The sequence below is a fragment of the Phyllobacterium sp. 628 genome, from assembly GCF_014189505.1.
Lineage (GTDB): Bacteria > Pseudomonadota > Alphaproteobacteria > Rhizobiales > Rhizobiaceae > Phyllobacterium.
In genome coordinates, this window is the sequence record NZ_CP050302.1 from 1 (window position 1) to 57671 (window position 57671).

Annotated in this window: 52 protein-coding genes (1 of these 52 running past the window's edge); 26 read left to right on the top strand and 26 right to left on the bottom strand. The window is 55.2% G+C overall.

The genetic code is table 11. From position 1 onward, the window contains the following. Nucleotides 1–300 precede the first annotated feature (300 nt). From mmsB to chvE, 3 genes are all read right to left on the bottom strand, one after another. A complete protein-coding gene (gene mmsB, locus HB779_RS20605; protein WP_188346211.1) occupies nucleotides 301–1488 on the bottom strand; it encodes a multiple monosaccharide ABC transporter permease in 1188 nt (395 codons plus the stop codon). Beyond that, nucleotides 1485–3017: a multiple monosaccharide ABC transporter ATP-binding protein gene (mmsA, locus tag HB779_RS20610; protein WP_188346212.1), complete on the bottom strand. Its 1533-nt coding sequence runs from the start codon at nucleotides 3015–3017 to the stop codon at nucleotides 1485–1487. Before mmsA ends, mmsB begins: the two co-directional genes overlap by 4 nt. 168 nt (nucleotides 3018–3185) lie before the next feature. After that, nucleotides 3186–4241 carry a multiple monosaccharide ABC transporter substrate-binding protein gene (chvE, locus tag HB779_RS20615; protein ID WP_188346213.1) on the bottom strand — a complete coding sequence of 352 codons (1056 nt, stop codon included), beginning with the start codon at nucleotides 4239–4241 and terminating at the stop codon, nucleotides 3186–3188. Nucleotides 4242–4568: 327 nt separating this feature from the next. Between chvE and araD1 the strand changes: the two genes are divergently transcribed. Both araD1 and HB779_RS20625 read left to right on the top strand, forming a co-directional pair. After that, nucleotides 4569–5561 carry an AraD1 family protein gene (gene araD1 / locus HB779_RS20620; protein ID WP_188346214.1) on the top strand — a complete coding sequence of 331 codons (993 nt, stop codon included), beginning with the start codon at nucleotides 4569–4571 and terminating at the stop codon, nucleotides 5559–5561. Between the two features lie 42 nt (nucleotides 5562–5603). Continuing rightward, a complete protein-coding gene (locus tag HB779_RS20625; RefSeq protein ID WP_188346215.1) occupies nucleotides 5604–6380 on the top strand; it encodes an SDR family NAD(P)-dependent oxidoreductase in 777 nt (258 codons plus the stop codon). A gap of 5 nt (nucleotides 6381–6385) precedes the next feature. Here the strand turns inward: HB779_RS20625 and HB779_RS20630 are convergent, their stop codons facing one another. Together HB779_RS20630 and HB779_RS20635 are read right to left on the bottom strand one after the other, a co-directional pair. Continuing rightward, entirely contained in the window at nucleotides 6386–7132 is a 747-nt protein-coding gene (locus tag HB779_RS20630; protein WP_371823950.1) for a FadR/GntR family transcriptional regulator, read from the bottom strand. 166 nt (nucleotides 7133–7298) lie between these two features. Next, nucleotides 7299–8216: a helix-turn-helix domain-containing protein gene (locus tag HB779_RS20635; RefSeq protein WP_188346217.1), complete on the bottom strand. Its 918-nt coding sequence runs from the start codon at nucleotides 8214–8216 to the stop codon at nucleotides 7299–7301. An 86-nt stretch (nucleotides 8217–8302) separates the two neighbouring features. On the opposite strand from HB779_RS20635, the gene HB779_RS20640 reads away from it, so the two are divergent. From HB779_RS20640 to HB779_RS20665, 6 genes are all read left to right on the top strand, one after another. Next, nucleotides 8303–9583, top strand: a complete 1281-nt coding sequence (locus tag HB779_RS20640) for an extracellular solute-binding protein (RefSeq protein ID WP_188346218.1) — start codon at nucleotides 8303–8305, stop codon at nucleotides 9581–9583. An 85-nt stretch (nucleotides 9584–9668) separates the two neighbouring features. Beyond that, nucleotides 9669–10529, top strand: a complete 861-nt coding sequence (locus HB779_RS20645) for a carbohydrate ABC transporter permease (protein ID WP_188346219.1) — start codon at nucleotides 9669–9671, stop codon at nucleotides 10527–10529. Beyond that, a complete protein-coding gene (locus tag HB779_RS20650) occupies nucleotides 10526–11362 on the top strand; it encodes a carbohydrate ABC transporter permease (protein WP_188346220.1) in 837 nt (278 codons plus the stop codon). Before HB779_RS20645 ends, HB779_RS20650 begins: the two co-directional genes overlap by 4 nt. Before the next feature lie 11 nt (nucleotides 11363–11373). Next, entirely contained in the window at nucleotides 11374–12462 is a 1089-nt protein-coding gene (locus HB779_RS20655; protein ID WP_188346221.1) for an ABC transporter ATP-binding protein, read from the top strand. A 60-nt stretch (nucleotides 12463–12522) separates the two neighbouring features. Beyond that, entirely contained in the window at nucleotides 12523–14529 is a 2007-nt protein-coding gene (locus tag HB779_RS20660; RefSeq protein WP_188346222.1) for an aldo/keto reductase, read from the top strand. Nucleotides 14530–14575: 46 nt separating this feature from the next. Continuing rightward, the gene (locus HB779_RS20665; protein WP_188346223.1) at nucleotides 14576–15346 is read left to right on the top strand and encodes a TIM barrel protein; all 771 of its coding nucleotides are present in this window, start codon (nucleotides 14576–14578) and stop codon (nucleotides 15344–15346) included. Nucleotides 15347–15355: 9 nt separating this feature from the next. Here the strand turns inward: HB779_RS20665 and HB779_RS20670 are convergent, their stop codons facing one another. Further along, the gene (locus HB779_RS20670) at nucleotides 15356–16219 is read right to left on the bottom strand and encodes an AraC family transcriptional regulator (protein WP_188346394.1); all 864 of its coding nucleotides are present in this window, start codon (nucleotides 16217–16219) and stop codon (nucleotides 15356–15358) included. A 238-nt stretch (nucleotides 16220–16457) separates the two neighbouring features. Between HB779_RS20670 and HB779_RS20675 the strand changes: the two genes are divergently transcribed. The 7 genes from HB779_RS20675 (at nucleotide 16458) to HB779_RS20705 (ending at nucleotide 26567) form a co-directional block, all read left to right on the top strand. Continuing rightward, entirely contained in the window at nucleotides 16458–17930 is a 1473-nt protein-coding gene (locus HB779_RS20675) for an alpha-glucosidase/alpha-galactosidase (protein ID WP_244642790.1), read from the top strand. Nucleotides 17931–18002: 72 nt separating this feature from the next. Continuing rightward, complete coding sequence (locus HB779_RS20680; RefSeq protein ID WP_188346225.1) at nucleotides 18003–20078, top strand: ABC transporter substrate-binding protein; 2076 nt, start codon at nucleotides 18003–18005, stop codon at nucleotides 20076–20078. A 128-nt stretch (nucleotides 20079–20206) separates the two neighbouring features. Then, on the top strand, nucleotides 20207–21217 hold the full coding sequence (locus tag HB779_RS20685; protein ID WP_188346226.1) for an ABC transporter permease: 1011 nt from the start codon (nucleotides 20207–20209) through the stop codon (nucleotides 21215–21217). Continuing rightward, entirely contained in the window at nucleotides 21217–22344 is a 1128-nt protein-coding gene (locus tag HB779_RS20690; protein WP_188346227.1) for an ABC transporter permease, read from the top strand. The genes HB779_RS20685 and HB779_RS20690 overlap by 1 nt, the downstream gene beginning before the upstream one ends. A gap of 11 nt (nucleotides 22345–22355) precedes the next feature. Then, nucleotides 22356–24026, top strand: coding sequence for an ABC transporter ATP-binding protein (locus HB779_RS20695; protein WP_188346228.1), 1671 nt, complete (start codon nucleotides 22356–22358; stop codon nucleotides 24024–24026). 17 nt (nucleotides 24027–24043) lie between these two features. After that, the gene (locus tag HB779_RS20700; protein WP_188346229.1) at nucleotides 24044–25417 is read left to right on the top strand and encodes an alpha-glucosidase/alpha-galactosidase; all 1374 of its coding nucleotides are present in this window, start codon (nucleotides 24044–24046) and stop codon (nucleotides 25415–25417) included. Between the two features lie 151 nt (nucleotides 25418–25568). Further along, nucleotides 25569–26567, top strand: coding sequence for a LacI family DNA-binding transcriptional regulator (locus HB779_RS20705; protein ID WP_188346230.1), 999 nt, complete (start codon nucleotides 25569–25571; stop codon nucleotides 26565–26567). Nucleotides 26568–26613: 46 nt separating this feature from the next. On the opposite strand, the gene HB779_RS20710 is transcribed toward HB779_RS20705, so the two are convergent. From HB779_RS20710 to HB779_RS20760, 11 genes are all read right to left on the bottom strand, one after another. Beyond that, nucleotides 26614–27411, bottom strand: a complete 798-nt coding sequence (locus tag HB779_RS20710) for a transporter substrate-binding domain-containing protein (RefSeq protein ID WP_188346231.1) — start codon at nucleotides 27409–27411, stop codon at nucleotides 26614–26616. A 16-nt stretch (nucleotides 27412–27427) separates the two neighbouring features. After that, a complete protein-coding gene (locus tag HB779_RS20715) occupies nucleotides 27428–28357 on the bottom strand; it encodes an isoaspartyl peptidase/L-asparaginase (protein ID WP_188346232.1) in 930 nt (309 codons plus the stop codon). A 1-nt stretch (nucleotide 28358) separates the two neighbouring features. Next, nucleotides 28359–29093 carry an amino acid ABC transporter ATP-binding protein gene (locus tag HB779_RS20720; protein ID WP_188346233.1) on the bottom strand — a complete coding sequence of 245 codons (735 nt, stop codon included), beginning with the start codon at nucleotides 29091–29093 and terminating at the stop codon, nucleotides 28359–28361. Nucleotide 29094: 1 nt separating this feature from the next. Next, entirely contained in the window at nucleotides 29095–29766 is a 672-nt protein-coding gene (locus tag HB779_RS20725; RefSeq protein ID WP_188346234.1) for an amino acid ABC transporter permease, read from the bottom strand. Further along, nucleotides 29766–30440 (bottom strand): amino acid ABC transporter permease, encoded by a 675-nt coding sequence (locus HB779_RS20730; protein WP_188346235.1) that lies wholly within the window; start codon nucleotides 30438–30440, stop codon nucleotides 29766–29768. Before HB779_RS20730 ends, HB779_RS20725 begins: the two co-directional genes overlap by 1 nt. A gap of 94 nt (nucleotides 30441–30534) precedes the next feature. Next, the gene (locus HB779_RS20735) at nucleotides 30535–30873 is read right to left on the bottom strand and encodes a cupin domain-containing protein (RefSeq protein WP_188346236.1); all 339 of its coding nucleotides are present in this window, start codon (nucleotides 30871–30873) and stop codon (nucleotides 30535–30537) included. Between the two features lie 101 nt (nucleotides 30874–30974). Beyond that, nucleotides 30975–31895 (bottom strand): sugar phosphate isomerase/epimerase, encoded by a 921-nt coding sequence (locus HB779_RS20740; RefSeq protein WP_188346237.1) that lies wholly within the window; start codon nucleotides 31893–31895, stop codon nucleotides 30975–30977. Nucleotides 31896–31916: 21 nt separating this feature from the next. Further along, entirely contained in the window at nucleotides 31917–33038 is a 1122-nt protein-coding gene (locus HB779_RS20745; protein WP_188346238.1) for a sn-glycerol-3-phosphate import ATP-binding protein UgpC, read from the bottom strand. An 11-nt stretch (nucleotides 33039–33049) separates the two neighbouring features. Further along, entirely contained in the window at nucleotides 33050–33937 is an 888-nt protein-coding gene (locus HB779_RS20750; protein ID WP_188346239.1) for an ABC transporter permease subunit, read from the bottom strand. A gap of 10 nt (nucleotides 33938–33947) precedes the next feature. Continuing rightward, a complete protein-coding gene (locus tag HB779_RS20755; protein WP_188346240.1) occupies nucleotides 33948–34844 on the bottom strand; it encodes a carbohydrate ABC transporter permease in 897 nt (298 codons plus the stop codon). An 82-nt stretch (nucleotides 34845–34926) separates the two neighbouring features. Further along, nucleotides 34927–36270, bottom strand: a complete 1344-nt coding sequence (locus tag HB779_RS20760) for an extracellular solute-binding protein (protein ID WP_188346241.1) — start codon at nucleotides 36268–36270, stop codon at nucleotides 34927–34929. Between the two features lie 324 nt (nucleotides 36271–36594). Between HB779_RS20760 and HB779_RS20765 the strand changes: the two genes are divergently transcribed. Together HB779_RS20765 and HB779_RS20770 are read left to right on the top strand one after the other, a co-directional pair. Next, complete coding sequence (locus HB779_RS20765; protein WP_188346242.1) at nucleotides 36595–37497, top strand: LysR family transcriptional regulator; 903 nt, start codon at nucleotides 36595–36597, stop codon at nucleotides 37495–37497. A 149-nt stretch (nucleotides 37498–37646) separates the two neighbouring features. Next, entirely contained in the window at nucleotides 37647–38660 is a 1014-nt protein-coding gene (locus HB779_RS20770; RefSeq protein WP_188346243.1) for an MBL fold metallo-hydrolase, read from the top strand. Between the two features lie 76 nt (nucleotides 38661–38736). On the opposite strand, the gene HB779_RS20775 is transcribed toward HB779_RS20770, so the two are convergent. From HB779_RS20775 to HB779_RS20810, 8 genes are all read right to left on the bottom strand, one after another. Next, nucleotides 38737–39894: a fumarylacetoacetate hydrolase family protein gene (locus tag HB779_RS20775; protein WP_188346244.1), complete on the bottom strand. Its 1158-nt coding sequence runs from the start codon at nucleotides 39892–39894 to the stop codon at nucleotides 38737–38739. Between the two features lie 38 nt (nucleotides 39895–39932). Continuing rightward, nucleotides 39933–41009: an ABC transporter ATP-binding protein gene (locus HB779_RS20780; protein WP_188346245.1), complete on the bottom strand. Its 1077-nt coding sequence runs from the start codon at nucleotides 41007–41009 to the stop codon at nucleotides 39933–39935. A gap of 30 nt (nucleotides 41010–41039) precedes the next feature. Beyond that, a complete protein-coding gene (locus tag HB779_RS20785; protein WP_188346246.1) occupies nucleotides 41040–41864 on the bottom strand; it encodes a carbohydrate ABC transporter permease in 825 nt (274 codons plus the stop codon). Nucleotides 41865–41874: 10 nt separating this feature from the next. Continuing rightward, nucleotides 41875–42780, bottom strand: coding sequence for a carbohydrate ABC transporter permease (locus tag HB779_RS20790; RefSeq protein ID WP_244642830.1), 906 nt, complete (start codon nucleotides 42778–42780; stop codon nucleotides 41875–41877). Nucleotides 42781–42797: 17 nt separating this feature from the next. Then, complete coding sequence (locus HB779_RS20795; RefSeq protein ID WP_188346248.1) at nucleotides 42798–44123, bottom strand: ABC transporter substrate-binding protein; 1326 nt, start codon at nucleotides 44121–44123, stop codon at nucleotides 42798–42800. A gap of 61 nt (nucleotides 44124–44184) precedes the next feature. Continuing rightward, on the bottom strand, nucleotides 44185–44844 hold the full coding sequence (locus HB779_RS20800) for a GntR family transcriptional regulator (protein WP_188346249.1): 660 nt from the start codon (nucleotides 44842–44844) through the stop codon (nucleotides 44185–44187). Between the two features lie 36 nt (nucleotides 44845–44880). Beyond that, the gene (locus tag HB779_RS20805) at nucleotides 44881–45771 is read right to left on the bottom strand and encodes a dihydrodipicolinate synthase family protein (protein WP_188346250.1); all 891 of its coding nucleotides are present in this window, start codon (nucleotides 45769–45771) and stop codon (nucleotides 44881–44883) included. A 103-nt stretch (nucleotides 45772–45874) separates the two neighbouring features. Next, nucleotides 45875–46789 carry a sugar kinase gene (locus HB779_RS20810; protein ID WP_188346251.1) on the bottom strand — a complete coding sequence of 305 codons (915 nt, stop codon included), beginning with the start codon at nucleotides 46787–46789 and terminating at the stop codon, nucleotides 45875–45877. Nucleotides 46790–46979: 190 nt separating this feature from the next. On the opposite strand from HB779_RS20810, the gene HB779_RS20815 reads away from it, so the two are divergent. Beyond that, on the top strand, nucleotides 46980–49280 hold the full coding sequence (locus HB779_RS20815) for a Tex family protein (RefSeq protein ID WP_188346252.1): 2301 nt from the start codon (nucleotides 46980–46982) through the stop codon (nucleotides 49278–49280). A gap of 5 nt (nucleotides 49281–49285) precedes the next feature. Here HB779_RS20815 and HB779_RS20820 read toward each other — a convergent pair whose 3' ends face one another. Continuing rightward, nucleotides 49286–50914 carry an MFS transporter gene (locus HB779_RS20820; RefSeq protein ID WP_188346253.1) on the bottom strand — a complete coding sequence of 543 codons (1629 nt, stop codon included), beginning with the start codon at nucleotides 50912–50914 and terminating at the stop codon, nucleotides 49286–49288. Nucleotides 50915–51301: 387 nt separating this feature from the next. Between HB779_RS20820 and HB779_RS20825 the strand changes: the two genes are divergently transcribed. The 8 genes from HB779_RS20825 to HB779_RS20860 form a co-directional block, all read left to right on the top strand. Next, the gene (locus tag HB779_RS20825) at nucleotides 51302–52024 is read left to right on the top strand and encodes a virB8 family protein (RefSeq protein ID WP_188346254.1); all 723 of its coding nucleotides are present in this window, start codon (nucleotides 51302–51304) and stop codon (nucleotides 52022–52024) included. Continuing rightward, the gene (gene virB9, locus HB779_RS20830; protein WP_188346255.1) at nucleotides 52021–52854 is read left to right on the top strand and encodes a P-type conjugative transfer protein VirB9; all 834 of its coding nucleotides are present in this window, start codon (nucleotides 52021–52023) and stop codon (nucleotides 52852–52854) included. Before HB779_RS20825 ends, virB9 begins: the two co-directional genes overlap by 4 nt. A gap of 2 nt (nucleotides 52855–52856) precedes the next feature. Then, the gene (gene virB10, locus HB779_RS20835) at nucleotides 52857–54161 is read left to right on the top strand and encodes a type IV secretion system protein VirB10 (RefSeq protein WP_188346256.1); all 1305 of its coding nucleotides are present in this window, start codon (nucleotides 52857–52859) and stop codon (nucleotides 54159–54161) included. A gap of 63 nt (nucleotides 54162–54224) precedes the next feature. Next, nucleotides 54225–55328, top strand: coding sequence for a P-type DNA transfer ATPase VirB11 (gene virB11, locus HB779_RS20840; protein WP_188346257.1), 1104 nt, complete (start codon nucleotides 54225–54227; stop codon nucleotides 55326–55328). Next, nucleotides 55325–56065 (top strand): lytic transglycosylase domain-containing protein, encoded by a 741-nt coding sequence (locus HB779_RS20845; protein ID WP_244642792.1) that lies wholly within the window; start codon nucleotides 55325–55327, stop codon nucleotides 56063–56065. Before virB11 ends, HB779_RS20845 begins: the two co-directional genes overlap by 4 nt. A gap of 4 nt (nucleotides 56066–56069) precedes the next feature. Next, nucleotides 56070–56414: a TrbC/VirB2 family protein gene (locus HB779_RS20850; RefSeq protein WP_188346258.1), complete on the top strand. Its 345-nt coding sequence runs from the start codon at nucleotides 56070–56072 to the stop codon at nucleotides 56412–56414. Nucleotide 56415: 1 nt separating this feature from the next. Continuing rightward, nucleotides 56416–56718 (top strand): type IV secretion system protein VirB3, encoded by a 303-nt coding sequence (locus tag HB779_RS20855; protein WP_188346259.1) that lies wholly within the window; start codon nucleotides 56416–56418, stop codon nucleotides 56716–56718. Beyond that, nucleotides 56715–57671: the start of a VirB4 family type IV secretion system protein gene (locus tag HB779_RS20860; protein ID WP_188346260.1), read on the top strand. 1464 nt of this gene lie beyond the right edge of the window; 957 of the gene's 2421 nt are visible here — the first part of the coding sequence; its start codon is at nucleotides 56715–56717; the stop codon falls past the right edge of the window. Before HB779_RS20855 ends, HB779_RS20860 begins: the two co-directional genes overlap by 4 nt.

Consider the following 57671-nt stretch of genomic DNA (forward strand, 5'->3'; position numbering starts at 1 on the left):
CCCAATCCCAAAAAATCCAACAAATCGAAACTTTCTCAACCAACCAAGCCCAACCCCTGGGGATAACTCATCAACAATACAACCAAACCCCAGCAAAGACGGGCTCCCGCCCAGGGAGAACCCCCTTTGTGTCAGATATAAAGCATTAACCATAGCTGCGCTTCAGATCGCAGATGGCAGTGGTATGAAGGTTTTGCGATGATTGTGCGACACGATCGGCCGTGATCAAGCCGACTCACAAAACAAAACAGCCCGGACGTGAGCCGTCCGGGCTGTTTGATTCCAAAATCAGGGAGAGCGTCAGCCCTTGTTCTTGTTGTAAACGTCGAACACCACCGCTGCCAGCAATACCAATCCCTTGATCACCTGCTGCCAATCAATATTGACGCCCATGATCGACATGCCATTGTTCATGACGCCCATGATGAAGGCACCAATCACGGCACCCATCACCTGCCCCACGCCGCCCATGGCCGAGGCACCGCCAATGAATACGGCGGCAATGACATCGAGTTCGAAACCAAGACCCGCCTTTGGCGTTGCCGTGTTCAAACGTGCAGCAAAGATCAGGCCGGCAAGTGCGGCCAGAACACCCATGTTTACGAAGGTCAGGAATGTCAGCCGTTCGGTCTTGATGCCGGAAAGCTTGGCCGCTTTCTCATTGCCGCCCATAGCATAGATACGGCGCCCAATGGTCATGCGCTTGGTCACGAAAACGAAAAGCGCGATCAGCAGTGACATGACAACCAGAACATTCGGCAGTCCCTTATAGGAAGACAGGAGATAGACGAGGTAAAGGATGATACCGCCGATGATCAGGTTCTTGGCGAGAAAGAGCGTGAACGGCTCACCGTGATAGCCATGCTTTTCGCGTTTGGCGCGGCCGCGCACGCTCGACAGAACCATCAGCGCAACAAGAACCACACCGATCAGCATGGAGGTGATGTTGAACCCCTCACCCCCGAAAAAATCAGGAATGAAGCCGGAGCTCAGCAACTGGAATTGCGGCGGGAACGGTCCAACAGACTGGCCGCCCAACAGCCAAAGGGCCAATCCCTTGAAAACAAGCATGCCTGCCAGCGTCACGATGAAAGACGGTATTTTGTGATAGGCTACCCAATAGCCTTGCGCCGCGCCAATAATGCCGCCCATGGCCAGGCACAGGATTGTTGCCGGGACATAGTGGATTTGCCACTTCACCATCATGACGGCGGCCAGCCCACCGATAAAACCTGACACCGAGCCTACCGAAAGGTCGATATGCCCGGCGACAATAACCAGCAGCATGCCAAGCGCCATGATGATGATATAGCTGTTCTGCAGGACGAGGTTGGTGAGATTGACCGGACGGAACAGCGTACCACTCGTGGTATACTGGAAGAAAAGCATGATCACGATCAGGGCCAGTACCAGTCCATATTCGCGCAGATTGCCTTTTGTGGCAGAACCATCCGTCTGGATCTTTGCCGGAGCAGTTTCAGTACTCATGATGCTTTCCCTTCAGCGCGAATGATGGCGCGCATGATCTTTTCCTGGCTGGCCTCGCTGGCAGGCATTTCGCCGACGAGCTTGCCCTGGTTCATCACGTAGATCCGGTCGCATATGCCAAGCAGTTCCGGCATTTCCGACGAGATAACCAGCACGCTTTTGCCCATGGCCACCAGTTGGTTGATGATTGAATAGATTTCATATTTGGCGCCGACATCGATGCCGCGCGTGGGCTCGTCAAGAATCAGCAGGTCCGGATTGGCAAAAAGCCATTTCGACAGCACAACCTTCTGCTGGTTGCCGCCGGAAAGATTGCCGGTCTTCTGATAAATGCTCGACGAGCGGATGTTGGTCTTGCGGCGGTATTCGTTTGCCACTTTCAGCTCGGCCATGTCATCCAATATGCCGTTCTGGGATACACCTTCCAGATTGACAATCGTGGTGTTGTGCTTGATGTGGTCGATGAGGTTGAGACCATAGGTCTTGCGGTCTTCCGTGACATAGGCAATGCCGTTGTCAATGGCTTTGCCAATGGTAGAGACATCAACCTTCTTGCCCTTGATGAAGACATCGCCGCTGATTCTGCGGCCATAGGCCTTGCCGAAAACACTCATGGCAAATTCGGTCCGCCCTGCCCCCATCAGACCGGCAATACCGACAACCTCACCCTTGCGGACATTGAGATTGATACCATTGACGACGGTGCGGTCGGGGTGAATGTGGTGATGGACCATCCAGTCCTTCACTTCGAAGACGACCTCGCCAATATTCGGTTCGCGCGTTGGAAAGCGGTCCGCCAACTGGCGTCCGACCATCAACGTGACAATCCGGTCTTCGGAAATAGCTTCCTTGTCGAGTGTCTCGATCGTCGCGCCATCGCGCAATACGGTGATGCGGTCTGCAACCTTGCCGACTTCATTCAGCTTATGGGAAATCAGGATCGAGGAAATACCCTGAGCCTTGAATTCCAGCAACAAAGACAGCAAAGCGTCACTGTCCTTTTCATTGAGACTGGCCGTGGGCTCATCAAGGATCAGCAATTCGACCTCTTTCGACAGGGCCTTTGCAATTTCCACCAATTGCTGTTTGCCGACACCCAGATTGGTGATCAACGTTTGCGGATCTTCCTTCAAGCCTACTTTGGCGAGGAGTTGGCGCGTGCGGGTTTCCGCGACATGCCAATCAATGACGCCGAATTTGGCCGGCTCATTGCCCAGGAAAATGTTTTCGGCAATCGACAGGAGCGGAACGAGCGCCAATTCCTGATGAATGATGATAATGCCCTTGTGCTCGCTGTCGCTGATATCGCGAAAACGCTGCTCTTCACCCTTATAACGGATTTCGCCCTCGTAAGTACCATAGGGATAGACACCGCTCAGCACTTTCATCAGGGTGGATTTACCGGCGCCATTCTCGCCAACGAGGGCGAGAATCTCACCTTTGCGCACATCGAGATTGACATTGTTCAGCGCTTTCACCCCAGGAAAAGTCTTGGTGATACCGCGCATTTCGAGGATGGTTTCCATCAAGACCCTCACCGACGCCTGCAAGCCTATCGCTGGCTCTGTTGGCGTTTCTCTTTGCAGTTTATAGTAGGCTTCAATTCCTGCACCACAGGAATCATACTACGCGAAAGCCTTATTGACACGAAAACAAACCCTGCACAGTGAAGTGCAGGGTTTGCAGGTATTTACGGTTTATTTGATCTGGTCTTCGGTATAGTAGCCGCCGCCAATCAGGATTTCTTTCCAGTTGGTCTTGTCCACTTCAACCGGCTTCAGAAGATAGGCCGGAACAATCTTGACGCCATTATTATAGGTCTTGGTGTCGTTGAGCTCAGGCTGTTCACCCTTGAGAACCTTGTCGATCAAGTTGGATGTAACCTTCGCCAGTTCACGGGTGTCCTTATAGATGGTCGAATACTGCTCGCCGGCAATGATCGACTTGACGGAAGGCACTTCCGCATCCTGTCCGGAAACGAACGGGAATGGCTGATCTTTCGTGCCATAACCGACGCCGCGTAGCGACGACAGAATGCCGATCGACAGACCATCATACGGCGACAGGACGGCATTGACCTTCTTGTCGGTGTAATAGGCTGAAAGAAGATTATCCATGCGAGCCTGAGCCACCGCACCATCCCAACGCAAGGTGCCGACCTTGTCCATGCCAGTCTGACCGGACTGGACAACCAGCTTGCCGCTGTCGATCAGCGGCTGCAGAACCGACATGGCGCCATTATAGAAGAAGAACGCATTGTTATCGTCAGGCGAGCCGCCGAACAATTCGATGTTGAATGGACCCTTTGCATCGGGAAGGCCAAGCGCCTTGACGAGAGAGCTGGCCTGCAAAACGCCAACCTGGAAGTTGTCGAATGTCGTGTAGTAATCGACATTGCCCGAATCGCGAATGAGACGGTCATAGGCGATGACCTTGATGCCTGCATCATGCGCCTGCTGCAGAACATTGGACAATGTTGTGCCATCGATAGCACCAATCACCAGAACCTTGACGCCCTTGGTGACCATGTTTTCGATCTGTGCGAGCTGGTTTGGAATATCATCTTCGGCATATTGCAGATCAGTGGTGTAGCCACGCTCTTTCAGAGCCTTGACCATGTTGTCGCCATCGGCGATCCAACGCGCGGACGCTTTCGTTGGCATCGAAATACCAACCGAGCCCTTATCCTGGGCAAAACCTTGCGTACCCATCGCACAAAGTGCGATCAAGCCTGCAGCAACAACTTTAAGCATTTTCACAGTTCTCCTCCCAATTTCCTTACTGGACACTCTCTTTGTTCGAACATGTTTTCCGGTCGGAACGTTTATTTAACACGTTGTCACTCCTCCCAAAGCACGATCTTTATCACACTTATCTGAAAAGTATGACTTTTGGAATAGCGCTTTAGGTCAAGATGGAAAGCTTTTTTTCGAAACCCGACGGCAGCGCTCGGGTGATATGGTGGATCGGCGTTTACTTCAATATAATATTATTATAGTATTTTTAGAAATGGCTTATCGACAGTCAGCGCAAGCCGAGGCACATTGTGCCTCACAAGAAAATTTCTCGGGAGGTTTAACGTGAATTTGGTTCAATTGGTCAATGCCAATGGAAAGCGGCAGGTTGCAGCACGTATCGACGACACATTTCGCCACGTAAAACGTACGCGTTCAATTCTTGAATTGGCCCACGCGGCCATTGAGGCAAAGCTCCCACTTGCCGAGATTATTGAACAGCGCGGCCTCGGCAAGGTGCTGGACATTGCAACTGCCTATGCGGAAGGACGCCTGCTTTCGCCCATCGACACGCATGATCCCGCACACATTCATCTGACAGGCACAGGTCTCACCCATCTGGGTTCCGCCTCGACGCGCGATGCGATGCACCGCAAGATTGATGATGCCAAGGAAGAGACCCTGACCGATCCGATGAAGATGTTCCGCATGGGTCTGGAAGGTGGCAAGCCGAAGAAGGGCCAGACCGGCGTGCAGCCGGAGTGGTTCTATAAAGGCAATGGCACAATGCTGACCGGCCCCGGACAGCCTCTGCTGTCCCCAGCCTTTGCCGAAGATGCCGGCGAAGAACCGGAAATTGCCGGCGTTTATCTGATCGGCCCGGACGGCTCGCCTTTCCGAATCGGCTTTGCTCTCGCCAACGAGTTTTCGGACCATGTTACCGAGCGGGTCAATTACCTGTTCCTCGCCCATTCCAAGCTGCGGCCATGTTCGCTCGGCCCGGAACTGATTGTTGGCGATTTGCCTGCGGATATCCGTGGCAGTTCGCGCATCCAGCGCAAGGGCAAGACCATTTGGGAAAAGCCGTTTCTGTCAGGCGAAGACAACATGTCCCACACGGTCGCCAATCTCGAACACCACCATTTTAAATATGCGGTTTTCCGCCAGCCGGGCGACGTTCATGTCCACATGTTCGGTACCGCTACACTGTCCTTTGCCGACGGCGTCAAGGCAGAGAATGGCGATGTGTTTGAAATCGAAGCGCCGGCATTTGGCCTGCCGCTGCGCAATCCGCTGAAAGTGGAGAAGCCGGTCAAGGTGAAAGTGACGGCTCTTTAAACTGCCGCCGGTCACTTACCCCGACAATCATTGGTATCAGACATGACACATCCATCCCCTGTTTTTGCCCGCTATCCCGGGTTGAATGACAAATCCGTGTTTATTTCCGGCGGTGCAACCGGCATTGGCGAGGCAATCGTCCGCGCCTTTGCTGCTGAAGGTGCGCGCGTAGGCTTTGTCGATCTCGCCGAGGCTGAAGGCAATGCACTTGCCGAAGAGCTGAACAGCGCGGGTGCCAAAGTTACCTTCCGCCGGTCTGATATCACCGATATTGCCGCCTATCAGGGGATTATTCGGGAAATCGAAAGCATCCAGGGCCCGGCAACGGCTCTTCTCAACAATGCCGCCAACGATACACGCCATGATTGGCGTGAAGTAACACTCGAATATTTTGACGCGCGCATTGCGGTCAATTTGCGCCACATGTTTTTTGCCATTCAGGCTGTTGCGCCGGCGATGATCACCGGCGGCGGCGGTTCCATCATCAATTTCGGTTCGGTCGGCTGGATGATGGCATCGGGTGGCTATCCCGGCTATGCCGCAGCGAAATCGGCCGTTCACGGCCTCACCCGTTCCTTTGCCCGCGATCTAGGCAAACACGGCATTCGCGTCAATACGCTCGTGCCCGGATGGGTGATGACAAAACGTCAGCTTGATCTGTGGGTGGATGACGCTGCCAACGAACTGATTGACCGCAGCCAATGTCTATCCGGCCGGGTCCTTCCCGAAGATATCGCACGCATGGCGCTTTTCCTTGCCTCGGACGATTCCAAAATGTGCTCGGCACAGAATTTTATCGTCGACGGCGGGTGGGTTTAACCGCCCTAACCGGGTTTGGTCGCAGAGAGCACCCGCTCGGCCCCATCCTCGATAACACCGCGCATTGCTATTTTGGCAGCCTCAACATTGCGGTCGCGGATGGCATCGGCAATCGCCGTGTGCCGCGCCACCGAATGCAAATGGCGTTCGGTATTGGGTATGGGCGAGCTGATCGTGAATGTGGTCACCAGCGCCACTTCGATCAAAGCGCTGATCGAACGCATGAAGGGATTACCGGAAGCTTCGGCGATACCAATATGAAATTGCAAATCGCTGTGCACGAAATGTGCCGGCGATTCCCGGGTGCTGCCCATCTCGCCAACCCATTTATACAGCGTTTCCAGTTGTTCACTGGTGCGGCGCAGGGCAGCAAGTCCTGCCGCCTCCGGCTCCAGCGCCAGCCGCATTTCGACGATGCTCGATAGAAAATGCGCGCTGGCTCCGGCTTCAAAATGCCAGACAAGAATATCAGGATCGAAAAGATTCCAGTTTGAGCGCTCGAGAACCCGGGTCCCTATCTTGGCCTTGGGCTGGATCAGCCCTTTCGCCGCCAAAGTTTTCAGCGCTTCGCGCAGGACAGTTCTCGACACTCCAAACCGCTCAAGCAATTCGGCGTCGCCCGGCAGGATGCTATTCTCGGGATAGGCACCGCTGACGATGCGCTGTCCCAGATCACGCATGACGTGGCCATGGTGCGTGCGTAAATGCGCAGCTGTCCGAAAATCATAATTAGTGAGCACATTTTCTGCCAAGTGTTTTCCCATTACTGGCACCGGTGTCTTTGATCAAAAGCACACCTGTTCGCGCATTCAATATGCAGCCGAACATTTCCCCGCCAGTTCCTCTCCCTAATGTTATTTATAATATCATATGATCAATAACAATTCGCAATTCGTCTTTAGTGCATATGCCTTACCGCTAAGCCCCGATTATCCCGCTCGTCAGCTGGCCTCCACTTCGCATATCACGCCGAAAATCCGAAGGCGACATGCCTGCAATATTACGGAACGATTTGTTAAAGGCGCTGAGTGAACCAAAACCGCTGTCCATCGCAACCTGCAGGACATTGGCTTCCTCACGCAACAACATCGCCTGAGCATAGGAAAGCCGGAGCAGGCTGACATAATTGTTAAGCGTCATTCCTGTCGATTTTTTAAAGACGTTCATTGCATATTTGGGATGTACGCCTGCTGACGCCGCAATATCGATCGAACCGATATCGTGCAGAAAGTTACCGGCTATGAAATCGCAGATGCGGGCAACAAGACGCGACGATTGTTGGTTCGATACCTCTGCAGATGCCGCATTCCTGCCATGAGCCACCATCTGATAGGGGTCAAACCCCACCCGTTCGATCCGCAAAAGCAACTCATTGACCGCATGTTCTGCCTTGGCTGGGTCACCAGAGCGGGCATACCGATACCAGCGGGCAAAGTTTTCATTGTCGGCGCCATCTGTTGCCGAAGTTACGAGAATCGCTCCCTGCATCAGTTGGCTTGGAACATTTTCGGGCAGCCGCATACGAAAGAAGTGAACCAGCGGCAGGTGAGCACCCGCATAGATTGCGTCGTCAGACGATTCGGTCATCTGATGCGGCTGGCCACCCCAGAACAGGCACATATCTCCGGCATTCAAACGGATATCGTGCTCGTTCATGCGGTAATGGACCGAGCCACGCATGATATAATTGACCTCGACCTGCGCGTGCCAATGTGGCATGGCCATTATAGGCGGATGATTGTGAAACATCTGCAAGGCCGTTGGCAGACCTTCGACGCTGCTTGCACCCGGCTGATAGATTGCCCGTTCCCCCATCTTACTTTCCGCCCGGTTCATATTCCCTTTTTCGGAGACAGCCACTCCCTTGTCGCTAGTGTAGCCATGTTCGCAAAGAACGGGCAATTGAAAAGGGAGGATTTTCAATGCGCTTACCATCACTTGGCGCGACGGCTTTGGCCGCAATATTAGGCATGAGTTCTGCACCAGCATTCGCACAACCCACAGAAATTACGCTCTGGAGCTGGAATGTGGCGGCTTCATCGCTGAAGTCGACACTAGAGGGCTTCAACAAGCAGTTTCCCGACATCAAGGTTAACGTCGTGGATCTCGGCAACCAGCAGGTTTTCGACAAGACACTTGCCGCCTGTGCCGCTGGCGGTGATGGCCTGCCCGATATCGTGCAATTCGAAAATTTCGAGGCCGAGATTTTTTGGAGCCGGTTTCCCGATTGTTTCACCAACCTGAAAGACCTCGGCTACACCAGTGAGATTCAGGCCAAGTTTCCGGATTTCAAGCGTACCGAACTGGAAGTCGGCGATGTCGCCTATGCCATGCCATGGGATTCCGGTCCGGTTGCCGTTTTTTACCGGCGTGATTTTTATGAAAAAGCAGGCGTTCATCCCGCATCGGTCAAGACATGGGACGACTTTATCGCTGCTGGCAAGAAAATTGCTGCCGCCAATCCGGGTGTGGTCATGGCGCAGGCCGACTTTAACGGTGACAGCGAATGGTTCCGCATGCTTTCCAATGAACAGGGATGCGGGTTCTTCTCGACGGACGCCCAGTCGATCACCATCAATCAGCCCGCCTGTGTGGCAACCCTGGACAAGATCAAACAGATGAAGGATGCGGGCATCCTGACGGCCGCCATCTGGGATGAGAAAGTCCAATCGAATACGGCTGGAACCGTTGCCAGTCAGCTTTATGGCGGCTGGTATGAAGGAACCATTCGCACCAACTCGCCCAAGCTCGCGGGCAAATGGGGTGTCTATCTCATGCCAAGCATGACGCCTGATGGACCGCATGCGGCCAATCTTGGCGGGTCGGCCCTTGCCATCAGCAGCGGCTCGCAACACAAGGAAGCAGCCTGGACCTACATCAATTATGCCCTTGGTACCGATGAAGGGCAGATTGCCATGCTGAAAAGCTATGGCCTCGTTCCTTCATTGCTCAGTGCCGAGAAACAGCCTTTCGTTTCCGAGCCGCAACCCTATTGGGGTGGACAGGCTGTCTGGACAGACATTCTCGGAACCTTGCCGAAGATCGTGGCAAGCCGTGGAACAGCTTTCCAGACCGATGCGGACGGGATCTACAAAGCCACACAGACAAAATATTTCGCCGGTGGCTATCCCGATGCAAAGGCGGCTCTGGATGATGCCGCCAACCAGATCGCGGCAGCGACCGGGCTACCGATTGCGCAATAAGTCAAATCGCCGGACATGGGTGGGAGCGCAGGTCCGGCGATCCATTGGAAAGCCTGACTGACCGTTTTGCCGGGGAGGACCATCAATGCAATTGCGCAACCGCGCCGCCTACGGGTTCCTTGCACCCTACCTGCTCATCTTTGCCGCTTTCTGGATTTGGCCCATCATCAGCTCATTTATGATGTCATTCCAGAACACGCGGATCAATCCGTGGGTGTTCAGCCCCGGTGCCAATTGGGGGCGGTTATTTACAGACCCGGCATTTTACAACGCACTGAAGAACACCATGATCATTCTGGTCATTCAGGTGCCGGTAATGATCACGCTGGCAACAGTTATGGCGGTGCTGCTCAACTCTCCGCTTCTGAAAGCGCGGGGCCTGTTCCGCTTTGCTTTCTTTGCGCCGGTGGTTGTCGGCGAAGTTGCCTATGCCGCAGTCTTTCGGCTGATGTTCAATCTCGACTTTGGCATTATCAACAAGCTGCTCAACAGCGTCGGCATCGCTTCGATTTCATGGTTTTCCGATGCGTCGGCGGCCATGGCCCTCCTCATCATTGCTGTTACATGGCGCTGGGCCGGGTACAACACCATCATCATTCTGGCCGGACTCCAATCCATTCCCGGCGATGTCTACGAAGCCGCAACGCTCGACCGTGTCAGCAAGCTCCGGCAATTCATCTACATCACCCTGCCGCTGCTTAAACCGATCATCCTGTTCTGTGTGGTTCTGTCGATCATCGGCTCGATGCAATTGTTCACAGAACCTATGCTGATCACCAATCGTGGTGGCCCCGGCGGCGGCACGGAAACGCTTGGCCTGTTCCTTTACAGGCAGGGGTTCACCTCGCTCAACTTCGGTTATGCCTCCGCCATTGCCTATACGATGGCAGCGCTGGCGATCCTGATTTCACTTCTTAATCTCTGGGTGGGGCGCGACGCGAAATGAAATCACAATCCAGATCAACCCTGATCCGTTCACTATCGCTGCATGCGGTTCTCATTCCGCTCGCACTCGTCTGGCTGTTCCCGCTGTGGATGATGTTCGTCTTCGCCACCATGCCGGATTACGGCATTTTCAGCCCACAGATCGAGCTCCTTCCGTCCACACATTTCATCGAGAATGTGAGTAATCTTCAGGCGGATACGGATTTCATCCGGGCTTTGATAATATCTATCGGCGTCGCGATAACCTATACGGTCCTGTCCGTGCTGCTGACGTCGATGGCGGGCTGGGCGCTTGCCCGCTACAGCTTCGTCGGCAAGTCGCTGGTGATCGCCATTATTCTCGGCACGATCACCCTGCCCTACTTTGTCGTGGTGATTCCGCAATTCATCATGGTGGCGCGCGAGTTCAAAATGGCGAATACGTGGATCGCACTTATTGTGCCGCCATTGTTCAATTCGCTTGGCGTGCTGTTCATGCGGCAAGCCTTTTCAATGATGCCTGTGGAACTGTTCGATGCGGCACGCGTCGAGGGCGTCAAGGAATGGCAGATATTCCTGCGCATTGCCTTGCCGCTGGCGCGGCCGACCATGGCAGCATTGGCGATCATTCTCTTTCTTGCTTCGTGGAACAATTATCTCTGGCCACTGCTGATCAACTCGCGGCCGGGGATGATGACCGCTCCCGTAGCACTCGGCACATTGATCGGCCTCACCAAGGTATCGTGGGGCGGCATCATGGCTGGCGCCGTTCTGCTGACCGCTCCAATCCTCGTCATTTTCATTCTTCTGCAGCGCCACTTCATCGCCGGCATTGCCGCTGGCGCAGTCAAATAAGGAAACGCCGCATGGCTGAACTTTCACTCAAAAATGTCGGCAAGCGTTTTGGTTCCTACGAGATCATTCGCAATGCCAGCCTTGAAGTCGCCGATGGCGAGTTCGTGGTTTTCGTAGGCCCTTCCGGCTGTGGCAAGTCCACCCTCTTACGTATGATTGCAGGTCTCGAACCTATCACCGATGGCGAAATCTCCATTGGTGACACGGTGGTCAATAATGTGGAACCGGCTGATCGCGGCATCGCGATGGTATTTCAGTCCTATGCGCTTTATCCGCACATGACAGTGGAAGAAAATCTGGCATTTGGCCTGCGCATGACCGGAAATCCCAAAGCGGATACTGAACGCCGGGTTCAGCGTGTTGCCGATATCCTGCAGATCAAGGAATTGATGAAGCGGCGCCCCAAGCAGCTTTCCGGCGGACAGCGTCAGCGTGTTGCCATTGGCCGCGCCATTGTACGCGAACCGCGTGTCTTCCTGTTCGATGAGCCCCTGTCCAATCTTGATGCGGAACTGCGGGTACAGATGCGGGTCGAGATATCCAGGCTGCACAAGGAGCTTGGTACCACCATGATCTATGTCACGCATGATCAGACCGAAGCCATGACTCTCGCCAACAAAATCGTTGTGCTGCGCAGCGGAAACATCGAGCAGATCGGCGCGCCGCTCGATCTCTACGACAATCCGGCTAACCAGTTTGTTGCCGGGTTCGTGGGCTCACCGAAGATGAATTTCATGAGCGCCGAAATTGTTGCTGCTGACGGCGAAAACGTCACGCTGACACTCGTCAATCAGGGCAATGTCCAGCTCACTTTGCCGCTGAAGAACCCGCCACCTTCTATCGGCGACAAGGTCACGCTCGGCGTAAGGCCCGAACACTTTGCCAAAGCGGGCGAAGGCATTGCTGACCTCACCATCAAGGTGGATGTCGCCGAACATCTGGGCAACACCAGCTATATCTACGCCAATGTTGCAGGCGGCGAGCAGCTCATCATCGAGCGCGAAGAATCCCGCAACGAGAATATACGCGACACCCTCACCATCGCGATCAAATCGAGTCACGCGCTGCTGTTCGACAGCGATGGCAACAGGCTCCGATAACAAACTTCCAACTTCCGGCCGCACTCCCGGCGGCCGCGATCCATCCAAAGAGGACATATCATGACTGAAGCGACATTGATTCGTTGGGGGATCATCGGCCCCGGCACTATTGCCCGCAGCTTCGCCGGCGGTGTTGCCCATTCGACCACGGGCAAACTTGTTGCCATTGCCTCGCGCAATCCGGACAAGCCGGAACTGGCCGAACACTTTCCCGGTATTCGGGTTGTCAAGGGATACGACGCGCTGCTGACCGACCCAGAGGTTGACGCAATCTATATTGCAACACCGCATACGGGCCACGCGGAATGGGCAATCAAAGCCATTCGCGCCGGCAAACATGTTTTGGTGGAAAAGCCGATTGCGCTCAGTGCTTATGATGCCGACGCCATCTTCCACGAAGCAAAGAAAGCGGGCGTGTTTGCGGGCGAAGCGTTCATGTACCGCCTGCATCCTCAAACAATCAAACTGGTCGAGTTGATCCGCAGCCGTGTCGTCGGTGACCTCCGGATCATCCGGTCAAGTTTCGGGTTCAATATGGGTAGCGTCAAACCCGAACATCGCCTGTTTGCCAACGAGACCGCAGGCGGCGGCATTCTCGATGTCGGCGGCTATCCGGTCTCAATGTCACGGCTGATTGCAGGCAGTGCCGAGGGCAAACCTTTCCTTGAACCGGAGTCTGTGACAGGTGCGGGCTATCTCGGCCAGACTGGCGTGGATGAATGGGCATCGGCCACACTGAAATTCGCAAATGGCGTTGTTGCCGAAGTCTCCTGCTCGATCATGGCCGATCAGGATAACACGTTGCGCGTCATCGGCTCGAAAGGCCGCATCGAAGTAAAAGATTTCTGGTATGCATCAGGCCAGCAGGGCGGTACCGGCACGATCGAGATATTCAAATCCGGCGGGGTGCACGAAACTATCGAAGTGCAGGAAGACCGCTGGCTCTATTCATTCGAAGTCGACGCAGCAGGCAATGCGATCCGGGAAAAGCGCCAGGAATTTGCAGCTCCCGGCATGAGCTGGGCGGATTCAATCGGTAACCTGCGCGTGCTCGATCAATGGCGCGCTGCTATCGGTCTGGAGTACAGCGTTGAGAAAGCCGCCAAGCGCTCAAAGACCATTTCCGGCAGCACTGCCAAACCGGGAAACAGCGTGCCGAAACGGGCAATTCCCGGACTAACAAAACCGGCATCTTCGGTTGCACTGGGGTTTGAGTTTTTTCCGAATTTTGCCGCTGGTTCCCTGACACTGGACGCCTACTACGAAGCGGGCGGCAACCTGTTCGATACGGCCTACATTTATTCGGGTGGCAAGACCGAAGAGATCTTCGGCGATTGGCACACCAGCCGGAATGTACCGCGTGAGGATATCGTGCTGATCGGCAAGGGAGCGCATTCGCCGCTTTGCTATCCCGATGTGATCGGCCGGCAATTATCGCGCTCGCTGGACCGGTTGAAGACAGATTATGTCGATGTCTATTTCATGCACCGCGATAATACAGATATTCCCGTGGGTGAATTCGTTGACGCCATGGATGCGGAATTCAAGGCTGGTCGTATCCGCGGGCCGTTTGGCGGCTCCAACTGGACCCGCGAACGTATGGACGAGGCAATCGCCTATGCACAGAAGAACGGGAAGGCTGCGCCGGGTGCCTTATCAAACAACTTCTCGCTGGCGGAAATGCTGGATCCGATCTGGGCAGGATGTGTTGCGGCCTCGGATGATCAATGGAAAGCATGGCTCAATCAAAAACAGATGCCAAACTTTGCCTGGTCAAGCCAGGGCCGCGGCTTCTTCACCGACCGCGCCGGACGGGACAAGCGGGACGATGAGGAACTGGTCCGCGTCTGGTATTCCGACAGGAACTTTGTGCGGCGTGACCGGGCCATCGAACTTGCCGAAAAACTCGGCCGCAATCCTATTCATATTGCATTGGCCTATGTGCTCGCCCAGCCGTTTCCGGTCATTCCCCTGATCGGTCCGCGCACCCTTGGTGAACTCGAAGACAGTCTTTCGGCTCTCGATATAAAACTCACTCCGGAACAGGTGAAATGGCTGGAAGGCTAAGCAGCGATGTGACAAACAGGGTCAGTGGTTTGGCAAGGAAGAAACGATGAAATATTCGGCTTGTATTGAATGGTTGTTCGCTGCAGAAGCGCCCGATTTTGCCGATCGTATCCGCCTTGCCAGCGATGCAGGGCTCGACGCCGTCGAGTTCTGGAAATGGAACGAGAAAGATATAGCGGCCATCGAGAAAGCCCTCGCCGAAACGAAACTGCCACTCGCGAGTTTCGTCGCTGAACCGATGATCCCGCTGACAGACCCGGCCTGCCATGATGCATTTCTGGCAGGCCTGAAACAAAGCGCTGAGATGGCCAACAGGCTGGGCGCCAAAGTCCTGATTGCACAGGCCGGGGATGATCTTCCCGGCCGCACGCGGGATGAACAGCATCAAGCGCTGGTGGACTGCCTGAAACGGGCGGCCGACGTGCTGGCCGGGACCGGCGTGGTGCTGGGGCTCGAGCCGCTCAACACACTGATTGATCACAAAGGTTATTTCCTGCATTCGACGCAGGAGGGCCTCGATATTATCGATGAAGTCGGCAGGCCTGAAATCCGCATCGTTTACGATATTTATCACTCCCTCGTCATGGATGAGGAAACGCATATTGTGCTCGATGGACGTGTTGATCGCGTCGCCCACGTCCATGTGGCCGATCATCCCGGCCGCAATCAGCCCGGTACCGGCAAACTGCAGCTGGCAAAGTCCCTGAATTGGTTATTCGACAATGGCTATGAGGGCTATGTCGGGCTGGAATACCGGCCGACGGCGGATACCGCATCCAGCCTCGCGACCACATTCCGGACGCTCAACCCAAACTGACGGACCCGATTATTCCTCACTCGTGCCGGTAGTCCGGCTGGATATGCTCGCATACATGCCGGTGGTGCGAAACTCTGTCGGGCTGGCGCCATAAATCCGGCGGAACACTTTCGAGAAATAATTGGCATCGTCAAAGCCGGTCATGATCGCCACTTCCTTGACCGGCAGAAATGCCGCATTGGTCAATAGCTTTGTTGCGCGCTGCATCCGCTTCTGCAAGACAAATTCCGCCGGCGGCAGACCTTCGCACTCGGCAAACACCCGGGAAAAATGGGCGCGGCTTAAGCCGGAAACACTGGCCAGTTCTTCCACCGGAAGCGGCTTGTCGAGGTTGGCGCTGATATGATCGATAACCGGCTGCATGATGGTCTTCTCATGCTGATCAACCGGGTGCGAACCAAACACCCCGTCATAAAGCGCCATGGCTGCCTCATAGGCGATGGCCGAGGCGCGGCCTGCCGTTTCCGCATCGCAGATCAGACGCAAACTGCAATCAGCCAGATGTTCTATCGTCTCGGCCGGCAGCCTCAATACCGGACCCTGAGCTGCAAGGATTGAACGATGAATGCGCAGGGCTTCCTCCCCATTCATCGAAATCCAGAAGTACTCCCAATGATCGCCCTTCTCCAGCCAGTAGCGATGATTATGCGGAACCAGAACGAGCAGAGTTTCACCCGAACACACCTTATAGTTGCGGTTCTCATAGCGTAAAGTACCCGTTCCGCTGATCGTGTGCTGCAGAACCGTGAAAGGGGTTTGCCCGCGTTTTCGCCCATCCCAATCGTAGATTTCATCGCGTCTCACCTCGTATCCGGTGCTGGTAGGCATTGTGTGAAGTGAGTGACGCCCGCGCGGCAGCGAAACCGTCTTCATCACATGGCCGGTGGCGATCAGTTTTTGCAGCACAAAATTACCCTCAAAAGCATAATCCCTCTCTGTTCGGCTCGATGAATATACGCATAATGCCACCAAAGAACAGCAGACGAACTGTTGGCAGACGGTGATTGAGGAGGAAAAAGACGGGGAAACCCTGATCTTTTAAGCGTGTGGTGTTCAATGCCACATCACCTTCCTGCATTGCCGTCGCCCACTCCGAATGATCGAGGTTGACATGAGCAGTTTCAAGATCGCCATTATTGGTGCGGGCAGCGTGGGTTTCACCAAAAAGCTGTTTACGGACATTCTGTGTGTGCCGGAGTTTGCCGACATCGAGTTCGCGCTGACAGATGTCAGCGAACACAATCTCCAGATGATCAAGTCCATTCTGGATCGTGTCGTCGAGGCAAACAATCTGCCGACACGCGTGACCGCGACGACGGACCGGCGCAAGGCAATCGAAGGTGCCCGCTATATCATCAGCTGCGTCCGGGTTGGCGGGCTTGAAGCCTATACGGATGATATCCGTATCCCCCTGAAATACGGCATCGACCAGTGCGTCGGCGATACGATCTGCGCGGGCGGTATTCTTTATGGACAGCGCAACATTCCCGTCATTCTCGACTTCTGCAAAGACATTCGCGAAGTCGCTGAACCCGGTGCAAAATTTCTCAACTATGCCAATCCCATGGCCATGAACACATGGGCGGCCATCGAATATGGCAAAGTCGATACAATTGGCCTTTGCCATGGCGTGCAGCATGGTGCCGAGCAGATTGCGGAAATCCTTGGTGCCCAATCGAAGGATGAACTGGATTATATCTGCTCCGGTATCAACCATCAGACATGGTTCGTTGACCTCAGGCTGAATGGCCGCAAGATCGGTAAGGACGAACTCGTTGCCGCCTTCGAAGCACACCCGGTTTTTTCGCAACAGGAAAAGCTGCGCATCGATGTATTGAAGCGTTTCGGCGTCTATTCCACCGAGAGCAATGGTCATCTATCGGAATATCTGCCGTGGTATCGCAAGCGCCCTGATGAGATCGCCAAATGGATCGACATGTCCGACTGGATTCACGGTGAGACCGGCGGTTATCTGCGTCATTCGACCGAGACGCGTAATTGGTTCGAGACCGAATTTCCGCAATTTCTTGAAGCGGCAGCAAAGCCGATTGATCCGGCCCGCCGGTCCAATGAACATGCCAGCCATATTTTGGAGGCGCTGGAAACCGGGCGGGTCTATCGCGGCCACTTCAACACCAAGAACACCGGTATCATTGCGAACCTTCCGGCCGATGCAATCATTGAATCACCGGGTTTCGTTGACCGTTTTGGTATCAATATGGTCTCCGGCATCACCTTGCCGGAAGCCTGTGCTGCAACATGCATTTCATCCATCAACGTGCAACGCATGGCCGTGCATGCAGCAATCAGCGGCGACATCGATCTGTTGAAGCTCGCGGTCCTGCATGACCCGCTGGTCGGTGCCGTCTGCACCCCGGAAGAGGTGTGGCAAATGGTTGATGAAATGGTGGTCGCGCAGGCGCAATGGCTGCCACAATACGCTCATGCGGTTGACGGCGCGAAACAACGTTTGCGCCACAAGACTGTCGCGACACGCGAATGGCAAGGCGTCGCCAGCCGTTCCGTACGTTCCATCGAAGAGTTGAGAGCAGAGAAGGCATTATCGATACAGGCAGCCCATTAATTTTCCGGCTGTTTTCCGCCCTGGAGGAGACGGAAAACTGCAAGGCCGGACCAAAACATAGAGGGAGAGACAATGAATTATTTTCGCACATTAAGTAAATTAGCCGTCGGCGTTTCAATGCTGGCATTTCCAGCCTTGGCTTCCGAGCCGACAGTCCCGCCAGAACCCGCGCCATTTCAGGCTCAGGCAAAAATTTCTTACGTCAACCGGGATTCCATTCTCGAATTCAAAGCCTTGCCCGCCTATCACGAACCGGATTGGGTCACGGAAAAGTTTGTCAAAACCGGTAAGCTGCCACAGGTCAAAGATCGTTTGCCCAAGGAACCACTGGTCTACAAAACCGGCAACATGCCCGATGGCATCGGTGTTTATGGCGATACGCTGCGGCATGTCATCGGTGGACGCCCTGAAGGCTGGAACTATACCGGCGGCCAATCGCAGGGGTATGGCGGTATCGACATCGGCATGTCGGAATGCCTGACCCGCACGGCACCGCTTTTTCAGGTTGAAGCAACAGATATCGAGCCTTTGCCCAATCTTGCCAGAAGTTGGGACTGGTCGCCTGACGGGCACAAACTGAATATGCACCTGATTGAAGGCGCCAAATGGTCCGATGGCGTGGCATTCGACGCGGATGACATCATGTTCTATTGGGATGACAATGTGGTCGATCCCAATGTCTCGCCACTCAATGGCGCAACCGTAGAAACTTTTGGAGTTGGCACAACCCTTAAAAAGATTGACGCTTACACGGTTGAATGGACATTCAAGGACGCCTTTCCGCGCCAATATCTGTACGCCATGGCCTATGGAACATTCTGCCCTGGACCAGCACATATTTTGAAAACAAAACATCCCAAATATGCGGGAACGACCTACGAGCAATACAAGAACAGTTTTCCGCCAGAGTATATGAACATACCTGTGATGGGTGCTTGGGTTCCCGTCGAATTCCGGCCCGACGATATCGTCGTACTGCGTCGCAATCCATATTATTGGAAGGTTGACGAAGCAGGGAACCAGCTGCCGTACGTGAACGAGATGCACTACAAATTGTCCACCTGGGCAGATCGGGACGTGCAAACCGTGGCTGGCTCGGCCGATTTCTCCAATCTTGAACAGCCGGAAAACTTCGTGGAGTCGCTCAAACGCGCCGCACAGGACACGGCACCTGCGCGGCTCGCCTTTGGAGCACGTCTGATCGGTTACAATCTCGACATGAACTTTTCGGCCAATGGCTGGGGCGCCCCAGATGCACGGGGCCAAGCCGTTCGCGAACTCAATCGCAACGAACATTTCCGCAAGGCCGTCACCATGGCAATCGACCGGAAGAAGCTGGGTGAGTCGCTGGTCAAAGGCCCTTTCACCGCGATCTATCCGGGCGGCCTGTCATCAGCAACGAGCTTCTATGACCGGCAATCGACTGTTTATTATCCGTTCGATCTGGAAGGCGCAAAAGCCGAGCTGGCCAAGGCAGGTCTGAAAGACACCGATGGCAATGGAATTGTGAATTTTCCTGCCGGTGTCGCGGGAGGGAAGGACGTCGAAATCACGCTCCTGGTTGATAATGCCTATAGTACCGACAAGAACCTTGCCGAGGGCGTGATCGCACAACTGGAGAAGCTGGGTCTGCGCGTCATCTTGAATGCACTGGATAGCAATCAGCGGAATGCAGCCAACTATGGCGGGCGGTTTGACTGGTTGATCCTGCGCAATCGCTCGGAACTCGCCTCTGTCGTGCAGAATACCGAGCAATTGGCGCCGGTAGGTCCTAAAACCAGCGGGTTTCACCGCGCTGCAGAAGGCGGACAGGTCGACCTGATGCCGTTCGAAGAGGAGTTGGTGAAGATCGTCAACCAGTTCATTTCGAGCCAGGATGATAAGGAACGGGTCGATCTGATGAAGCAATATCAGAAGGTCTATACGACCAATGTGAATACTATCGGTCTCACGGAATTTGCCGGGGCCCTGATTATCAACAAGCGCTTTTCCAACATTCCATCCGGTGCGCCCATTTTCATGTTCAACTGGGCGGAAGACGCCATTATCCGCGAGCGGGTATTCGTCAAAGCCGACAAACAGGGCAATTACGAACTGTTCCCTGAACAGTTGCCCGGTAAGCCTGGTGGTCCCGGCCCTATGAACTGAGCCTCCCAAAGACTCTGTGTTGCCGGTCGCATCCATGTGCGGCCGGCACGAGGGGACGGGAAATATCCGGATGGCATGCCAAGTGTGTGCCCATTTACAACAAGCAACACAAGAAAGCGGACCGGCCCATGTTACGATTCCTGCTTGTGCGTATCGCATCTGCCATTCCAATACTGTTCGTATTGAGCGTGGTAACGTTTGCCATCATCCAGGCGCCACCCGGCGACTACTCCGACTACATTCGCTCGCAATTGATGAATCAGGGCGGCGCATCCTTTGAAGCGGCCGATGCCCAGGCACAGGCTTACCGTGTTGCCAATGGCCTCGATAAGCCCTTGCCGGTCCAGTACGTCAATTGGATTGTTGGGATTGTGACACGGGGCGATTTCGGTCACAGCCTGTTCTACAACAAGCCCGTTGCCGATGTGGTTGGCGAGCGGCTGCCGCGAACGCTACTGCTGGCCCTCACCTGTCATATTCTGGCATCAATCATCGGCATCAGCTTTGGGATACTCGCCGCCACAAGGCAATATTCATGGGTCGACAGTCTGCTCTCCGGAATATCATTCCTTGGCATGACAGTACCGCGCTTCCTGATGGCTTTGATCATCGTCTACATCATGGTGTTTCATTTCAACGTCTCGGAAATCGGCAGCTTTTATTCGCCGCATTATGGCGGTGCGCCATGGTCATGGGGCAAATTCGTCGATCTCGTCTGGCATGTCTGGCCGGTGGTCGCCATCGCAACCTTTGGCGGGCTCACCTACAATATGCGGGTGATGCGCGGCAATCTGCTGGATACGCTCAACGCCCAATATGTGGAAACGGCGCGCGCCAAGGGCCTGAGCGAGGGTGCGGTCATTATGCGCCACGCGGTTCCCAATGCCCTGCATCCGCTGATCATGTATCAGGGCGTTGTGCTGCCCTACATGCTGACCGGCGAGATCGAAACGGCAATCATCTTTGCCTTGCCGACTGTCGGCCCCGCTATCATTGGCTCCATGTGGATGGGCGATGTCTATGTGACCGCCACGTTCATGCTGGTGCTTTCGGTCACATTGATCGTCGGTAATATCATTGCCGATCTTCTTCTCGCATTGATGGATCCACGCGTTCGCCAATTTGGGGAGGCACGCTGATGCATATTCAAATCCAATCGCCTGCACTCGTCGTGGAAACTGTCAACAAGAAGCGGGGCAATGAAAGCTATCTCGCACTTGTCTGGCGGCGTCTGAAACGCTCATGGACCGGTATGATCGGGCTGACGCTGGTCTGCGCGCTGCTGATTATAGCCGTTTTTGCCGGTTTTTTTGCACCCGTCGATCCAAAACTGACAGACATCGGCTTCGCACCGCCGGAAATCGTCCGTTTCTACGACAAGGAGGGAGGCTTCCACCTACGGCCGCGGACTTATCCGATAGCCGAAACCCAAGAGCTTGATCCCGTTACCTTCCAGCCTGTCGTCGGACCTGATTACAACAATCCCCGGTTGTTGGGCTTTTTCGTAAAAGGCTTCGAGTACAAGCTGTTTGGCATTATTCCGGCAAACCGGCATTTCTTCGGCACGCTCGACGGCCAGCCTGTGCATTTTCTTGGAACCGACAAGTTCGGCCGCGATGTGTTGTCCCGTGCGATTTACGGATCACGCATCTCGCTGATGATTGCCTTGATTGTCGTATCAATTGTCACCATCGTTGGCACGACGGTGGGGCTGGTTTCCGGCTATTTCGGTGGACGCTTCGATACGTGGACCCAGCGCTTTGTTGAACTGGTTCTGGCGTTTCCACAATTGCCGCTTTATCTCGCCCTGAGTTCGCTCATTCCGGTGACGGCGCCCACAAACGTCTTCCTCGCCTTTGTCATCATCGTCATGTCGGCACTCGGCTGGGCACAGATGTCGCGGGAAGTGCGAGGCAAGACACTGGCGCTTGCCCGTATTGAATATGTACGTGCGGCCATGGCGGTTGGGGCCACAGACCGGCGCATCATCTTTCAGCATATTCTTCCCAACGTCATGAGCCATGTGATCGTCGCCATCACCATCGCCATTCCACAAGTGGTGTTGCTCGAATCATTCCTCGGCTTTCTCGGATTTGCGGTAAAACCGCCGCTTATATCGTGGGGACTGATGTTGCAGGATACCGCCACGTATTCTGTCATTGGTTCCTATCCGTGGATTCTCACCCCCGTCGCCTTCGTGCTTGTCACTGTCTTCGCGTTCAATGCGCTTGGAGACGGGTTGCGCGATGCTGTCGACCCCTATTGAGGCCTGAAACAATGCCAAATCACGATCAAAGCACGATGGCTCCCGAACAAAGGCTTGACCACGCCGCTCATGCAGATAGCCCGGTTATCGACGCCCGCAATGTTGCCGTTCGGTTCAAGGTCGAGGACGGCATTGTCGATGCCGTCAAGAATGTTTCGTTCCAGCTTTATCGCGGCGAGACCATCGCTATCGTTGGCGAGTCCGGCTCCGGCAAATCGGTAACCGCCCGCACCATCATGGGACTGTTGACCAAGCGCGCAACAGTTTCGAAAGACGCGACCATTGCCTATGACGGTAAGAATGTTCTGAAGTTCTCGCAACGCGAACGGCGCAGGTTGCGCGGGAACCGGATATCGATGATTTTTCAGGAGCCTATGAGCTCGCTCAATCCGATCTATACAATCGGCAGCCAGATTGTCGAAGCCATTCGCGTGCATCAGCGCTTAAGCAAACGCGAAGCGCAAAAGCTGGCGCTGGAACTGCTTGTACAGGTGCAGATTCCCGAGCCGGAATCCCGGCTCAATCAATATCCGCATCAGCTCTCGGGCGGGCAGCGCCAGCGTGTCATGATTGCCATGGCTCTCGCCAACAACCCTGACGTGCTGATTGCTGATGAGCCGACCACGGCGCTCGACGTGACCGTGCAGGCACAGATTCTCAATCTCATTCGCAATCTGCAGAAGCGGCTTGGCATGGCGGTGATCCTCATCACCCATGATCTGACGGTTGTCCGGCAATTCTCCGACTATGTCTATGTGATGCAGCACGGCGAGGTGAAGGAGCACAATACGACCACGGCGCTGTTTGCTAACCCCCGTCATCCCTATACCTGCCATCTGCTTGCATCAGAGCCGACAGGACAGGCCAACCCGATGCCAGTCGATTGCGAAGCCATCCTCGAGGGTAAGTCGGTGCGTGTTTCTTACATGCTGAAGCGCGGCGGGTTCTTCAAACCGCAACTGCATGAGCTCGTCGCGGTCGACGGCCTGAGCCTGAAACTGCACAAACACGAGACGCTGGGTATTGTCGGGGAATCCGGCTCGGGCAAAACCACCTTCGGTCAGGCACTTGTGCGGCTCGTCCATATGGATAGCGGCGAAATCTACTTCGACCGCCAACCGATCCATAACAAATCGCGGGCTGAAATGCGGCCGTTGCGTTCGCGTATGCAGATCGTGTTCCAGGATCCGTTTTCCTCACTCAACCCGCGCATGTCGGTCGGGCAAATCATCGAGGAAGGGCTGATTATCAACCGGATCGGCGACAACCGGTCCGACCGGCTTGACCGCGTGCAGGAGGCTTTGACTTGCGCCGGCATGCCGCACAACATTCTCTCACGCTTTCCGCACGAGTTCTCCGGCGGTCAACGCCAGCGTATCGCCATAGCCCGGGCGATTGCGCTTGAGCCGGAATTCATTCTTCTCGATGAGCCGACATCCGCACTCGACCTGTCTGTCCAGGCGCAAATCATCGATCTGCTCCGCAAACTGCAGGACGATTGCGGTTTGAGTTATCTCTTCATCTCTCACGATCTGAAAGTGGTTCGTGCCCTTTGCCACCGCGTCATGGTGATGCAGCACGGCAAGATCGTCGAGGAAGGCCCTGTCAACGACGTTCTCTTTCATCCCAAGACCGCCTACACTGAACGGCTTGTCAAAGCCGCCTTCGAGGTAGCCGCATAATCCTCCCGGAGTTTGCCATGTCAAAACAACCTAAAGTCACTTTTATCGGAGCCGGATCAACCGTCTTCATGAAGAACATCATCGGCGATCTGTTGCAGCGCCCTGCCCTGTCAGGTGCCAAGATCGCATTGATGGATATCAACCCGCAACGTCTGGCCGAAAGCGCCATCGTTGCCGGCAAACTGGCAAAGACAGTGGATGCCAAAGCCATCATTGAAACGCACACGGATCAACGGCGCGCGCTGGAAAATGCCGATTTTGTGGTCGTGGCCTTCCAGATCGGCGGCTATGAGCCCTGCACGGTGACGGATTTTGAGGTTCCGAAGAAATATGGCCTGCGCCAGACCATTGCCGATACGCTTGGCGTTGGTGGTATCATGCGTGGTTTGCGGACAGTGCCGCATCTGTGGAAGATTTGCGAGGATATGCTTGAAGTTTGCCCGCAAGCCATTCTGCTGCAATATGTAAATCCCATGGCCATCAACACCTGGGCGATTGCGGAAAAGTATCCCACGATCCGGCAGGTTGGCCTTTGTCATTCCGTGCAGGGCACAGCTGAAGAGCTTGCCCGCGATCTGGACATCCCGATTGAGGAAATCCGCTATCGTGCCGCCGGTATCAACCATATGGCCTTCTATCTGAAGTTCGAGCACCAACAGCCCGATGGCAGCTATCGTGATCTCTATCCCGATTTGTTGCGTGGCTATCGCGAGGGGCGTTTTCCCAAACCCAGCCATTGGAATCCGCGCTGCCCCAACAAAGTCCGCTACGAGATGCTGACCCGGCTCGGCTACTTTGTCACGGAAAGTTCCGAACACTTTGCCGAATACACCCCTTATTTCATCAAGGAAGGCCGCGACGATCTCATCGAGAAATTCGGTATTCCGCTCGATGAATATCCAAAGCGCTGTATCGAACAGATTAGCCGCTGGAAGGGCCAGGCGGAGACCTATGCCAAGGCTGACACGATCGAAGTGGTTGAGAGCCGTGAATACGCCTCATCCATCATGAATTCGGTCTGGACCGGCGAACCATCCGTCATTTATGGCAATGTGCGCAACAATGGCTGCATCACGTCGCTGCCTGTCAACTGCGCCGTCGAGGTTCCGTGTCTGGTTGATGCTTCCGGCATCCAGCCCACCTATATCGGCACGTTGCCGCCACAGCTTACCGCTCTTATCCGCACCAACATCAATGTACAGGAACTGACGGTTCAGGCGCTGGTGACCCAAAACCGCGAGCATATCTACCACGCGGCGATGATGGACCCGCATACGGCAGCAGAGCTTGATCTTGATCAGATATGGTCGTTGGTGGACGACCTTCTTGCGGCCCACGGCGAATGGCTCCCGGCATGGGCACGCGGTCCGAAAAAGGTGCGCGCGGCATAGGCACAGCGATTATCATCAACTCACGCGATTTGGTGTTGAACTATCAAGGATGAAGCGGCTAAGCATGGGGTGATCTTCGCTCCGTGCTTGCCCGTTTATTCATCGTTTGGCAGGGCAAGAAGCCGATCAGACATGAAGGATGCCGATATCCATGACCGAGCCCCGCAAGCGCCAAGGCCTGCCGACCATTGCGGATGTTGCTGAACTCGCCGGTGTTTCCCGGGCGATCGCTTCTCGGGCACTGTCAAGCGAACCGAGGCCTGTCTCTGCTGACAAGCGCGAACGCGTCCTCGCTGCTGCCGAAAAGCTTGGCTTCAAGCCGAATTTGCTGGCACGCAGCCTGACCACCAAGACCGTCAATCTCGTCGCGGTAATCGTCAATCATATTCACGACCTTTCCGATCTTGATCTCTTCGATCTGTTGATCAGCCAGATACAGTCCATCGGCAAACAGGTCATTTTCGTTCGCGTCGGTTCGGCCGAACGCATCGATGAATTCCTGCGCAACGGCATTGCCTATCACGTCGATGCCGCTCTGGTTTTCTCGGATTTTGCCGACGCCGCAACCGTGCGCAAAATGTTTCGTAACGACAGCGTGCTGATGCTGAACGGCATGCGCGATGCGAGTTCACCGGCGATTATTCCCGACGACCAGATCGGCATTTCGGCAGCTGTCAAGGACGCGGCCAGTCAGGGCGTGCGCACTGCCATTCTCGTGACCGGCCGTGCCGCCTCGCCCGTCGAGCAAGCGCGCGTTGCAATCTACAAAGCCGAGCTGCAACGCCAGAAAATTGCTTTGATCAGTGAACTGCGCGGGGACTATTCTTATCAAAGTGGCCGTCAGGTTGCGGCCTCACCTGAATGGCAAAAGGCTGATGCGGTGTTCTGCACATCCGACGCCATGGCCATGGGCGTTCTTGATGTTCACCGCAATGACTTTCCACAGAACCGCCCACAAGCGTTCCGTCTTTACGGTTTTGATGACGTGACGCTGGCGGAATATGAAGCCTATCCGATCTCATCAATCGGCTATGACAAGACTGCCTATATCAGCGAAATTCTGAAATTCCTGACTGAACCGGACCTGTTCAATTCGGGTGAGAAACTGGTTCAGGTGCCGACTTATTTCGTTTCCCGCTCGAGCTCCTGACCCGGAAAAGCAAAGGCCGGGAATTTACCCGGCCTTTTTGTCTAGACTACCAGAGCGGTGTCAATGCTGGCGGGTTGGACTTTTCACCCCACCACTTCTTGTAATTTGCGTCATAGGCGCCCGACTGAATGTAATCTGACACGAACATATCGAGCCAGCGGACAAATTCGGGGTCGCCCTTGGCGACGGCAATACCAATCGGATCGTTGGAATAAAGACCCGGCAGGGTAACCAGGCTGTCACTCTTGGTGGCGAGGTAATCGAGCAGCGACGAATCCTCGATGGCTGCGTCGACGCGCTTCTGCTGCAGGAGCAAGACACCATCGGGCGAGAAATTATCGGTATAGACCAGCTCGGCGGTTGGCACTGCCTTCTTTAGGAAGCTTTCACCGGTCGTGCCACGACCGACAACGACCTTCTTACCGGCAAGGTCTTCCAGTTTGGCAATCCCTGCATCCTTCTGCACGATGATCCGCAAACCCGCGCGGTTATAAGGGATCGAAAAGCTCACAGTCTTGGCGCGCTCGAGCGTCGCCGACGTGTTGGCAACCACGATATCAAGCTGACCAGAAACCAGCATGGACACGCGCGCATCGCCGGATACGTCGGTAAATTCAACCGGCACGCCAAGCTTGGCCGCCAGCATGGTAGCCACATCCACGTCATAACCGACGGGATTGTTCTTGTCATCCCGGAAGCCGATCGGCTCACCGCCCAGCGATACGCCGATACGGACCGTGCCGCGTTCGCGAATCTCATCAATTTTTCCGGCTTGGGCAGCACCGGTAAAAGCAAGTGCTGCCGTCAGTGCGAGGGCCGCCAGTTTTACGATTGGTAATCTCATGAAATTCCCCTTTGTCTTATTGTTGCGGATCATATTTTCGGGCATGCCGGTGTTCAGGTTCATCCATTCCGGCTTCCCAGAACCAGTATTTGATTTCGCCCTCACAGCGGAAACTTGCAACCTCGTGATTGCCCTTGGCATCAATCGCATGAATGACGACGCCTGCGAGAAAACCGGTGGTCAAGTGCGCGAGATCTTCCATCGCCAGATCAACCGCTTCGCGCAGGGAATGGCCAAAACGCATCGCAAGCACGATGCTGCGGGCAGTCCCGCAGCGGATGGTCATTTCGCCCGTATGGGTGCAGGCAGCAGCACCATAACGGCTGTCGGCATAAAAACCAGCTCCAGCTATCGGAGAATCCCCCAGACGTCCGGGATATTTCCAGGCCCAGCCGGATGTGGATGTCGCTGCGTGAATGCCATTTGCAGCATCCTTGGATAGGAACACGGTTGTGTCACGTACCCGCTCAGGATCGGTGATAGTGCGGCTGAGCGGCGCCAGCGCAATATTCGGGAAAGCCGCAAGCTCGTCCGCCGTCAGCTCTTTCTCAAGCCGTTCCCACCAAACGCGTTTGCTGTCCTCATAAAGCGTTTCGTCAACGGGAAAACCGATCTCCGTGGCGAAACGGCGGGCACCGTCGCCGGTTAGCATGACATGGGGCAGACGCTTCATCACTTCGTGCGCTAGCGCTGCAACGGGCAGCGTATCGGGAACAGCACCAACAGCGCCAACGTCGCGTGTCGTTCCGTCCATGACACCGGCATCGAATTCCATGCGCCCGAGCATATTCGGCCAGCCGCCGTAACCGACACTGCGCACCTTCACCTCACGCTCGACCTCGCTGATGCCTGCAACCATGGCATCAATACCATGCGCCTGCTGTTTCAGGAGTGCGACGCTCTTGGCAAAACCCGGCCAGGCTTCGGTATTGGCAATCAGGATCATTTCAGTCTTTACGCATTTTGGAGAGGAACTGGGCAATACGTGGCATGGCCAAGCCGCCATCGGCTGCAAAGAATTCGGCTGTCGGCAGATCGACAACGAGTTGTCCCTTGTCGAGGAAAACAATGCGCGACGAAATCGTGCGGGCGAACTCGATTTCGTGCGTGACGAACACCATCGTCGTTCCCTCGCGCGCCAGCTTGGCAAGGATACCAAGCACATCAGCCGTCATCTCCGGATCAAGTGCACTGGTGATTTCATCGAGCAGGAGATAGCGCGGCTTCATGGCCAGCGCCCGGCAGATGCCCACACGCTGGCGTTGACCGCCAGAGAGTTGCGACGGGAAAGCATCGGCCCGTGCACTCAAGCCAACGGAGTCCAGCAGGGCACGCGCCTCCGCCTCCGCCTGCTTGCGCGGTGTCTTCAGCACTTCAACCGGTGCCAGTGCAACATTCTGCACGGCGGTCATATGCGGATAGAGATTGAACAGCTGGAATACGGTCGCCGAACGTTTGCGGGCTTCCGTCAATTCCTTTTGACGGGATACGTCGAAATCGTCAATCGTGATCCGGCCGCCGTCCAGTTTCTCCAAACCGTTCATGCAGCGGATCAGCGTGGATTTGCCGGAGCCGCTGGAGCCAAGGATGGAGACAACCTCGCCGCCATGAACATCAAGATCAATTCCGTCGAGCACGGTCGCAGCGCCGAATGATTTGCGTACTCCTCTTGCGCTGATCATATCAGAGACCTTTCCATGCGGTATGGGCCCGCAGCCGCTTTTCCAGAACTGCACCCGCGAAAGCGATGAGCTTGGCCATCACGTAATAGAGCGCACCGACAATCGCCCAGACGATGAAGGGTTTGAGCGTGCGCAGGTTGAGAATGTTGCCCATCTTGGTCAGGTCGACGACGCCAATCACCGATATGAGCGACGTCACCTGCAACTGATTGACCAGAAGCCCGGTGAGCGGTCCGATGGCAAATGCCATGGCTTGCGGCGCAATGATGCGGCGCAGTATCTGCCAGCGCGACAGGCCGAAAACCCGGGCAGCTTCGATCTGGTCGCGGCCGATGGATTCAATCGCCGATACGGCAATGACAAAGACGAACGCCGCCGTGTTGCCGGACAATGTGATTACGGCCGCTTCAACCGGAGTGACGTTGAATTTCGCAAAGGCTGGCAGGCCAAAGAATACAAGAAACAGCTGCACGAGGACGGGAGAGTTTTTCAGAAGCTCGGCAAGCGCGGTCACAAGCTGCGTCAGCACCGGCACGCGGTAAAACCGGATCACCGCCCACACCGAACCGATAAAAAGCCCAATGATGGTTGTCGCCAGGAAAAGCGCCAGCGATACGCCAAGCCCCTGCGCGAGGAGAACGATGTCGTAGGAAGTGAAAGCCGTATAGCGCATCAAGCCACCCCTGCCGTCATCAGGTCGCGGTTGAGGTAGCGGTGCAACGCACCAATGCCCAGCGAAACCAGATAGGTCAGGCTGGCATAGGCAACCAGCAGGATTACGTAAATCTCGAAGGGTCGGAACGTATCCGACGCGACAATCTTTGCCGATCCGGTCAGTTCATTGAGCGTAATGGTCGAAAGGATTGACGACGTCAAAATGAGATTGATGAAGACCGAGCCGAGCGGCCGCACCGATGTGCGAAGGACAATCGGCATGACGATCTTGCGGAAGATAACCGGCTTGGACAACCCGCTGACCTCTGCCGCTTCCAGAATTCCAACATCGATGGACAGAATACCGGAACGGATGACATCGGATGTGAATGCGCCGCCTGCAATCGACAGTGCAATCACCCCAGTGGTGAAGGCCCCCACGTAAATACCGATTTCCGGCAAGCCATAGAAGAAAAAGAACAGCTGGACGATGAACGGGATGCTCCGGAATATATCCACATAGACATAGGCAATACGCGACAAAACCGGCGATGCCGAGGTGACCAGAGCCGCAACGATCATGCCAATACACAGGCTCCCGGCCAGCGCCAGAACGCAAGCCTCAGCTGTCAGAACCGCCCCCTTCAAAAGGAAAGGAATATGCGGCGTCAATATGGTTAGATCAAAGGCCAAACAGCAACCCAATGCACAAAGTGAAACCGGTTTCAGTTTTGCTCATCAGGAAAGCGCTGTCAAGACTTCACAGCACCAAATCAGGATGAGATTGTTAGGCCAGAAACTCGGCGCGATACGGCGAGAAACTGTCGATCAGACGACCCTTTTCGAGCGCCTTCACTCCGTGGACGAGGTTGGAGGGGACAATAAAACTGCCGCCTTGCTGCAGAACCTGCGTGACGCCATCAATGGTGACTTCGAAACTGCCCTCAGCCACGTAACTTGCCTGAATATGCGGATGCGAATGCAAGGAACCAACAGCTCCCTTCTCGAACACCACTTCAACCAGCATCATTTCCTGCTGGTATGCCATGATGCGGCGGCTGACACCCGGCTCCGTATCGGTCCATTCGGCGCTGTCTTTGGACACAAACAAGATATCGTCAGCCATTCGGATCGTCCTCAATGTCAATGCGGGTTCAATCCGGTTTAATCGACATTGCCAACAGAGGAAAGAGGCGCGGCCAACCGAATGACCGCGCCTCCTTGGTATCACGCAGCCAGACGGCGGCTATTGGCCTGTTCAGCCAGCTTCAACGCACGGGCAAGACAATCCGCCTGCTCATTGGCAAAACGCTCTCCGGTGATTTCCATGATCAGCATCGTATCGGGCAGGAAGGTCAGTTCCTCGAAAATCTCTTCCCACGGAATATCGCCCCAGCCAATCGGCAGGTGCAGATCACCAATACCGAGAGCGGTAGCTTCAGCCGGATGATAGAATTTTGTCATGCTGTAGGGGCGGCCAAAGCTGTCATGGATATGCAGATGACCCGTGACCGGTGCCATGGCACTGATCTGCTCGCGCCAATCGAGACCGAGGCGGGTGCTTTCAATATAGGCGTGGCTGAAATCAATCAGACCGCAAACATTGGGGCTGCCAACAGCGCACACGGTCTCGCCAACCTGTGCCGGAGTCTGGCGGTATTCCGCATCAGTGACTGCAAAGATATTTTCCAGCGCGATCCTTACGCCGTAGCCTTTGGCCACTTCAGCCATTTCGGCAAGCGCGTCACGTTCCATTTTGTCGAGATCGGGGATACGCGAGAAGGCTGGCATTTTGGCATTGCCGCTGTGATGAACGAGAATACCGGCTTCAACGCTGTTGCAGAGTTCCAGCATCGCCCGGACCACAGCCTTCTGGTAATCCAGATGCTCACGATCCATGAAGTTGGAGACGATCTGGCCGTGCACACTGTAGCGCAGGTCAAACTGATTTGTGATCTGCGTCAGACGCTCAAGCCGTCCCGGAATGATCCGGCCACCGGAAACGATTTCTTCACCGTAAAGCGACAGCTCGGCAGCGTTGGCGCCAAGATCAGCGATCTGATGAAGCGATTTTTCCAGCGTGTCAAAATTACCCTTGCCCGTATAGGTGCAAAAGCCAACGGCAGAGATGGTGGATTGCGAGCTCATGTCTGGTCCTTTCAAGACGAATTACGCAGCGACTGTCTTTGGTGCGGATTGACGCAATGCTACTGGAGCGTCATCGAGCCGCAAACCGGTTTCCTGTGAAAACAAATGAATATGTTCGGCGGGTAATTGCAGCCCGGCCATAGCGCCCTGTTCGAAGAACTGGTCTTCCTCGACCGACACAGCAAAACCCAAGCCGTCGATTTCGACATGGACAATACGGCCAGAACCGAGCTCTTCGACAAAATCAACATTGGCGGGCACGCTGTTGACAGTGCCAGCCGGAACGAGGCGGCAATGTTCCGGGCGAATACCGACGGCCACTTTAACTCCGGCATTCTTGCTGCCGAGAAGAGGATCAATTGCCTGTGCGATGCCATCCAGCAGCACACGATCGCCGCCCGGAGCTATGGTCGTTTCGAAGAAGTTCATGGCTGGCGATCCAATGAATGAACCGACAAAACGGGTACGCGGCCGATGGTAGATTTCCAGCGGCGTACCGACCTGTTCGACATGTCCCTTGTTCATCACAATGAGCTTGTCAGCGAGCGTCATGGCTTCCACCTGATCGTGGGTCACAAATACGGACGTTGCAGAGAGGCGCTTGTGCAGGCGGCGGATTTCCACCCGCATCTGCACACGCAGCTTGGCATCAAGATTGGACAGCGGCTCGTCGAACAGGAACACTTTGGGTTCGCGGATGATCGCACGGCCCATGGCAACGCGCTGGCGCTGACCGCCAGAAAGTTGTGCCGGTTTGCGGTTTAGCAGTTCTTCCAGTCCAACAATCTTGGCAGTCTCGAGAATACGCCGGTCACGTTCAGCGCGCGGCACACCGGCAACTTTCAGGGCATAGCCAATATTGGCCGCAACGTTCATATGCGGATAGAGCGCATAATTCTGGAAAACCATAGAGCAGCCGCGATCACGCGGCTCAAGATCATTGACCACTTTGTTATCGATCGAAATCTCGCCCGCGCTGATCTCCTCGAGTCCGGCAATCATGCGCAACAATGTCGATTTTCCACACCCGGACGGGCCGAGAATGACGACGAATTCGCCGGATTTGAAGTTCAGATCAACCCCGTGCAAAATCTGGGTTTGCCCGTAGGATTTACGCACGTTCTTAATGCCAATTTCGGCCATTGCTTTTTCCTTTATTTATCTGTCGAGACCAGACCGCGAACGAACCAGCGTTGCAGGACGGCGACGACGATCAGGGGTGGCAGCATGATGATAAGAGCCCCCGCCATGGAGACATTCCACTCGGGCAAGGCATTGATGGACGGGACCAGCGAGCGCATCGCCACCATCGCCGTCTGATAGCTTGCATCTGTGGTCATCAGCTTGGGCCAGAGATACTGGTTCCAGGCATAGACGAACATGATGGTGGCAAGCGCCAGCATGTTGGTGCGTGACAGCGGCAGCAGAATATCGATGAAGAAGCGCAGCGGCCGCGCACCATCCATCTTGGCGGCTTCCGCCAACTCATCGGGAAGTGTCATATAGAACTGCCGGTACAGAAACGTACCTGTCGCCGTTGCGATAAGCGGCAGGACAAGACCCGAATAGGAATTGAGCAGGTTCCATTGCAAGGAAAGCTCGATGCCTGTGACGGCATTGATGATCCAGCGGACGGGTTCGAACACGTCAGCGGCAATGTTGTAAGTCGGGATGACGCGCACTTCGAGTGGCAGCATCAGGGTAAGGAAAACCATCCAGAAGAAAACGTGGCGCAGCGGGCTTTTGAAATAGACAATGGCAAAAGCGCTGAGCGCGGCAACCACGATCTTGCCAACCATCACCAGCAGCGATGTTATCAGACTGTTGAACAAGGCGGGACCAAGGTTGGCCCGATCCCAGGCCGCATCAACGTTCTTCAGGAAATCCCCACCGGGCATCATATTGAACGGCACAGAGGAGACCTGCTGCAACGACTGCGTCGAGGCAGTGAAGATCATCCAGAATGGGCCCAAAATAAGAATCAGACCGAGAATCATGATCAGGTAAGTAACGGCGTTGAGAATGGGAGTGCGTTCGATCATCGCCGGTATCCTATTTGTAATGCACGCGCCGCTCGACAAAGCGGAACTGGATAAATGTGAACACCATGATGAGGCCGATGAGGACGAGGCTCTGGGCCGCTGCGCCGGAATAGTTCAGCCCGCGAAATGCCTCACTGACGATACGATAAACCATCATATCCGTGGCTTTGTTCGGCCCGCCCTCCGTGGTCAGATCGACGATACCGTAGGTATCAGGGCCGACAAAACTCTCGGTCAAGTTGAGCACGAGCAGGAAGAATAGCGTCGGGGCCAACAATGGCAGTTGGATATCGAGGGCGCGGCGGACCGGTCCCGACCCATCCATCGATGAGGCTTCGAGCAGGCTGCGCGGTATAGATTGCAGACCGGCGGTCATGAAGATGAAATTGTAGCCGATCCATTTCCACGCGAAGCAGATAATGACGAGGATCATGGCATGGCTGCCAAACTTGGCTGGATTCCACAGATCGGGCGACCATGTATTGACCACGGCGATCAGGCCGCTTTCGGGGGCAAAGATGAAGCGGAAGGCCAGCCCGACTGCTGGCGCTGCGATGGCATACGGCCAGATGTAGAAGAAGCGGAAAATGCCCGATCCCTTCAACTGCCGGTCGACGCAGATCGCCAGCACGAAGGCGATCAACATTGACAATCCTGTAGCGGTAAAGGCGAAGAACAGGCTCAGCGAAACGGAGCGCCAATATTCGCCATCGGCAAAGACTTCCCGGAAATTGTCGAACCCGACAAACAGACGCTCTCCTGCCCCGCCAAAAGCTGGCTCGAGTGAAAACGCCCAGTTGAAAACCGATATGGCCGGCCAGTAGAAAAAGAACACAATAAGCAGGAGTTGCGGCAGGGCAAACAGGACCGGCAACCACCAGCTTTTGAAAACGGTACGCTTGTTCATGAATATATTCAGTTCTGTCCAGAGGATGGATCAAATGAAATGGCCCGGTGCAAACTGCTCCGGGCCATTCTTACGTCTTGGCTTAGTTCAATGCTTTACCGGCATAGGTCTTTTCAAAGCGGCGCAGGATGACATTGCCACGCTCGACAGCCTGGTCGAGACCAGCCTGCACGGTGAGCTTGCCAAAGAAGATGCCTTCCATCGCATCGGAGATTTCCTTGCGGATCTGCGGGAAGCCGCCCAGACGAATGCCGCGTGTGTTGGCGGAGGTCGGAGTAAACGTCAGGCTGGCGATTGCCTTTTCACGGCCCTTGAAGGCTGGCTGTTCGTAAAAGCCTTTGGCTTTCATGGCTTCAAAGCCCGTCTTGGTGACAGGGATATAGCCGGTCACTGTCGACCACCACTCAACCATATCAGGCTGGGCAATAAAGTTGAGGAACGCAGCCGCGCCCTTGTATTCAGCTTCGGGGCGATTGTTGAGGACCCAGAGCGAGGCACCGCCGACCATGGAATTCTGGCGCTCAGTGCCCTTCCAGATCGGGAGCATGGTGACATCCCACTTCGCGCCCGCTTTGATGGTCTTGCCGATCGTGCCGTGATCGGCGATTGACGACTGGATCATCTGACAGGTTTCGGAGGTGAAGGCAGGAACAACATCCATGCCAAGCTGCTTGGTCTTGACAACAAACAGGCCCTCATCAGTCATCTTCTTGAAGAAGGCGATATGATCGACCAGCTTGGTCTTGTTCAGGGTGAGTTCCGCATCAAGCCCGTCATAACCATTGTTCTTTGTGGCGATAGGCTGATTGTGGATAGCGGAAAACTGTTCGACGGTGGCCCAGCTGTCAAAGCTGAAACCCAATGGGCAGGCATAACCGGCCGCCTTCAGCTTGCGCGATGCTGCTTCAACATCTTCCCACGTCTGCGGGGCGCCTTCGATACCGGCTTTGTTGAAAGCATCGACGTTGTAGTAGAACATGGCTGTCGAGGAATTGAACGGAAAAGAATTCAGTTCGCCCTTGGCTGTCGCGTAATAATTGGCGATGCCGGGGAAATAATTGCTCCAATCGATCTTGTAACCGTTGTCTTCCATCAGCTTCTTGGCTGGAACGAAAGCCCCGGAGAGCATCAGATCGAGCGTACCGCCATCGAAAACCTGCACAATCGCGGGATGCTTCTTGGCACGATAGGCCGCAATCGCGTTCTGAACTGTTTCCGGATAGCCGTTCTGGCTGGTGCAAACGATCTCAAAATTGGCCTGCGAGTCATTGAACTTCTTGCAGGCGTCCTGCACGCGCTCGCCAAGGTCACCGCTGAGTCCATACCAGAACTCAAATTTCACCTTCTCGGCCAGCGCTGGCGTTGCGCCAAGACCAGCAACCATCAGCCCTGTTACCAGTGCTGTTTTCAAACCAAAACCCTGCATTAAAGCCCCCTGAATACGGCAATTGAGAAAATGATCTCGAGGCAGTTCTGGGAAAATCCAGCTGCCTCGCTCGCATTCGACTCTGGACGGGCTATGTGAAAGTTTGATCGTACTTAGACGAAAGTATTATGACAAATGTACATATCAACATCTGGACCGCGCGGTTCATATGTCGGCGAAACATCGACGGCAGACGCTTATTCCGCAGATTTTTTCGGAAACTGTTTCAGGCTCCAAGCATAAGTTTCCGCCATCCAAAGTTTGATTTTTTGGAGTGGGCAGACTTGGATGTGCGTCTTGGAACAACCGGGAGCGTTTCCAACAATGCTGCACGCGCGATTGCTTAAATATCTGGATGCCGTGGCTCACTATGGATCAATCCGCAAGGCCGGAGAACAGCTGAGCATCTCTTCGTCGGCAATAAACCGGCAAATTCTCGCCTTGGAACAGGCCTTGGACACCCCGTTGTTTCAACGCCTGCCGCACGGCATGGTTTTGACCCATGCAGGCGATGTACTGCTCGAACATGTTCGCGAGACATTGAGGGCAATGGACCGTACGCGCATCACGATCGAGGAAATCAAAGGGATAAAACACGGCACAGTATCACTTGCCGTGGTCAGTGGATTGGCCGGAACTATTGTGCCGTCAGCTATATCCAAATTCAGGAAAACGCATCCGTCGATGAAATTCAACGTCAATGTCCGCTCGCGCGCTGAAATTCTAGCTATGGTTTGCGACGGGACAGCGGATCTTGGACTAGGGTTCAACCTTGAAGAGAGTGATGACATCTCAATCCTGACATCGGTGTCTTCGCGTCTGGGAGCTGTAACCAACCCGGCTCACCCTCTCTCCGCCAATAAAACACGGCGCTTCAGCGATTGTCTCAAGTACCCGCTTTGCATCGCTGAAGCCGCAATCGCCATCCGCAAACACATCGATAATGCTGCAGCGGAAGCTGGCTTCACAATTGAAACGCTGGTGGAGACGAACACGGTCGAAGTCATGCGCAGGATGGTCATGCTCGACGATTGCGTGACCTTCCTCTCACCGTTTGATATTTATCCGGAGAAAGCCAGCGGGCAACTCGTTTATCTGCCTCTTGACAGTTCTCCGTTCCCGCTGGAGTTGGTTAGTCTAATCGGACGACGTGGAGTGACAAATTTCCTGGTCGCTGGTCTGGCCGATACAATCAGCGCGCTGCTGCGCGAATGCGTCAGCCCTTGAGGTCAGCGTACACGCGGTGTGCTGCCTTTTGTGCAGCGCCTGTACGAAAATCTCTTCTTTCCAAGCACACATCCCCCAGCAAAAATACCAGACAGTGACGCGCGCCCATCCTTCGCGGACACTCAAAATCGCAATATGGGGAACTTAAAATGCACTTCATTCGACCATTCCGTACGAGCAACCGCAGATTGCGCCGAGCAGCTGCGCTGGCACTTATATCGCTGCTCCCAGTATCGGCAAACCTGTCCGCCACAGCCGCTTTTGCCGGGCCGCCATGGAAAGTCTCGGATGGCTTTTCCATGGATTGGGACAACCTGAAAGTTCAAGCCCAGCCGCTGGCAAAGAACCTCTTTCTTCTGCATGGATCGGGTGGCAACACCTTGGCCTCCGTCGGTCCCGAAGGTACTCTACTGGTCGATACCGAATTTGCAAAAGCAGCACCCAAATTGAAGCTGGCCTTGAACGATCTTGGAGCCGGACCGGTAAAATACGTGATTGGCACGCACTATCATCCCGATCATATGGGTGGTGATGCCGCCTTTCGTGCGGATGGGGCTACCAGTATCTCTCAGGCCAATTGCAGAGGCCGGCTTCTTGAAGAGCAATTCAGTTATTTCTGGAATCGAAAATCAACACCCATCGCACTGGCAGACGCACCATCGCTGACATTTGACCGGGAATTGACGCTGCATATGAACGACGAAGTGGTGGATTTGATCCATCAGGATCAACCGGCGCATACGGATTGCGACACAATCGTCTATTTCCGCAATGCCAATGTTGTTCATATGGGCGATATCTATCTCAACGGGCTCTATCCCTATATCGACATTGCCGCCAAAGGTACGATTGATGGGTATTTTCCCGTTATCGATGCCGTCTTGAAGCAAACCGATGACAAGACCCAGGTCGTGCCCGGCCATGGCAATCTGGCAACCCGTCGTGAATTGGTTCAATACCGCACCATGCTGCAAACTGTTCGTGATCGCGTCGCCGAAAAGATTGCGAAGGGTGCAACTCTAGAGGACATCATAGCTGCACAACCGACCCGGGAATTTGACGACGAATGGGCCAGTGACCGGGTTGGCCCCGAGGGCTTTGTTGCCATGGTCTATCAAAGCCTCACGGGCAAGAGGTTCGACTGGCAACCCCCGAAACCCTAACAGGAAAACATCTCCCAAGATGGCAAAGGCTCCCGCATTCTGCACAAGAAGGCGGGAGTCATTGTTTATCTGAAACTTATAATAGACCGCGGACTGCCAGATTGCGCATCAGTGCGGACATACCAAATGTCCATTCCGTGCATTGCGTTGAAAGCCGGACCGTATTGGTCAATGCGCCGAGTTCGGGATTGGAAATTGTCACGACATCACCGATCTTGTGGGTAAAGCCCTGGCCCGGTGTGTCGCGGTCTTCAACCGGTGCAAACAAGGTTCCCATGAACAGCATGAGCCCATCGGGATATTGGTGATGCCGGCCAATGGTTTGCGCTACCAGATCAAGCGGATCGCGACTGATTTCCTTCATCGTGCTGCGCCCGTTGAGGACATAGCCGTCTGTACCTTCGATGCGCAGATCAAGATCAGCATTACGCACATCGTCAATGGAATAGGTCGCATCAAACAGCCGGATGAAAGGCCCGATGGAGGACGAGGCATTGTTGTCCTTGGCTTTGCCGAGCAGCAATGCGGAACGGCCTTCAACGTCGCGCAAATTGACGTCATTGCCAAGCGTTGCACCCTTTACTTTACCCTTGCTATTAACGGCAAGGACGATCTCGGGTTCTGGATTATTCCAGCTCGAAATCGGATGCAGGCCAACCGAAGCGCCCCAGCCAACCGAGGAGAGAACCTGCGCCTTGGAAAACACTTCGGCATCCGGTCCAATGCCGACTTCCAGATATTGCGACCAGACGCCTTCCTCGATCAGGGCTGCCTTTACCTTTGCAGCCTCAGGTGAACCAGCTTTCAAATCCCGCAAGCTGTCGCCGATGATCGGCATCACCCGTTCGCGGATTTTCAACGCCAGCGCCGGATTTCCCGCTGCCTTTTCCTCAATCACACGCTCGATCATTGAGCGGGCAAAGGTCACGCCACACGCCTTGACTGCCTGCAGATCGCATGGCGCCAGAAGCCGCAACCGCGCGGCATCGCCCTCACCTTCAACGGACTGCGCCATGATGGCATCAAGCGATCCGAGCTCTTCGCCTTTTTGCGCGGCGACATAGGCCGCTGGATCATCCAGTTCCAGCAGATCGCGCATCGTCGGCACTTGCTTCGACGTTATGTCAAACAGCGCCCCGCCCCGCACCACTACAAGTGACGGACCCTGCACGTCAGGTCGCCAGACACGGCCAACAAATGTTCCGGTTCCGTAGGTCTCAGTCGATATCGTCACGTTGAATGCTCCCGGGAGATTTGGTCTGATGCGATCAATTAGTGCGTCGCGGCAGGATTGCCGAGCCGCGCACCGCTCGCGCCATCAAATAGATGGCTGTTGGCAGGATCAATCCCTATATGGATGCGGTCGCCCGATTTAATCGAAAGCCGCTCGCGGAAGAGGCACATGATCTCCTGATCGCCGAGTTTGCCGACAACCATGATTTCCGATCCCGTCGGCTCGACCACGCTCACTTCAACCGAAATGCCATCGGCTGCGATCTTGATGTGTTCGGGTCTGACGCCATAGACGATCTCAGCAGGTCCTTTCGGAGGCACGCCCTTCGGTACAGGCAATTTGATACCATCTGCCGTTGCAAACTGCCCATCAGCGCCCAGAGCACCTTTGATGAAATTCATCGAGGGCGAGCCAATAAAACCGGCCACAAACAGGTTCGCCGGATAATCGTAGAGATCAAGTGGAGTGCCAATCTGTTCAACCAGCCCGTCCTTCATGACAACAATCTTGTCCGCCATGGTCATGGCTTCGATCTGGTCATGGGTGACATAAACAATCGTTGTACCGAGCCGTTGATGCAGTCCCTTGATCTCGCTGCGCATCTGCACACGCAGCTTGGCATCCAGATTGGAAAGCGGTTCGTCAAACAGGAACACCTGCGGATCGCGCACGATCGCGCGGCCCATGGCAACGCGCTGGCGTTGACCGCCAGAGAGCTGGCGCGGAAAACGATCGAGCAGTTTTTCCAGCCCAAGGATTTCTGCGGCGCGGCCAACGCGGCTTTCCTTCTCCTGCTTCGGCGCGTTCTTCAGCATCAGCGCAAAGCCCATATTGTCGGCAACAGTCATATGCGGATAGAGCGCATAGTTCTGAAACACCATGGCGATGTCGCGTTCCTTGGCCGGCAGGTCATTGACCACGCGGCTACCGATGGCGATCTCTCCGGTCGTGATTTCCTCAAGCCCGGCAATCATCCGAAGCAATGTGGACTTTCCGCAACCTGACGGGCCAACGAGAATGACAAACTCGCCGTCATCAATATCAACGGATACGCCATGCATCACGTTGACGTTGCCGTATTTCTTGGTGACATCCTTGATCGAGACCGAAGCCATCGCGTTCTCCCTATTCTTTCAGACTTGATTCTAACCGCCCTTGACGGCACCGGCCGTGAGACCGGCAATGATCTGGCGCTGGGCAAAGACTGTCAGCAACAGTACGGGCAGCGTGACAACCAGCGCCGCTGCTGCCAGCGGTCCCCAACTGACCTGTTCGAATGACAGCATGTTGTAGACCGCCACCGGCAACGTCCGGGTTTCGCGGCTGGCGAGCACGATGCCGAAAACGAAATTGTTCCAGGAAAAGATCACCGCCAGAATGAGCGAGACGACAATGCCAGGCTTGGCGATAGGCAATGCCACCTTGCGGAACACCTGCCACGAGGTCGCCCCATCGATCATGGCAGCCTCTTCCAGTTCCATCGGCGTGGTTTCGAAATAACCGATCATGATCCAGATCACGATGGGCACTGTCACCACCAGATGAATGATGATCTGCGGCCATAATGTTCCCAGCAGCCCCATGGTCTGGAACAGCAAGAAGAGCGGAATGAGATAGGACAGGCCCGGCGTCATGCGGGCAATCATGACGACAATTGCAGCCTTGTCGGCGCGCAGTCGCGCAATGCCGTAGCCGGCAGGAACACCAACCAGCAGGGCGAGCAATGTCGATATTCCGGTTACCAGCAGGCTGTTCCAGAAATAATGCAGAAAATCGTTGGTTTCGAAGATCTGCGTATAGTTTGACCACGCGATGCGATCCGGGATGAAGATGGGCGGATAGGCACCATTATCGATCTCATATTTCAATGAAAGCGACAGCATCCAGAGAAAGAAAAAGATGGCAGGCGAAACAATGACGAACACAACAAAAGCTGTGCCCAGCGATTTCAGCACGTTGCGACGGGCCATGGGTCTCTCCTCAACTGTTCCACTTGGTCCGCTGGCGCAGATAGAGCAGCGCCATGGACATGGTGATAATGACGATGAAGAAAACCACCGCGATGGCTGAACCGTAGCCTATGTCGTAATAGGAAAAGGCCACATTATAGAGATAGATATTGATCGTCTCGGATGCCGTTCCCGGCCCGCCCTGCGTCATGGCAAAGATGATGTCAAAACTCTTCAGCGCATCGATCGAGCGGATGATTACCGCAACCATCATGAATGGCAGGATCATCGGCAGGGTGATGTAGCGGAATTTCTGCCAGCCATTAGCACCGTCGATTTCCGCACTTTCAAAAGGATCGCGCGGCATGGAGGCAAGACCTCCCAAAACGATCAGCATGACCAGCGGCGTCCACTGCCAGGTCTCGACCAGCACAAGTGACGGGATCACCGTCTTTTGGTTGAATATCCACTCCTGCGGACCGATGCCAACCAGCGACAGCAGGTAATTGAGCACACCAAGTTGCGGGTGGTACATCATGGTCCAGACCAGAGCGATTGCCACCGGCGTTGCCATCATCGGCATGACAAAGATGCCACGCAACAGGCCGCGCATGGGCAGCTTGCTGTCAAAGATGAGCGCGGCAATCGTCCCGAAGAACAGCGGAGCTACAACGGATAGAACCGTATAGAGCACCGTGTGGCTCATCGACTGCCAGAAGCGCGTATCACCGGCGAGCCTGACAAAATTGGCAAAGCCGACAAAGCTTTGTTCGCCGCCAAGATGCCATTCATTAACGCTCATCCACAGAGTGAACGCCCAAGGAAATAGAATAACCGCCCCGACAATAACCAATGCCGGGATGACAAACGGCCAATAGCTTGGCTTCAACCGGCGCTTGCCGGCCTTGAGTTTGGCATCGTGTTTTTCACTGGTCATGGTCGGGGCGGTGAGTGTCATTTGCCCTCGCTGCGTGCAAGGATAGGCCGGAATTCTTCCGTGGCCCGCTTCATTTCAGTGGCCGGATCAGCACCGCCGAGAAGATTGGTCAGACCGACACCCATCACATCGCGGAACTCGGTAACTGGAACAATAACCGGCAGGCACAATTGGCTGACCTTGGCCGAAGCTGTCAGAACATCAACCCATTCGGACGGCATCGTCACGCCTTTGCGGACTTCCGGATCGTTGAGGATGGAGTTGCGGAACGGCACGCCTGAGCCGGTCTGCAACAGGCGCGCGCCCATTTCCTTTGAAATTGCCCATTGGCAATAGAGATAGGCAGCTTCCTTCTTTGAGGACCCTTCCGTGACGCCAATGCCATCGCCGAATGTCGGTGCCGCCTGCACAGCCGGTCCCTTCGGCATAACACCGTAACCAACCTTGCCGACAACGCGGGATTTCTCCGGATTCTCAAGCGGCGGCGCAAAACCGATACCATCCAGCCACATGGCAACCTTGCCCTGCAGGAAGCTTGACTGGCATTCGGCCCAGTTGAACCCGGTAACTCCCGGAGGCGCAGATTTGGTCATCAGCCGCTGATAGAGCGTGGCAGCTTCAATAGCTTCCGGGGTGTCCGTCTGAATATTGCCGTCTTCGATGGTGCTCTTGCCATAACCAAGCATCAAACTCGCCCAGACAGGCGTATTGGCGTTCTTCATGCCACGTGCGACAAAACCATAGATGCCTTTGTCCGCGTCAGTCAGCTTTTCTGCTGCACTGACCAACTCGTCAAAGGATTTCGGATATTCGACGCCCTTGGCAGCGAACAGATCCTTGTTCCAATAGAGAATCCAATAATCCACCGAGAACGGAAGACCACCGAAACGGCCGTTCTTGTCCTTGGCAAAAGCAAGACCCGCTTCGGCGAAATCGCTCTCGACCAGCGAAGGCTCGGTCAGGCTCGGGTCCTTCAGGAAAGGCGTCAGATCAGCGAGCCAGCCGCCCTTTTCAAACTGGCGCTTCTGAACGTGATAGCTGATGTGAATAACATCGAAGCTTGGCTTGCCTGAAGTGAGCTCGATTACCGCCTTCTGGCGCTGCTGCTGTTCCGGCGTCTGCTCGGAATTGACCTTGATACCGGTCAGTGCTTCGAATTCCTTCTGGTATTTCTGCAGGATATCGCCGCGCGGGCTCTTGATCAGATTGACCTCGAGCGTCGTGCCTGCATATTTCTTCCAGTCGACATTGGCGAATGCGGGTGTAAGTCCGGTGAAGCTGGCTGCGCCAAGCGCCGCCGATCCGGCTAGGAATTGCCGGCGTGTCGTATGAATCGATTTCATGCGTGTCATCCTCCCATGATCTATTTCAGTGCCGTAACTCCCATTTCCGGCACCGTTCTATTTAAACTTTCAGTGCCAGGTTCCGTGCATTGTTGATATGCTCGGCGATGGCATCCATTGCCTTCTGCGGTTCACGGCTTTCGATGGCCGCAATTACCGCCAGATGTTCGCGCATCACCGGAATGACCCGGCCCGTGATGCGAAACCGCTCCTGATTGATCAGCCGCATCTTGATGGCATTGATACGGTAGGCTTTCGAAATGATCTGATTGCCCAAGGCGTCGATGATCGTATCGTGCAACGACCAGTCGATAGCTTGCGCCTGCAGTTCCAGCTCTGGCGTCTCCCCGTCTTTCAGAGCCTTCTCCAGTGTCTCTTCATGTTCATGCCGGAGCTTGGCCAGAACTTCATCGGAGGCAGTTACACAGAACAGCGCGATGGCTTCCTTTTCCATGAAAACGCGAAACTGGAATGCTTCACGGATCAGATTGATATCAATATGTGCAATCTGGATTCCGCGTTGTGGAACTGTTTTTACCAGGCCTTCGGCTTCAAGACGGGGAACAACCTCGCGGATCGCGCCGAGCGGCATTCCTGTCATTGCCACAAGCTGGCGCTGTGATACGAACTGTCCGGGATGAAAATCACGGGCCAGCAGATGTTCGGTGAAACTCACATAAGCTTTCTCACGCAATCTTACCGGCTCGCCACTGTCATCCATGCCTGTCCCTCCTCAGGACGTTTTGATCCGCCCCAGTTACGCCGCGGCTGCAACAAACAGGCGGTCAAACACAGCCGCCAGATGTTTGCGGTCAGCCTCCGGCAAAGCTTCAAGCGGTCCGCGCGTGCGCTGCCAGCCATCGTTACCGCTATGATATCCCACCATAGCCTTTACGGCAGGGATGACAGGGTATTTCACAACTTCGTTCACGGCTTCAACAACATTGTTGTCGTCACGACCCTCATTGATCATGCGCAGCAACTGCTCCGGATAAAGATTGGCCAGACCCGAGATTGCACCCTGCCCGCCCAGCCGGACTCCAGCTGCCAGACTGCGCTCATCACCAATGAGGATTGCCAGATCGTTATGCTTGCTGAGAAGCTTTTCCGTGTAGCTCCAGTTGCCGGACGAATCCTTCACACCGGCAATCGCCTTGGGGAAGGCTTCACGCAGGCGACTGACCAGATCAACAGAAATCTCAACGGCGGTCACTGACGGAATATTATAGAGAATGATGCCACGCGCATCTGCGCCGATTGCCTTGATCGTTGCGGAATACCAGTCGAAGACACCGGCATCGCTGACATTCTTGAAATAGGATGGCGGCGCCAAGAGGATACCGAGACAACCCAGATCAAGAGCGAAGCGTGCCTGTTCCGCCGCGTCCACATGGGAATTGGCCATGACGCCAATGACCATTTGGGCAGGAGCAACACCCGAAGCAATGAACGCGTTGATCAGCATCTCCCGTTCATGACCGCCAATCGAAGAGCCTTCGCCGGTCGTTCCAAACAAGGTCACGCTGCTGCAGCCACGCTGCAAACAGGATTTTGCATGATCGATTGCAGCATCCACATCGATAGCCAACGCCGCATCGAATGGCATGGTCAATGCCGCTGAAAGTCCAAACCGTTCAACCCGAGACAATGATTTTCCTCCCACTCTCTCAACAACTGAAGACTACTAACATGTTAGTTGATAGTCAACAGGATGTCACAAACATTTTTAATTGTTGAGATACAAATGTTTGTTATTGGGAGAGGAAGTTTTCGACTTCCATACGTGTCGGCGCACCTGCCCGGCCACCAAACCGGGTACACTTGATGGCCGCAGCAGCACTGGCAAAACGCATGATTTCCGGCATAGCCCAGCCTTCGGCAAGTCCCAGCGCGAAGCCCGCATGAAACACGTCACCAGCCGCAAGTGTATCGACAACATTGACTTGAAAAGCAGGCATATGCTGCAGGCTGCCGGTCTCACCATCAGACCAGAAACTACCCTTTGCGCCGCCCGTCACAGCGACAAAGCCACGATAACGTGCGGCAAGAGCAATGACGGCTCGCTCAATATCCGCTTCGCCGGTTATAATTTCTGCGGCAGGTTCAGACGCCACAATGTGCGATGCCAGCGGCAAAAGCCGTTCGAGCGTTTCAAGCGGCGCAACATCGGCATCCAGCACACCGTAAATGCCTGCAGCACGCGCTGCCTTAAGCCCACTGGCTGCAGCAAGAGGCCAGCGCACATCGGTCATGACGACATCGAAAGTCCCCGCTTCAATGGGCGGCATTTCCTCGGGTGTGGTCAGCAGTGTCTTGTCATAAAACGGGACAATCATCCGCTCACCAGATTTATCCACAAATATGGACGAGAATGCCGAGCGGGCTCCCTCGATGCGGCGCACAAACGAACAATCGACACCTTCAGCCGTCAATTGGGCGACAATGCTCTTGCCGACGTCATCGCGGCCCGCCGAGGCCCACAACCAAGCGCTGCCGCCAAGCCGGGCAATGCTCGCCGCCTGGCTTGACGCCATACCTGCTGCAATCTCCACTGCCTCCTGCGGAATGAATTTGCCGGGACCGGGCGGCAGAGTATCGAGTCGAAAGATTGTATCCATGGTCAGCGCACCAACACAGAGAATCCTTGGCTTTGCATGTGCCGGCATAATCACAACATCCATTTTGGCTGAATCATTCGAAGCAGCAACGATAAGGAAATGTTTCGCCCACCCCGTCAAGAAGGCATTGCTTGCGCCGTCTTTTCCGTGGAAGGCGTGGTGAGGACCGGACCAGACGATTGCCGATCGCACCATGCGGCCCTATGGTCACCGCCCGATCATGATGGATGAGACCCGTATGACTGCCACGACTGCCCGCATTGCCCGTATCATTGCCACCGAGATCAACGCCCGGCCCGATCAGGCCAATGCGGCCATTGAGCTGTTGGATGGCGGCGCGACTGTTCCCTTCATCGCACGCTATCGCAAGGAAGTTACGGGCGGGCTTGATGATACGCAGCTGCGACTTCTGGACGAGCGGCTTGTCTATCTGCGCGAGCTTGATGCCCGCCGCGATACGATCATCGATTCCATCCGCAGTCAGGGCAAACTGACCGAAGAGCTCGAAACCAAGATTCTATCGTCCGTCACCAAAGCCGAACTCGAAGACATCTATCTGCCCTATAAGCCCAAGCGCCGGACCCGCGCGGAAATCGCGCGTGAACGAGGCCTTGGCCCGCTGGCGGAAACCATTCTTGCTGATCGCCGCGTTGTGCCATCGGACCTTGCCCAGACCTTTCTGACCGACGACGTGCCCGATGTGAAAACGGCGCTGGACGGGGCACGCGATATTCTGGTCGAAACGTTTTCCGAGAATGCCGATCTTGTCGGACGCCTGCGCAATCACATGAAGGACAAGGCTGTGCTGCGCGCCAAGGTTGCCGATGGCAAACAGGAGGCTGGTGCAAAGTTCTCGGACTATTTCAGCCATTTCGAACGCTGGGCAACGATTCCCAGTCACCGTGCCCTCGCCATGCTGCGCGGCCGCAATGAAGATATCCTGTCCCTGGACATCGAAGTGGATGCGGACGACACATCGCCGATCAAACCAGTCGAACGGATGATCGCCAGTGCTTATTCCATTTCGCCCAATGGTGGCGCTGCTGACAACTGGCTGATGGACGTTGTGCGTTGGGCATGGCGGGCGCGCCTGTCCCTCAACCTTTCCATCGACCTGATGACGCAAATGCGTGAAAAAGCTGAAGAAGAAGCCATTCACGTCTTCGCCCGCAATCTGAAGGATTTGCTGCTGGCTGCGCCTGCCGGATCACGTGCAACCATGGGTCTTGATCCCGGCATCCGCACGGGTGTGAAAGTCGCGATCGTCGATGGCACGGGCAAAGTGCTCGACACGACCACGGTCTACCCATTCCCGCCACGCAATGATGTGCGTGGAACACAAGCCGAGCTTGCGCGCCTGATCGTCAAACACAAGATCGAACTCATTGCCATTGGCAACGGCACGGGCAGCCGCGAAACGGAGCGTCTTGTTGCGGATGTGCTGGGCGATATGCCAGCGCCCAAGCCGCTGAAGGTGATCGTCAGCGAGGCTGGTGCGTCAGTTTATTCGGCCTCGGCAACTGCGGCGGCTGAATTCCCTGACCTTGACGTATCACTCAGAGGCGCTGTTTCCATCGCCCGCCGCTTGCAAGATCCGCTGGCCGAACTGGTCAAGATCGAACCAAAGTCCATTGGTGTCGGCCAGTACCAGCATGATGTGGATCAATACCGCTTGGCACGCTCGCTTGATGGCGTGGTGGAAGACGCGGTGAATGCTGTGGGCGTTGATCTCAACACAGCATCCGCCCCGCTGCTCGCCCGCATTTCCGGACTGGGGACATCGCTGGCGGAAGCGGTGATTGCCTACCGCAATGAGGTGGGACCATTCAAGACAAGGCGCGACCTGCTGAAAGTAGCCCGGCTCGGACCGCGTGCCTTCGAACAATGCGCCGGGTTTCTGCGTATCCCCGATGGCAGCGAGCCGCTCGATGCGTCAGCGGTGCACCCGGAAGCTTATGGCGTTGCCAAGAAAATTGTCAGCGCCTGTGGCCGTGATGTCCGCTCGCTCATGAGCGATGGCTCGGCTTTAAAGGCACTCGATCCGCGTGTGTTTGTGGACGAGCGCTTCGGTCTGCCAACCGTGCGCGATATCATCGCCGAACTGGAAAAACCGGGCCGCGATCCTCGCCCGCAATTCAAGACTGCTTCCTTCGCGGACGGCATCGACAATATCAAAGACCTGAAACCGGGGATGATGCTTGAGGGCACCGTTACGAACGTTGCGGCCTTTGGCGCGTTTGTCGATATCGGCGTTCATCAGGATGGCCTTGTGCACCTGTCACAACTGGCCGACCGTTTCGTCAAGGACGCGCACGAGGTGGTAAAGGCCGGCGACGTGGTCAAGGTCCGGGTCGTCGAGATCGATGTGAAGCGCAACCGCATCAGCCTGACCATGCGCAAGGACGGCGCAGCTCCGGCACCGCGCGAGCCAAGACCTGACAACAATGCTTACAAACCCAAACCGGCACCCGCGAACAAGCCGGCAGCCTCGCAAGGTGCATTCGGCGCTGCGCTTGCGGACGCTTTGCGCAAGAAATAAGCGGCTTAGTGCATGTCCATCGGGGTTTTGTGAGCGGCGATATCGTGCGGCAGGATTGTCTGCCGCTCGATCATCCGATGAACACGGATTTCACCTGATCCGCGATGCAGCTCGCGAATGCGGTCTCCAATCGCCGCATCTGCCTGGGTGCGCCGCTGATTGTGGCGGACATACTCAACCCAAGTTGGTGTGTGATAGCTCTCGGTCCATATTTCTGGGTTTTCCAGATCACGCATCAGCGCCCATTGCCCTGCCCCGTCGCGGATGCGCACCCGCCGCCGGTCCGCCATAAGAGCGAGAAATTCGGGAATGTCTTCTTCCGCAATCACATAGTCGATCATGATGACGATCGGGCCACTGCGCGGCTTCAAGTCCAGCGCCAGTAGGGGTTCACTGAACCGGTTGAGCGGATCGAGATTGAGCGATTTGAACTCCGGCAAAGCATAGCGCAGACCAAGCGCAGCACCCAGCAGCATCAGAGCGCCGGAAGCGAGCAAAGCTTTGTCTGCACCATACTCCTCGGCAGCCAGACCCCATATCCAGCTGCCACCGGCAATTCCGGCAAAAGTCGTGGTCTGGTAAAGCGACAGAGCACGGCCAACAACCCAGCGAGGCGTCGAAAGCTGTACGGTTACATTAAACAGGGATAGTGCCAAAACCCAGCAGGCCCCCGCCAAAAGCAGCGCAATATTGGTTGGCCAGACAGAGGGACTTATCGCTGTCACGCCTGCACTCAGCGCAAATCCGGCAAAGGCATAACGAACAATGGCTTCACTCGACAGAAATTCGCGCAGCCGGGCACTCAGCAAGGCTCCGCCAATGGCACCAATACCAAATGCACCAAGCATGATGCCATAGGTCAAGGGACCGCCATGCACCAGATCGCGTGCGACCAGCGGCAGCAGCGCGAGAATGGCGCTGGCGGAAAGACCAAAGACAAAGCCACGGATCACAACCTTGCCGATATTGGGCGACATCGCGACATAGCGTAATCCTGCGGAGATCGCTCGCCCAAGCGACTCGCGCGGCAAGGGACTTGGATCAATTTTCGGCTGCCAGCGCATGAGTGCGAAAATGACAGCGAAATAACTCAGTGCGTTGACCGCGAACGTCGCGGCGGCACCGGCCACGGCAACAATGATACCGCCGATCGCCGGGCCAACGCTGCGGGTGATGTTGAAACCCATACTGTTCAAAGCCACGGCATTGGCGAGGTCTTCACGCGGAACCATATCGCCAACGGATGCTTGCCAGGAAGGATTGTTCAATGCGGTCCCACATCCCAGAAGGAAGGTGAATCCCAGCAGGAGCCAGGGGGTAATAAGCCCGAAATATGCAAACGCCGTCAGGAGTGCCGAAACCAGCAGCATGAACCACTGGGCAACCAGCATGACTTTTCGCCGGTCAAAATTATCGGCCAGCGCACCGGAAATGAGAGAGAAAAGCATAATGGGCAGCGCGGTCGAGGCTTGTACCAAAGCCACCATATTCACCGAATCGGAGATTGAGGTCATCATCCACGCAGCGCCGACAGCCTGAATCAGTGAGCCAAAGTTCGAGACGAGGCTGGCGATCCATATGGTTCGGAAAATGTCATTCCTGAACGGAGCCAGAGGTGATGTTCGGTCCGTCACCGCGTCAACTTTCTTCTCGCTTGAGAATCGCAAATCAGTGGTTCAACATTTATATGCCTGACAAATTGAATTGCCAGCAAACAAACAGCTCCCGCCCAAATAGTTGGGATTTCCCGTGGCAGAACATCCTTCTGATCCTGCGACACATTTTCCTGCAAGGCGCCAAACGCAAGGCTCCGTTCAATTTCAGCTTACATCCTGTGCGTGTAGGCCGCGAGTATAGACTAAAGTCGAATTGTGTTCCGCCTCCGCATGATATTTACAACTTAACTTATATCGATTGCGCTTTGCTCCAGCAGGCATTGCGCCGGATTATTCTTCTACAATTTTCTTGCATGCCATTTGTATTCCCAACTTATTTTGTGAGTGTCGTCGACAGTGACAAACATGCCAGACTCCAGGGAAAAACCCACTGAAAACGGTTCGCAGGCCGAACCGGACCGGCGTTATTTCAGTGAAGCGGTTCGCTGGGAAAACGATGTCATCCGCCTGGTCAAACGTTCCCGGACAATTGCCTGGATCATTGCCGCCATCAGTGCGGCCCTTGCGGGTATGGCAATGGCGTGCCTTGTCCTGCTTCTCCCGCTCAAGAGCTTTGAGCCCTATGTGATCGAAGTCGACAAGACGACGGGTTTTATGGAGATAAAACAACCGCTTGCGGATGGTGACCTTACGCAAAACGAAGCGATAATCCGCATGTATGTCGTGCGCTATCTCAAGGCGCGCGAGAGCTATGATCCGACTTCGGTGAAAGAAAATTACGATCTGGCCCAGCTTCTATCGACTGGCGAGGCCGCACGCGATCTGCTTAATCTCTACGGGCCATCCAACCCCGAAAATCCGGTAAACCGTTTCGGCAGCGATACGCGGGTTATCGTCAAGATAAAGTCGCTTCAGGTTCCCAACAGCCGCACCGCGATCATTCGTTTTTCGACACAGCGCATCGGCCAAGACACGGGACCGGAAGAGCATTGGGTTTCACTTCTGCATTTCCACTATTCCAAAGCACCCATGCCGAACGAATGGCGGTTTGAGAACCCGCTCGGTTTTCAGGTTGTCGACTACCGGCGCGATCAGGAAAGCGCTGGCACAGGCGGTAGCCAGCCATGATAAAAACCGGTTCCGTCTTCGTTTCTGTATTTATCACGGCAATGCTGGCGCTCGGCGGCATCAATGCAGCGCATGCGGAAGTCGCCCCGAAGCGCGGAACCGCCGATGCACGGGTGCGGACGGTTATTTACAATTCCAGCAATGTGGTCGGCGTTGATGCCACCTATGGCGTTTCAACGATGATCGTTCTCGGCGACGCAGAAAAGATTGAAACGGTAGCGGTCGGCGACAGCATATCCTGGAAGATTGAACCGAACAAAAAAGGCAACATCATTTTTCTCAAACCGGTGGAACCCAAGACGTCCACCAACATGAACATTGTCAGCGACAAGCACGTTTATACTTTTATCTTGCGAGCCCATCCGGAATCGGTGGGGGACCAGACTTACATGATCAAATTCCGCTATCCCGATGAAGAAGCCGATGCGCGGCTTCTGGCGGAAGCAGAACGGCTGGTCTCAAAGCCCAATCGCGCCGCATTCAAATATGAAAACACCAACACCGATTATCATTTTCGCGGCGACAAAGAACTCAAGCCGATCAATGCCTTCGATGACGGCGTGAAGACCTGGTTCCGTTTTGATGGCGACCTTCCGGCAATTTTCATTGTCGAAGATGACAAGCGGGAAATTCTTGCGAACTACCGGCGCGAGGGCAACTACATCATCGTGGACAAGATTGCCAAGCAATGGATGTTGCGGCGCGGTGATTATGCCACGTGCCTCTTCAATCTGAACCGCAGATCAGCCCCGGAACCGGATCAACCACCGGTGATCGCTGACAGACCCGCCAAAGTTGCCGGTAAATCCATCGTTGAGAAGGGAAATTGACAATGCCCGATCACGATTATCACCGCCGGATGGACGCAGACGAAGATGCCAATTCCCGCCTTCTTGAACCAAAGCGCGGGTTGAAATCAGGGATTGTTATATTCTTCCTCATCCTGGGCAGCGTCGGATTGCTGGCTATGCCGCTTCTGCTTAATCGCGCCCGAACAGTTTCGGACACGGAAAATGTTCCTGACGGGCAATTCCTGCCATCTCATTCCGATCAGCTCAACCTGACACCGCCGCCATCCCGCAAAGAGGTTGCAGTCGCACCGCAACCCGTATCCAAAGCTGACACACGAGCATCGGATACCGATGATGCCGAGGCACAACGCCGGCGGGCTGAGGAAGAAGCAAAGCGGCGGGCAGAAGCGGAAGAAGCCGCCAACTATGCCAAACGGCAGGATCGATATCGCTCTCCGATGATCGTTTCAGAATTAAGTCCAGCAGATTCTGCGGCGGCCCAAGCGGAGAAAAAGCCTGAAGATCCGGCCAAGAGCCCGGCTACCTTTCAGGCGGCCAATCCGAATGATCAGTTTCTTGCTTCACGGTCAGGCGCAGCCGTTGATGTTGCCAAAGCCGACAAAAACAAGCGGATTGACGCGCTTGTTCCGCAGGGCACGATCTTGCGCGGCGTTTTGGAAACAGCAGTACAGACCGATCTTCCCGGAATGGTGCGCGCGGTGACGACGGAGGATGTCTGGTCGTTTGATGGACGGCGGATTTTGATACCGTCGGGATCGCGTTTGATCGGCGAGTATAATGCAGGCGTTGCCGAAGGTCAGACGCGGGCCTTCATCGTCTGGACACGGCTGCTGCGCGCCGACGGCGTCTCGCTCAGCCTCGGTTCAATCGGCACCGATGAACTTGGACGCTCCGGGATGGGCGGGGATGTCAATAATCACTATCTCAAACGCTATGGACCAGCCGTATTGCTCAGCGCCATCTCGGCCGCCGGTCAGATACTCGCTGCATCAAATGACACGCAGAATATCAGCTCAAATCCGATAACCACGACGGTGGTTAACCCGGTCACTGGCGTGTCCACCTCAAGCACGACGTATCCAAACAACAATGTCGGGTCGAATATAGCCGCCAAAGGTGCCGCTGTTGCCGCCCAAAGTTTTACGCAGTTGATGGGAGAAGCGCTGAAAAGTTCGCTCGCCATTCCGCCAACAATAACGATCAATCAGGGTGCTGCGGTTGCGATCTTTGTTCGCCGCGATCTGGATTTTTCCGAACTTTACCCCGACCCAGTTCGGGAAAAGCTGAAGGAACTGCGACATGGGCGCTATAGCTATGAGAAATAGCCGCTCGACACCGGCACCCTGTCATCCAACGCAATGGCCGCGTGTTTCCAGCGAGGCCACGTCATGAATCTGGCTTCGCGAAACAACGATCTCATTGATATGGCGTTCGCCCCGCTGCGTTCCCTCCTGACTGCACCGGATGTTATTGAGATCTGCGTCAACGAGCCCGGGAAAATCTTCGTTGAATATGCATCAGGCGGGACGCAACCGGGTATGGCCGCTATCGCATTGCCGGAGCTTACACGTGAGCGTATCCGCTTCATGGCCGAGCGGGTGGCAGCGGCGAGCCATCAATTTGTCAATGAAGAAGAACCGCTTCTCTCCGCATCCTTGCCGGATGGATCGCGTGTTCAGGTTGTGTTGCCGCCAGCTGCTCCCGATGGCGGCACCATATCGATCCGAAAACAGGTGGTTCGTGGATTATCGCTGACCGATTATGTGAATGCCGGTGCGCTACTTTCGACACGGATTACCGCTGGAGCGGATGAGCTCACGGACGATGAGCATGATCTGTGTCAATCTCTTGAAAACGGCGCGCTTGAGCAGTTTCTGCATGCTGCCGTGCATCAGCGTATTTCGATGATTATCTCAGGTGGCACGGGTTCGGGCAAAACCACACTTCTCAATGCTTTGCTGCAGGAAATCCCCAGCCACGAGCGTATCATCACCATCGAAGATACACCTGAATTGACGCCGCCGCACGGCAACCACGTCCGGCTTGTTGCCTCGCGCGGCAGCCAGAATATTGCACGGGTCGATACGCGGCGTCTGGTTGAAGCATCCCTGCGCTTGCGCCCCGACCGTTTGCTGCTTGGCGAGGTGCGCGGCAGCGAGGCGATGGATTTCCTGCAAGCCATCAACACCGGCCATCCGGGATCACTGTCAACAGTACACGCCAATTCGCCGCGCGCTGCCTATGAGCGTCTGGCAATGCTTGTCATGCAGAGTGGTGTGGGTGGCGGCGCGGGCCTTTCCAAAGCCGAGATTATCGATCACCTGCGCGCGACCTTGCCGGTCGTCATCCAGCTTGGCCGCAGGGATGGCAAACCCGGCGCCATATCCGAAATATTCTACGATCCGTACGTGCGGCAAAGAAGCAGGAGCAGCTCGTCCCGTGAGGGCACGTTACCGGTATTTCTCAAGCATTCAGCAAAGGGCATCCAATGATGATTTCCATTGCCAAAAGAGCCGAATGCAGCCGGAGCTGGAAGGCCAATCTCGTTCTGACTTGCGTCTTGCTGCTGGCAGCCCACAGCGGTTTCAGCGCTGACGCTTTTGCGAACGAAGCTGACGCAGATGCCATGGGGCCGGTCAAGGTTACAAAAATCGAAAACCCTTCGGCTCCGGTACAGTCCCCGGTGATTGCGCCGGATAGCGTCAGCTGTCACTTCGATCAGCAGCCGAACGCCAGGGATGGCGAAGAAACAGTTCGCCGTATTGCCAAAGACGAACACTTCAACATTGACTTTGCTGTCGCCGTTGCAAGGCACGAAAGCGGCTTTCGCATGGACAGTGTCTCTCCTGCAGGTGCCGTTGGTCTGATGCAATTGATGCCCGCTACCGCACGACGCTTTGATGTCGATATTTGCAATTCAGAAGACAATGTCCGTGGTGGCATCCGCTTCCTGAAGCTGCTCGAAAAGAAATATGCCAACCCGCTCTATGTGCTCGCCGCCTACAATGCCGGAGAGGGTGCAGTGGAGCAAAATCGTGGCATTCCGCTTTATCCGGAAACGGTCCGTTACGTCTCGGCTATCCTGACCGATCTCTATGGATGGCAGCCGTTCAACGACACTCCTGTCGCCGTCGCAACTGTCAATCGTCAACGCAAGACCGCTTCGGAAAAGCCGGACCCGGATAGCCCTGGCACATGGTCTCAGGGATTTGTTCTTCACGTGGAGTAATAAAATGAATTTGCAACCACTCTTTATCAAAGCCATTTCCACACCTGCCCCGTTCAAGCGGGCAATTGCTCACGGCGCCATCGTTTCAATTGCCTTGGCCGTGCTGACAAGCAATGCATTTGCACAAACCGGACTGCAGCCGGTCCAGTCGGTCCTGCAGACTCTCATTACTATTCTCACCGGCCCGATTGCTTCGATGATCGCCATTCTTGCCGTTATCAGCTGCGGCTTCCTTGCCTGGACCGGCCGCTTTACCTGGGGCATTGCAGGCTCCGTGATCATGGGCATCGTGCTGGTTTTCGGATCAACACAGATCGTGGCCTTCTTCCAGAGTGCATTGGGACATTGACATGATTGCTGACGACGCTCCCGATTTGATCCCGCTGGTCAAGGCACTGACAAAGGCACCAACATTGTTTGGTGTCCCCTATATGTTTGCCATGTTCAACATCGTGGTCACCGCCGTCGTCTTTCTTGCAACGAAGAACCTGCTCACTTTGCTGCTCATTTTGCCGATCCACAGCTTCGGCTATTTCCTGTCCCTGCTGGATGATCAGATTTTCATGATCCTGCGCGTCAAAGCGGCCAAGACACCACCACAGTCCAGGGCTGTTTGGGGCATCAAAAGCTATACGCCGGGCGACATCACATGACGACCCGCCCGATACGCAAGGAGATGCGGTTTGGTGATGCCGCCAAGCGTGAGCGTTCGGTCGCCAATCACATTCCCTATACGCGCCATGTGGATGATACTGTGTTGCGCACAAAAGACGGCTTGCTGGTCAGCGTATTGAAGCTTGATGGCTTTTGCTTCGAAACGGCTGATATGGCGCAGTTGAACGGAAAGCTCGAAGGCCGCAACACGATATTACGGGCGCTCGGCAGCAGCCGCTATGCTGTCTATGGCCATATGATCCGCCGCCGCATCAAGCCGGGTATCGATGGCAAATTTGAAAGTCCGTTTGCCGATGAACTCAACCGGCGCTACATGGCGCAACTCGAACAACAGCGCATGTTTGTCAACGACATGTATGTCACGATTGTTCGCCGCCCGCTGCGCGGTCAGGTCGGTATTATCGACAGGATAACCAGAAGCATATTTTCGCGGCGTGCCGGCAAAGGCGAAGTTGCGGGTGAAGATCAGGACCTGCGCGAATTGAACGATGCGGTCCTGAATATCCGCGATTTCCTGCAGGATTACGGCGCGCGCATTCTGGGTATCCGGCAATCTGAACCTGGCGTCTATTTCTCCGAACCGCTGGAATTTCTGGTGCAGATCGTCAACGGTTTGGAACCCGTAAAGATGCGATTGCCGCGCATGCCGCTTGATGGTGCATTGGCGATGAAACGCCTGCATTTCGGCCGCAATGCCATTGAGTTTGTCGGTTCCACGCCGCCATCCGACAGCCGCATGGGGGCAATGCTTTCGGTACGCGAATATCCGCCTTACACGGGTCCCCTGCTGCTCGATGGGTTGCTGAAGGCGCCGCATGAATTCATCGTCAGTCAGAGCTTTGCCATTGTCGATCGCCCGATGGCGCAGGGCCAGATCGAACGCGTCGCACGGCAGATCGCCATGGCGGACGAAGCTGGTTCCGTCGTCGGC

Bases quoted from the DNA above. Each gene is read 5' to 3' on its own strand.
- mmsB (WP_188346211.1), bottom strand. From the start codon at position 1,488: ATGAGTACTGAAACTGCTCCGGCAAAGATCCAGACGGATGGTTCTGCC.
- chvE (WP_188346213.1), bottom strand. From the start codon at position 4,241: ATGCTTAAAGTTGTTGCTGCAGGCTTGATCGCACTTTGTGCGATGGGT.
- HB779_RS20625 (WP_188346215.1), top strand. From the start codon at position 5,604: ATGACACATCCATCCCCTGTTTTTGCCCGCTATCCCGGGTTGAATGAC.
- HB779_RS20635 (WP_188346217.1), bottom strand. From the start codon at position 8,216: ATGAACCGGGCGGAAAGTAAGATGGGGGAACGGGCAATCTATCAGCCG.
- HB779_RS20640 (WP_188346218.1), top strand. From the start codon at position 8,303: ATGCGCTTACCATCACTTGGCGCGACGGCTTTGGCCGCAATATTAGGC.
- HB779_RS20645 (WP_188346219.1), top strand. From the start codon at position 9,669: ATGCAATTGCGCAACCGCGCCGCCTACGGGTTCCTTGCACCCTACCTG.
- HB779_RS20650 (WP_188346220.1), top strand. From the start codon at position 10,526: ATGAAATCACAATCCAGATCAACCCTGATCCGTTCACTATCGCTGCAT.
- HB779_RS20655 (WP_188346221.1), top strand. From the start codon at position 11,374: ATGGCTGAACTTTCACTCAAAAATGTCGGCAAGCGTTTTGGTTCCTAC.
- HB779_RS20660 (WP_188346222.1), top strand. From the start codon at position 12,523: ATGACTGAAGCGACATTGATTCGTTGGGGGATCATCGGCCCCGGCACT.
- HB779_RS20665 (WP_188346223.1), top strand. From the start codon at position 14,576: ATGAAATATTCGGCTTGTATTGAATGGTTGTTCGCTGCAGAAGCGCCC.
- HB779_RS20670 (WP_188346394.1), bottom strand. From the start codon at position 16,219: ATGAAGACGGTTTCGCTGCCGCGCGGGCGTCACTCACTTCACACAATG.
- HB779_RS20675 (WP_244642790.1), top strand. From the start codon at position 16,458: ATGAGCAGTTTCAAGATCGCCATTATTGGTGCGGGCAGCGTGGGTTTC.
- HB779_RS20680 (WP_188346225.1), top strand. From the start codon at position 18,003: ATGAATTATTTTCGCACATTAAGTAAATTAGCCGTCGGCGTTTCAATG.
- HB779_RS20685 (WP_188346226.1), top strand. From the start codon at position 20,207: ATGTTACGATTCCTGCTTGTGCGTATCGCATCTGCCATTCCAATACTG.
- HB779_RS20690 (WP_188346227.1), top strand. From the start codon at position 21,217: ATGCATATTCAAATCCAATCGCCTGCACTCGTCGTGGAAACTGTCAAC.
- HB779_RS20695 (WP_188346228.1), top strand. From the start codon at position 22,356: ATGCCAAATCACGATCAAAGCACGATGGCTCCCGAACAAAGGCTTGAC.
- HB779_RS20700 (WP_188346229.1), top strand. From the start codon at position 24,044: ATGTCAAAACAACCTAAAGTCACTTTTATCGGAGCCGGATCAACCGTC.
- HB779_RS20705 (WP_188346230.1), top strand. From the start codon at position 25,569: ATGACCGAGCCCCGCAAGCGCCAAGGCCTGCCGACCATTGCGGATGTT.
- HB779_RS20710 (WP_188346231.1), bottom strand. From the start codon at position 27,411: ATGAGATTACCAATCGTAAAACTGGCGGCCCTCGCACTGACGGCAGCA.
- HB779_RS20715 (WP_188346232.1), bottom strand. From the start codon at position 28,357: ATGATCCTGATTGCCAATACCGAAGCCTGGCCGGGTTTTGCCAAGAGC.
- HB779_RS20720 (WP_188346233.1), bottom strand. From the start codon at position 29,093: ATGATCAGCGCAAGAGGAGTACGCAAATCATTCGGCGCTGCGACCGTG.
- HB779_RS20725 (WP_188346234.1), bottom strand. From the start codon at position 29,766: ATGCGCTATACGGCTTTCACTTCCTACGACATCGTTCTCCTCGCGCAG.
- HB779_RS20735 (WP_188346236.1), bottom strand. From the start codon at position 30,873: ATGGCTGACGATATCTTGTTTGTGTCCAAAGACAGCGCCGAATGGACC.
- HB779_RS20740 (WP_188346237.1), bottom strand. From the start codon at position 31,895: ATGAGCTCGCAATCCACCATCTCTGCCGTTGGCTTTTGCACCTATACG.
- HB779_RS20745 (WP_188346238.1), bottom strand. From the start codon at position 33,038: ATGGCCGAAATTGGCATTAAGAACGTGCGTAAATCCTACGGGCAAACC.
- HB779_RS20750 (WP_188346239.1), bottom strand. From the start codon at position 33,937: ATGATCGAACGCACTCCCATTCTCAACGCCGTTACTTACCTGATCATG.
- HB779_RS20755 (WP_188346240.1), bottom strand. From the start codon at position 34,844: ATGAACAAGCGTACCGTTTTCAAAAGCTGGTGGTTGCCGGTCCTGTTT.
- HB779_RS20760 (WP_188346241.1), bottom strand. From the start codon at position 36,270: ATGCAGGGTTTTGGTTTGAAAACAGCACTGGTAACAGGGCTGATGGTT.
- HB779_RS20765 (WP_188346242.1), top strand. From the start codon at position 36,595: ATGCTGCACGCGCGATTGCTTAAATATCTGGATGCCGTGGCTCACTAT.
- HB779_RS20770 (WP_188346243.1), top strand. From the start codon at position 37,647: ATGCACTTCATTCGACCATTCCGTACGAGCAACCGCAGATTGCGCCGA.
- HB779_RS20780 (WP_188346245.1), bottom strand. From the start codon at position 41,009: ATGGCTTCGGTCTCGATCAAGGATGTCACCAAGAAATACGGCAACGTC.
- HB779_RS20785 (WP_188346246.1), bottom strand. From the start codon at position 41,864: ATGGCCCGTCGCAACGTGCTGAAATCGCTGGGCACAGCTTTTGTTGTG.
- HB779_RS20790 (WP_244642830.1), bottom strand. From the start codon at position 42,780: ATGACCAGTGAAAAACACGATGCCAAACTCAAGGCCGGCAAGCGCCGG.
- HB779_RS20795 (WP_188346248.1), bottom strand. From the start codon at position 44,123: ATGAAATCGATTCATACGACACGCCGGCAATTCCTAGCCGGATCGGCG.
- HB779_RS20800 (WP_188346249.1), bottom strand. From the start codon at position 44,844: ATGGATGACAGTGGCGAGCCGGTAAGATTGCGTGAGAAAGCTTATGTG.
- HB779_RS20810 (WP_188346251.1), bottom strand. From the start codon at position 46,789: ATGCCGGCACATGCAAAGCCAAGGATTCTCTGTGTTGGTGCGCTGACC.
- HB779_RS20815 (WP_188346252.1), top strand. From the start codon at position 46,980: ATGACTGCCACGACTGCCCGCATTGCCCGTATCATTGCCACCGAGATC.
- HB779_RS20825 (WP_188346254.1), top strand. From the start codon at position 51,302: ATGCCAGACTCCAGGGAAAAACCCACTGAAAACGGTTCGCAGGCCGAA.
- virB9 (WP_188346255.1), top strand. From the start codon at position 52,021: ATGATAAAAACCGGTTCCGTCTTCGTTTCTGTATTTATCACGGCAATG.
- virB10 (WP_188346256.1), top strand. From the start codon at position 52,857: ATGCCCGATCACGATTATCACCGCCGGATGGACGCAGACGAAGATGCC.
- virB11 (WP_188346257.1), top strand. From the start codon at position 54,225: ATGAATCTGGCTTCGCGAAACAACGATCTCATTGATATGGCGTTCGCC.
- HB779_RS20845 (WP_244642792.1), top strand. From the start codon at position 55,325: ATGATGATTTCCATTGCCAAAAGAGCCGAATGCAGCCGGAGCTGGAAG.
- HB779_RS20850 (WP_188346258.1), top strand. From the start codon at position 56,070: ATGAATTTGCAACCACTCTTTATCAAAGCCATTTCCACACCTGCCCCG.
- HB779_RS20855 (WP_188346259.1), top strand. From the start codon at position 56,416: ATGATTGCTGACGACGCTCCCGATTTGATCCCGCTGGTCAAGGCACTG.